The 57,119-nt window shown below is 72.0% G+C and carries 50 protein-coding genes (1 of these 50 running past the window's edge); 20 read left to right on the top strand and 30 right to left on the bottom strand.

Annotation, left to right across the window (positions count from 1 at the left end; all coding sequences use genetic code 11):
- From C3492_RS38730 to tkt, 8 genes are all read right to left on the bottom strand, one after another.
- Positions 1 to 485, bottom strand: the start of a protein-coding gene (locus C3492_RS38730) for a membrane-associated oxidoreductase (RefSeq protein WP_103817299.1). It extends 979 nt beyond the left edge of the window; the window shows 485 of its 1,464 coding nt (coding positions 1–485); its start codon is at positions 483 to 485; its stop codon lies off the left edge, out of view.
- 118 nt (positions 486 to 603) lie between these two features.
- Complete coding sequence (locus tag C3492_RS38725; protein WP_103817298.1) at positions 604 to 1,191, bottom strand: histidine phosphatase family protein; 588 nt, start codon at positions 1,189 to 1,191, stop codon at positions 604 to 606.
- 6 nt (positions 1,192 to 1,197) lie between these two features.
- On the bottom strand, positions 1,198 to 2,076 hold the full coding sequence (gene gnd, locus C3492_RS38720; RefSeq protein ID WP_103817297.1) for a phosphogluconate dehydrogenase (NAD(+)-dependent, decarboxylating): 879 nt from the start codon (positions 2,074 to 2,076) through the stop codon (positions 1,198 to 1,200).
- Between the two features lie 2 nt (positions 2,077 to 2,078).
- The gene (gene pgi, locus C3492_RS38715) at positions 2,079 to 3,731 is read right to left on the bottom strand and encodes a glucose-6-phosphate isomerase (protein ID WP_103817296.1); all 1,653 of its coding nucleotides are present in this window, start codon (positions 3,729 to 3,731) and stop codon (positions 2,079 to 2,081) included.
- A 1-nt stretch (position 3,732) separates the two neighbouring features.
- Positions 3,733 to 4,659: a glucose-6-phosphate dehydrogenase assembly protein OpcA gene (gene opcA / locus C3492_RS38710; RefSeq protein WP_103817295.1), complete on the bottom strand. Its 927-nt coding sequence runs from the start codon at positions 4,657 to 4,659 to the stop codon at positions 3,733 to 3,735.
- Positions 4,656 to 6,245, bottom strand: a complete 1,590-nt coding sequence (gene zwf, locus C3492_RS38705) for a glucose-6-phosphate dehydrogenase (protein WP_103817294.1) — start codon at positions 6,243 to 6,245, stop codon at positions 4,656 to 4,658. Before zwf ends, opcA begins: the two co-directional genes overlap by 4 nt.
- The gene (gene tal / locus C3492_RS38700) at positions 6,242 to 7,387 is read right to left on the bottom strand and encodes a transaldolase (protein WP_103817293.1); all 1,146 of its coding nucleotides are present in this window, start codon (positions 7,385 to 7,387) and stop codon (positions 6,242 to 6,244) included. The genes zwf and tal overlap by 4 nt, the downstream gene beginning before the upstream one ends.
- A gap of 51 nt (positions 7,388 to 7,438) precedes the next feature.
- Positions 7,439 to 9,514 (bottom strand): transketolase, encoded by a 2,076-nt coding sequence (gene tkt / locus C3492_RS38695; RefSeq protein ID WP_103817292.1) that lies wholly within the window; start codon positions 9,512 to 9,514, stop codon positions 7,439 to 7,441.
- Between the two features lie 146 nt (positions 9,515 to 9,660).
- On the opposite strand from tkt, the gene C3492_RS38690 reads away from it, so the two are divergent.
- Complete coding sequence (locus C3492_RS38690) at positions 9,661 to 10,551, top strand: AraC family transcriptional regulator (RefSeq protein WP_103817291.1); 891 nt, start codon at positions 9,661 to 9,663, stop codon at positions 10,549 to 10,551.
- Positions 10,552 to 10,603: 52 nt separating this feature from the next.
- Here the strand turns inward: C3492_RS38690 and C3492_RS38685 are convergent, their stop codons facing one another.
- The 5 genes from C3492_RS38685 to C3492_RS38665 form a co-directional block, all read right to left on the bottom strand.
- Entirely contained in the window at positions 10,604 to 10,978 is a 375-nt protein-coding gene (locus C3492_RS38685) for a MerR family transcriptional regulator (protein WP_103817307.1), read from the bottom strand.
- Entirely contained in the window at positions 10,965 to 12,011 is a 1,047-nt protein-coding gene (locus C3492_RS38680; protein ID WP_103817290.1) for an NADP-dependent oxidoreductase, read from the bottom strand. The genes C3492_RS38685 and C3492_RS38680 overlap by 14 nt, the downstream gene beginning before the upstream one ends.
- 65 nt (positions 12,012 to 12,076) lie before the next feature.
- Positions 12,077 to 13,471, bottom strand: coding sequence for a glycoside hydrolase family 16 protein (locus C3492_RS38675; protein ID WP_103817289.1), 1,395 nt, complete (start codon positions 13,469 to 13,471; stop codon positions 12,077 to 12,079).
- A 354-nt stretch (positions 13,472 to 13,825) separates the two neighbouring features.
- Positions 13,826 to 15,511 (bottom strand): carbohydrate binding domain-containing protein, encoded by a 1,686-nt coding sequence (locus C3492_RS38670; RefSeq protein ID WP_103817288.1) that lies wholly within the window; start codon positions 15,509 to 15,511, stop codon positions 13,826 to 13,828.
- 197 nt (positions 15,512 to 15,708) lie between these two features.
- Positions 15,709 to 16,827, bottom strand: coding sequence for an ATP-grasp domain-containing protein (locus tag C3492_RS38665; protein ID WP_103817287.1), 1,119 nt, complete (start codon positions 16,825 to 16,827; stop codon positions 15,709 to 15,711).
- 372 nt (positions 16,828 to 17,199) lie between these two features.
- On the opposite strand from C3492_RS38665, the gene C3492_RS38660 reads away from it, so the two are divergent.
- Both C3492_RS38660 and C3492_RS38655 read left to right on the top strand, forming a co-directional pair.
- Positions 17,200 to 18,105, top strand: coding sequence for a metallophosphoesterase (locus C3492_RS38660; RefSeq protein ID WP_103817286.1), 906 nt, complete (start codon positions 17,200 to 17,202; stop codon positions 18,103 to 18,105).
- A complete protein-coding gene (locus tag C3492_RS38655; protein ID WP_181140768.1) occupies positions 18,053 to 18,745 on the top strand; it encodes a 4'-phosphopantetheinyl transferase in 693 nt (230 codons plus the stop codon). The genes C3492_RS38660 and C3492_RS38655 overlap by 53 nt, the downstream gene beginning before the upstream one ends.
- 78 nt (positions 18,746 to 18,823) lie before the next feature.
- Here the strand turns inward: C3492_RS38655 and C3492_RS38650 are convergent, their stop codons facing one another.
- The 3 genes from C3492_RS38650 to C3492_RS38640 form a co-directional block, all read right to left on the bottom strand.
- A complete protein-coding gene (locus C3492_RS38650) occupies positions 18,824 to 19,051 on the bottom strand; it encodes a hypothetical protein (RefSeq protein WP_103817285.1) in 228 nt (75 codons plus the stop codon).
- A 347-nt stretch (positions 19,052 to 19,398) separates the two neighbouring features.
- Positions 19,399 to 19,956 carry a toxin-antitoxin system, toxin component gene (locus C3492_RS38645; RefSeq protein ID WP_103817284.1) on the bottom strand — a complete coding sequence of 186 codons (558 nt, stop codon included), beginning with the start codon at positions 19,954 to 19,956 and terminating at the stop codon, positions 19,399 to 19,401.
- 14 nt (positions 19,957 to 19,970) lie between these two features.
- Entirely contained in the window at positions 19,971 to 20,627 is a 657-nt protein-coding gene (locus tag C3492_RS38640; protein ID WP_030643317.1) for a helix-turn-helix transcriptional regulator, read from the bottom strand.
- Between the two features lie 241 nt (positions 20,628 to 20,868).
- Here C3492_RS38640 and C3492_RS38635 point away from each other — a divergent pair, with 241 nt between their 5' ends.
- The 9 genes from C3492_RS38635 to C3492_RS38595 all read left to right on the top strand — a co-directional run bounded on the left by C3492_RS38635 (position 20,869) and on the right by C3492_RS38595 (position 33,190).
- Positions 20,869 to 21,540 carry a hypothetical protein gene (locus tag C3492_RS38635; protein WP_103817283.1) on the top strand — a complete coding sequence of 224 codons (672 nt, stop codon included), beginning with the start codon at positions 20,869 to 20,871 and terminating at the stop codon, positions 21,538 to 21,540.
- Between the two features lie 236 nt (positions 21,541 to 21,776).
- Positions 21,777 to 22,775: a LacI family DNA-binding transcriptional regulator gene (locus C3492_RS38630; protein WP_181140767.1), complete on the top strand. Its 999-nt coding sequence runs from the start codon at positions 21,777 to 21,779 to the stop codon at positions 22,773 to 22,775.
- 128 nt (positions 22,776 to 22,903) lie between these two features.
- Entirely contained in the window at positions 22,904 to 24,256 is a 1,353-nt protein-coding gene (locus C3492_RS38625) for an ABC transporter substrate-binding protein (protein WP_103817281.1), read from the top strand.
- Between the two features lie 5 nt (positions 24,257 to 24,261).
- Entirely contained in the window at positions 24,262 to 25,215 is a 954-nt protein-coding gene (locus tag C3492_RS38620) for a carbohydrate ABC transporter permease (protein ID WP_103817280.1), read from the top strand.
- Positions 25,212 to 26,093, top strand: coding sequence for a carbohydrate ABC transporter permease (locus tag C3492_RS38615; RefSeq protein ID WP_103817279.1), 882 nt, complete (start codon positions 25,212 to 25,214; stop codon positions 26,091 to 26,093). Before C3492_RS38620 ends, C3492_RS38615 begins: the two co-directional genes overlap by 4 nt.
- Before the next feature lie 33 nt (positions 26,094 to 26,126).
- Complete coding sequence (locus C3492_RS38610; protein ID WP_103817278.1) at positions 26,127 to 27,734, top strand: glycoside hydrolase family 13 protein; 1,608 nt, start codon at positions 26,127 to 26,129, stop codon at positions 27,732 to 27,734.
- A gap of 90 nt (positions 27,735 to 27,824) precedes the next feature.
- On the top strand, positions 27,825 to 30,002 hold the full coding sequence (locus tag C3492_RS38605) for a discoidin domain-containing protein (RefSeq protein ID WP_103817277.1): 2,178 nt from the start codon (positions 27,825 to 27,827) through the stop codon (positions 30,000 to 30,002).
- 239 nt (positions 30,003 to 30,241) lie between these two features.
- A complete protein-coding gene (locus C3492_RS38600; RefSeq protein ID WP_103817276.1) occupies positions 30,242 to 32,290 on the top strand; it encodes a phosphocholine-specific phospholipase C in 2,049 nt (682 codons plus the stop codon).
- Positions 32,291 to 32,356: 66 nt separating this feature from the next.
- Entirely contained in the window at positions 32,357 to 33,190 is an 834-nt protein-coding gene (locus tag C3492_RS38595; protein ID WP_103817275.1) for a phospholipid scramblase-related protein, read from the top strand.
- Between the two features lie 90 nt (positions 33,191 to 33,280).
- Here C3492_RS38595 and C3492_RS38590 read toward each other — a convergent pair whose 3' ends face one another.
- Positions 33,281 to 34,243: a hypothetical protein gene (locus tag C3492_RS38590; protein ID WP_103817274.1), complete on the bottom strand. Its 963-nt coding sequence runs from the start codon at positions 34,241 to 34,243 to the stop codon at positions 33,281 to 33,283.
- The gene (locus C3492_RS38585; RefSeq protein WP_103817273.1) at positions 34,240 to 35,040 is read right to left on the bottom strand and encodes a phosphatase PAP2 family protein; all 801 of its coding nucleotides are present in this window, start codon (positions 35,038 to 35,040) and stop codon (positions 34,240 to 34,242) included. Before C3492_RS38585 ends, C3492_RS38590 begins: the two co-directional genes overlap by 4 nt.
- Positions 35,041 to 35,260: 220 nt before the next feature.
- On the opposite strand from C3492_RS38585, the gene C3492_RS38580 reads away from it, so the two are divergent.
- A complete protein-coding gene (locus C3492_RS38580) occupies positions 35,261 to 35,875 on the top strand; it encodes a TetR/AcrR family transcriptional regulator (RefSeq protein WP_103817272.1) in 615 nt (204 codons plus the stop codon).
- 136 nt (positions 35,876 to 36,011) lie between these two features.
- Here C3492_RS38580 and C3492_RS38575 read toward each other — a convergent pair whose 3' ends face one another.
- Positions 36,012 to 37,142, bottom strand: coding sequence for a DUF2510 domain-containing protein (locus C3492_RS38575; protein ID WP_103817271.1), 1,131 nt, complete (start codon positions 37,140 to 37,142; stop codon positions 36,012 to 36,014).
- A 272-nt stretch (positions 37,143 to 37,414) separates the two neighbouring features.
- On the opposite strand from C3492_RS38575, the gene C3492_RS38570 reads away from it, so the two are divergent.
- Positions 37,415 to 40,096, top strand: coding sequence for an AAA family ATPase (locus C3492_RS38570; protein WP_103817270.1), 2,682 nt, complete (start codon positions 37,415 to 37,417; stop codon positions 40,094 to 40,096).
- Between the two features lie 50 nt (positions 40,097 to 40,146).
- On the opposite strand, the gene C3492_RS38565 is transcribed toward C3492_RS38570, so the two are convergent.
- The 5 genes from C3492_RS38565 to pcaH form a co-directional block, all read right to left on the bottom strand.
- A complete protein-coding gene (locus tag C3492_RS38565; RefSeq protein ID WP_103817269.1) occupies positions 40,147 to 40,938 on the bottom strand; it encodes an SDR family NAD(P)-dependent oxidoreductase in 792 nt (263 codons plus the stop codon).
- A gap of 76 nt (positions 40,939 to 41,014) precedes the next feature.
- Positions 41,015 to 42,136, bottom strand: coding sequence for a 3-oxoadipate enol-lactonase (gene pcaD / locus C3492_RS38560; protein WP_103817268.1), 1,122 nt, complete (start codon positions 42,134 to 42,136; stop codon positions 41,015 to 41,017).
- Positions 42,133 to 43,473, bottom strand: a complete 1,341-nt coding sequence (pcaB, locus tag C3492_RS38555; protein WP_103817267.1) for a 3-carboxy-cis,cis-muconate cycloisomerase — start codon at positions 43,471 to 43,473, stop codon at positions 42,133 to 42,135. The genes pcaD and pcaB overlap by 4 nt, the downstream gene beginning before the upstream one ends.
- Entirely contained in the window at positions 43,470 to 44,072 is a 603-nt protein-coding gene (gene pcaG, locus C3492_RS38550; RefSeq protein ID WP_103817266.1) for a protocatechuate 3,4-dioxygenase subunit alpha, read from the bottom strand. Before pcaG ends, pcaB begins: the two co-directional genes overlap by 4 nt.
- Before the next feature lie 5 nt (positions 44,073 to 44,077).
- The gene (pcaH, locus tag C3492_RS38545) at positions 44,078 to 44,851 is read right to left on the bottom strand and encodes a protocatechuate 3,4-dioxygenase subunit beta (protein ID WP_103817265.1); all 774 of its coding nucleotides are present in this window, start codon (positions 44,849 to 44,851) and stop codon (positions 44,078 to 44,080) included.
- Between the two features lie 218 nt (positions 44,852 to 45,069).
- Between pcaH and C3492_RS38540 the strand changes: the two genes are divergently transcribed.
- Positions 45,070 to 45,534 (top strand): MarR family winged helix-turn-helix transcriptional regulator, encoded by a 465-nt coding sequence (locus C3492_RS38540; RefSeq protein ID WP_103817264.1) that lies wholly within the window; start codon positions 45,070 to 45,072, stop codon positions 45,532 to 45,534.
- A 230-nt stretch (positions 45,535 to 45,764) separates the two neighbouring features.
- On the top strand, positions 45,765 to 46,955 hold the full coding sequence (locus tag C3492_RS38535) for a zinc-dependent alcohol dehydrogenase (RefSeq protein WP_103817263.1): 1,191 nt from the start codon (positions 45,765 to 45,767) through the stop codon (positions 46,953 to 46,955).
- A gap of 121 nt (positions 46,956 to 47,076) precedes the next feature.
- Here the strand turns inward: C3492_RS38535 and C3492_RS38530 are convergent, their stop codons facing one another.
- Positions 47,077 to 48,153, bottom strand: coding sequence for an ATP-dependent DNA ligase (locus C3492_RS38530; RefSeq protein WP_103817262.1), 1,077 nt, complete (start codon positions 48,151 to 48,153; stop codon positions 47,077 to 47,079).
- Positions 48,154 to 48,247: 94 nt separating this feature from the next.
- Between C3492_RS38530 and ligD the strand changes: the two genes are divergently transcribed.
- Positions 48,248 to 49,267, top strand: a complete 1,020-nt coding sequence (gene ligD / locus C3492_RS38525; protein ID WP_181140766.1) for a non-homologous end-joining DNA ligase — start codon at positions 48,248 to 48,250, stop codon at positions 49,265 to 49,267.
- 90 nt (positions 49,268 to 49,357) lie between these two features.
- Positions 49,358 to 50,434, top strand: a complete 1,077-nt coding sequence (locus C3492_RS38520; RefSeq protein WP_103817261.1) for a LacI family DNA-binding transcriptional regulator — start codon at positions 49,358 to 49,360, stop codon at positions 50,432 to 50,434.
- 29 nt (positions 50,435 to 50,463) lie between these two features.
- Here C3492_RS38520 and C3492_RS38515 read toward each other — a convergent pair whose 3' ends face one another.
- Positions 50,464 to 51,252 (bottom strand): VOC family protein, encoded by a 789-nt coding sequence (locus C3492_RS38515; protein ID WP_103817260.1) that lies wholly within the window; start codon positions 51,250 to 51,252, stop codon positions 50,464 to 50,466.
- Positions 51,253 to 51,520: 268 nt separating this feature from the next.
- Between C3492_RS38515 and C3492_RS38510 the strand changes: the two genes are divergently transcribed.
- Positions 51,521 to 51,766 carry a WhiB family transcriptional regulator gene (locus C3492_RS38510; protein WP_030643251.1) on the top strand — a complete coding sequence of 82 codons (246 nt, stop codon included), beginning with the start codon at positions 51,521 to 51,523 and terminating at the stop codon, positions 51,764 to 51,766.
- 63 nt (positions 51,767 to 51,829) lie between these two features.
- On the opposite strand, the gene C3492_RS38505 is transcribed toward C3492_RS38510, so the two are convergent.
- The 4 genes from C3492_RS38505 to C3492_RS38490 form a co-directional block, all read right to left on the bottom strand.
- Positions 51,830 to 52,804, bottom strand: coding sequence for an acyl-ACP desaturase (locus C3492_RS38505; protein WP_103817259.1), 975 nt, complete (start codon positions 52,802 to 52,804; stop codon positions 51,830 to 51,832).
- A 230-nt stretch (positions 52,805 to 53,034) separates the two neighbouring features.
- Positions 53,035 to 53,811 (bottom strand): dimethylargininase, encoded by a 777-nt coding sequence (gene ddaH, locus C3492_RS38500; protein WP_103817304.1) that lies wholly within the window; start codon positions 53,809 to 53,811, stop codon positions 53,035 to 53,037.
- Between the two features lie 167 nt (positions 53,812 to 53,978).
- Positions 53,979 to 55,604: an ABC-F family ATP-binding cassette domain-containing protein gene (locus C3492_RS38495; protein WP_103817258.1), complete on the bottom strand. Its 1,626-nt coding sequence runs from the start codon at positions 55,602 to 55,604 to the stop codon at positions 53,979 to 53,981.
- 312 nt (positions 55,605 to 55,916) lie between these two features.
- Positions 55,917 to 56,333, bottom strand: a complete 417-nt coding sequence (locus tag C3492_RS38490; RefSeq protein WP_103817257.1) for an SsgA family sporulation/cell division regulator — start codon at positions 56,331 to 56,333, stop codon at positions 55,917 to 55,919.
- A 219-nt stretch (positions 56,334 to 56,552) separates the two neighbouring features.
- On the opposite strand from C3492_RS38490, the gene C3492_RS38485 reads away from it, so the two are divergent.
- Positions 56,553 to 57,119, top strand: a 567-nt coding sequence (locus C3492_RS38485) for a WD40/YVTN/BNR-like repeat-containing protein (protein ID WP_374938421.1), incomplete at its 3' end; no start/stop codon positions are given.

Below are 57,119 nucleotides of genomic sequence, written 5' to 3'. Positions count from 1 at the left end.
GCGGCCACCTCGGCGCCCTCCAGGTACAGGCTGCCGGCGATCCGGGCGCCGCCCAGCCGCACGATCCCGGTGCACCGGGCCCGGGTCAGCCGTATGACACCGTCGACCTGCACGGCGTGGGCGACCAGTCCGGGCAGGACGGACTCGCTGAGGTTGAGCTCGCGCAGCCGGGCGGCGTGGCACCGCGGGGCCTCGTCGAAGTGGCAGTGCCGCAGCCGCACCGGATGGTCGATGGTGGCGTACTGAAGGTCCAGCCGGCCCGTGATCCGGGCGCCCGCGAGACTGAGCGCGGCGGTCTCCCCTTCCTGCCGCGGTCCGCCGAGGAGCAGCGCGCGCAACACCTGGGCCCGCACGGTCCGTCCGGCGCCCCAGCCGGACCCGTCGGCGGGGTCCTCGCCGGGCGACTCCCGGAAGTCCACGGCCTCCCCGCGCGGAAACGCCCGCCACACCCGTTCCTCGGCCGCCGTCAGATCGTTGATCTCCACCAGCGGGACTCTCACCCGAGGGCCAGGTACCTGTCAATCCGCCCGGACCGCCGGGGCGTTGCACGTGTGCCCCCGGTCCGCCACTGTCGGCGGACCGGGGGCACACGGTTGTGCGGTGCTACGGCCGTACGTTCCACTCCGTGATCACCGGGCGGTCGTGTTCCGTCGACAGACGGCTGACCGTGCCGGTGGCGAGCTGGAACAGCCGGCCCTCGGCGGGCGGCAGGCCCAGGCGGCGGGCGGTGAGGACGCGCAGGAAGTGGGCGTGGGCGACGAGGACCACGTCCCCCTGCGCGAGGGCCGGGGACAGGCGGGCCAGGACCCGGTCGGCGCGGGCGCCGATCTCCTCCGGAGACTCGCCCGGGTGTCCCTCCGGGCCGGGCGGCACCCCGTCCGTCCACAGGTCCCAGTCGGGCCGGGTGCGGTGGATCTCGGCGGTGGTGACGCCCTCGTAGCCGCCGTAGTCCCATTCGTGCAGGTCGGGATCGGGTACGACCCCGGGTATGCCCGCCAGTTCGGCGGTGCGCAGGGCGCGGCTCAGCGGGCTGGCGAGCGCCAGGGCGTAGGTCCGGCCGGTGAGGAGCGGGGCGAGGGACTTGGCCTGTTCCTCGCCGTGCTCCGTGAGGGGCAGGTCGGTGAAGCTGGTGTGCTGTCCCGACAGGCTCCACTCCGTCTCACCGTGGCGGACCAGCAGGAGGTCCCCCACGGCAGGTCAGTCCTTCTTCTCGACCGCGTGGCCGCCGAACTGGTTGCGCAGTGCGGCGATCATCTTCATCTGCGGGGAGTCGTCCTGCCGGGAGGCGAACCGGGCGAACAGGGACGCGGTGATCGCGGGGAGCGGTACGGCGTTGTCGATGGCCGCCTCGACGGTCCAGCGGCCCTCGCCGGAGTCCTCCGCGTAACCGCGCAGCTTCTCCAGGTGCTCGTCCTCGTCCAGGGCGTTGACCGCGAGGTCCAGCAGCCAGGAACGGATGACCGTGCCCTCCTGCCAGGAGCGGAACACCTCGCGGACGTTCTCCACCGAGTGCACCTTCTCCAGCAGCTCCCAGCCCTCGGCGTAGGCCTGCATCATGGCGTACTCGATGCCGTTGTGGACCATCTTGGAGAAGTGCCCGGCGCCGACCCGGCCCGCGTGGACGTAGCCGTACGGGCCCTCCGGCTTCAGCGCGTCGAAGATCGGCTGGAGCCGGTCCACGTTCTCCTTGTCGCCGCCGACCATGAGCGCGTAGCCGTTCTCCAGGCCCCACACACCACCGGAGACACCGGCGTCGACGAAGCCGATGCCCTTGATGCCGAGCGCGGCGGCGTGCTTCTCGTCGTCCGTCCAGCGGGAGTTGCCGCCGTCGATCACCGTGTCGCCGGGGGACAGCAGGTCGCCGAGTTCGTCGATGACGGTCTGGGTGGCCGTGCCGGCCGGGACCATCACCCACACATGGCGGGGGGCGTCGAGCTTCTCGACCAGTTCGGCGAGGCTCTTGACGTCGGAGACCTCAGGGTTGCGGTCGTAGCCGATGACGGTGTGGCCGGCGCGGCGGATCCGCTCGCGCATGTTGCCGCCCATCTTGCCGAGACCGATGAGACCGAGCTGCATGATCAGTTCTCCGATGCGTTCTTGAGAGTGCGGTAGGCGGCGACGAGGGCCGTGGTGGACGGGTCGAGACCCGGCACGTCCGCGCCTTCGGTGAGGGCCGGTTCGACGCGCTTGGCGAGGACCTTGCCCAGCTCCACGCCCCACTGGTCGAAGGAGTCGATGTTCCACACCGCGCCCTGCACGAACACCTTGTGCTCGTAGAGGGCGATGAGCTGGCCGAGGACGGACGGGGTCAGCTCGGTGGCGAGGATGGTGGTGGTGGGGTGGTCGCCGCGGAAGGTGCGGTGCGCGACCTGCTCCTCGGCCACGCCCTCCGCGCGGACCTCCTCGGCACTCTTGCCGAAGGCGAGCGCCTGGGTCTGGGCGAAGAAGTTGGCCATCAACAGGTCGTGCTGGGCCTTGAGTTCCTCGCTCAGCTCGCCGATGGGGCGGGCGAAGCCGATGAAGTCGGCCGGGATGAGCTTGGTGCCCTGGTGGATCAACTGGTAGTAGGCGTGCTGCCCGTTGGTGCCCGGGGTGCCCCAGACGACCGGGCCGGTCTGCCACTCCACCGGGTTGCCGTCGCGCTGCACCGACTTGCCGTTGGACTCCATGTCCAGCTGCTGGAGGTACGCGGTGAACTTCGACAGGTAGTGCGAGTACGGCAGCACCGCGTGGGTCTGGGCATCGAAGAAGTTGTCGTACCAGATGCCCAGCAGGCCCAGCAGCAGCGGGGCGTTGGCCTCGGCGGGCGCGGTGCGGAAGTGGTCGTCGACGATCCGGAAGCCGTCCAGCATCTCGCGGAAGCGGTCCGGGCCGATGGCGATCATCAGGGAGAGGCCGATGGCGGAGTCGTACGAGTACCGGCCGCCGACCCAGTCCCAGAACTCGAACATGTTGTCCGGGTCGATGCCGAACTCGGTGACCTTCTCCGCGTTCGTGGACAGCGCCACGAAGTGCTTGGCCACGGCCTTTTCGTCGCCGTCCAGGCCGTTCAGCAGCCAGGAGCGTGCGGAGGTGGCGTTGGTGATCGTCTCGATCGTCGTGAACGTCTTGGACGCCACGATGAACAGCGTTTCCGCCGGGTCCAGGTCGCGGGTGGCCTCGTGCAGGTCGGAGCCGTCCACGTTGGACACGAACCGGAACGTCAACTCCCGTGCGGTGTACGGGCGCAGCGCCTCGTAGGCCATCGCGGGGCCGAGGTCGGAGCCGCCGATGCCGATGTTGACGACGTTCCTGATGCGCCGGCCGGTGTGACCGGTCCACTCGCCGGAGCGGACCCGCTCGGCGAAGCCGGCCATCTTGTCGAGCACGGCGTGCACCTTCGGCACGACGTTCTCGCCGTCGACCTCGACCACCGCGTCCCGGGGGGCGCGCAGCGCGGTGTGCAGCACCGCCCGCCGCTCGGTGAGGTTGATCCTCTCACCGCGGAACATGGCGTCCCGCAGCGCGAACACGCCGGTGGCGGTGGCGAGTTCCTGGAGCAGTGCCAGGGTCTCGTCGGTGATCAGCTGCTTGCTGTAGTCGATGTGCAGGTCGCCGACCCGCACGACGTACCGCTCGGCGCGGCCGGGGTCCGCCGCGAACAGCTCGCGCAGGTGCGGCTGGCCCTGGGCGCGGTGGTCGGCCAGCGCCGTCCACTCGGGCCGGTGGGTGAGCTTGGGGTACTCGGCCATCTCAGGCGTTCTCCTTGGTGCCCTCGCCCTGGAGGGCGATGGCGTACATCTCGTCCGCGTCGAGGCGGCGCAGTTCCTCGGCGATGAGTTCGGAGGTGGGGCGGACCTTCAGGGCGAGGGTGCGCGGCGGCTGGCCCGGCAGGGTCAGCGTGGCCAGCGGGCCCTCGGGGCGGTCCACGACGATCTCGCCGTTCGCGGTGCCGAGGCGTACGGCCGTCACGAACGGGCCGGCGCTGTGCACCCGGTCCACCGGGACGCCCAGGCGGGCCTGGAGCCAGCGGGCGAGCAGCTCGGCGCTGGGGTTGTCGGCCTCGGCCTCGACGGCGGCCGAGGTCACCTTCACCCGGGCCTGGTCCAGGGCCGCGGCCAGCATGGACCGCCACAGGGTCAGCCGGGTCCAGGCGAGATCCGTGTCACCGGGCGCGTAGGTGCGGGCCCGGGCGTCCAGGACCTCCAGCGGCCGCTCGACGGCGTACAGGTCGGTGATCCGGCGCTGGGCGAGCGCGCCCAGCGGGTCCTTGGACGGCGCCTCGGGCGCGTCCACCGGCCACCACACGACCACCGGGGCGTCCGGCAGCAGCAGCGGCAGCACCACCGAGTCGGCGTGGTCGGACACCTCGCCGTAGGTGCGCAGCACCACCGTCTCGCCGGTGCCGGCCTCGGAGCCGACCCGCACCTCGGCGTCGAGCCGCGAGTGGGTGCGGTCGCGCAGGGTGCGGGCCTGCCTCCGGATGACGACCAGGGTGCGCGAGGGGTGCTCGTGCGAGGCCTCCTCGGCCGCCTTGATCGAGTCGTAGGCGTTCTCCTCGTCCGTGACGATGACCATCGTCAGGACCATGCCCACGGCGGGCGTCCCGATGGCGCGGCGACCCTGCACCAACGCCTTGTTGATCTTGCTTGCCGTGGTGTCGGTCAGGTCGATCTTCATGGCCTGCGCCAGCTCCGTCCGTCTCGTGCGAGCATCTCGTCGGCTTCACTCGGTCCCCAGCTGCCCGACGCGTACTGCGCCGGCCTGCCGTGCGCCGCCCAGTACTCCTCGATCGGGTCGAGGATCTTCCAGGACTCCTCCACTTCCTGGTGACGGGGGAACAGGTTGGCGTCGCCGAGCAGTACGTCCAGGATGAGCCGCTCGTACGCCTCCGGGCTCGACTCGGTGAACGACTCGCCGTAGGCGAAGTCCATCGACACGTCCCGGATCTCCATCGACGTCCCCGGCACCTTCGAGCCGAAGCGCACGGTCATGCCCTCGTCCGGCTGGACGCGGATGACGATCGCGTTCTGCCCCAGCTCCTCGGTGGCGGTGGAGTCGAACGGCGAGTGCGGGGCCCGCTTGAAGACCACCGCGATCTCGGTGACCCGGCGGCCGAGCCGCTTGCCGGTGCGCAGGTAGAACGGCACGCCCGCCCAGCGGCGGTTGTCGATGCCCAGCTTGATCGCGGCGAAGGTGTCGGTCTTCGACTTGGGGTCGATGCCGTCCTCCTGGAGGTAGCCGACGACCTTCTCGCCGCCCTGCCAGCCGGCCGCGTACTGGCCGCGCACGGTGTGCCGGCCCAGGTCCTCCGGCAGCCGCACCGACTTCAGCACCTTCAGCTTCTCGGTGAGCAGCGCCTCCGCGTCGAACGCGATCGGCTCCTCCATGGCGGTCAGCGCCATGAGCTGGAGCAGGTGGTTCTGGATGACGTCCCGGGCGGCGCCGATGCCGTCGTAGTAGCCGGCCCGGCCGCCGATGCCGATGTCCTCCGCCATCGTGATCTGCACATGGTCGACGTACGACCGGTTCCAGATCGGCTCGTACATCTGGTTGGCGAAGCGCAGCGCCAGGATGTTCTGGACGGTCTCCTTGCCGAGGTAGTGGTCGATGCGGAACACCTGGTCCGGTTCGAACACCTCGTGCACGATCTTGTTCAGCTCGCGCGCGCTGTCCAGGTCGTGCCCGAACGGCTTCTCGATGACCGCGCGCCGCCAGGAGCCCTTCGGCGGGCTGGCCAGCCCGTGCTTCTTGAGCTGCTGCACGACCTTCGGGAAGAACTTCGGCGGCACCGAGAGGTAGAAGGCGAAGTTGCCGCCGGTGCCCCGGGAGGAGTCCAGCTCGTCGACGGCGTCCTTCAGCTGCTTGAAGGCGGTGTCGTCGTCGAAGTCGCCGGGGATGAACCGCATGCCCTCGGCGAGCTGCTGCCACACCTCCTCGCGGAAGGGGGTGCGGGCGTGCTCCTTCACGGCGTCGTGCACGACCTGCGCGAAGTCCTGGTCGGCCCAGTCCCGGCGGGCGAACCCGACGAGGGAGAAGCCCGGCGGCAGCAGACCGCGGTTGGCCAGGTCGTAGACGGCCGGCATCAGCTTCTTGCGGGACAGGTCGCCGGTCACCCCGAAGATGACCAGGCCCGACGGCCCGGCGATGCGGGGGAGCCGGCGGTCCCGGGCGTCCCGCAGCGGGTTCACCCAGTCGGCGGCCGGGGCCACCGGCACGCGCACCTCCTCGGGTGCGGGCGCCTGGGCGGGTGCGTTCTCGGTCATCGGGCGTCAACTCCCTTGCTCTTCAGGGACTTCGCTACGGCGTCCAGAAGGTCCTGCCAGGCCACCTCGAACTTGGCGACACCCTCGTTCTCCAGTTGCCGGACGACCTCGTCGTAGGAGATGCCGAGCCGCTCGACGGCGGCCAGGTCGGCGCGGGCCTGCGCATAGCCGCCGGTCACCGTGTCCCCGGTGATCTCGCCGTGGTCGGCGACCGCGTTCAGCGTGGCCTCCGGCATGGTGTTGACGGTGCCCGGCGCGACCAGCTCGTCCACGTACAGAGTGTCCTTGTACGCGGGGTCCTTCACACCGGTGGACGCCCACAGCGGGCGCTGCTTGTTCGCCTTGTCCCCGGCGAGCGCCAGCCAGCGGTCGGACGCGAAGACCTCCTCGTACGCCTCGTAGGCGAGACGGGCGTTGGCGAGGGCCGCGCGGCCCTTGAGGCCGAGGGCCTCGTCGGTGCCGAGGGCGGTCAGCCGCTTGTCGATCTCGCTGTCCACGCGGGAGACGAAGAAGGACGCCACCGAGTGGATCGTGGACAGGTCGATGCCCCGCTCGCGGGCCTTCTCCAGGCCGGCCAGGTAGGCGGCCATGACCTCGCGGTAGCGCTCCAGGGAGAAGATCAGGGTCACGTTGACGCTGATGCCGAGACCGATGACCTCGGTGATCGCCGGCAGACCCGCCTTGGTCGCCGGTATCTTGATCATCACGTTGGGCCGGTCCACCAGCCAGGCGAGCTGCTTGGCCTCGGCGACCGTGGCCTCGGTCTCGTGGGCGAGGCGCGGGTCGACCTCGATGGAGACCCGGCCGTCACGGCCGCCCGAGGCGTCGTACACGGGACGCAGGATGTCGGCGGCGTCCCGCACGTCCGCGGTCGTCATCATCCGTACGGCCTCGTCGACCGTCACGCCGCGTACGGCGAGGTCGGTCAGCTGCTCCTCGTAGCCCTCACCGGAGCCGATGGCGGCCTGGAAGATGGACGGGTTGGTGGTGACACCGACGGCGCTACCGCTCGCCACCAGCTCGGCGAGGCTGCCCGAGGTGATCCGCTTGCGGGACAGGTCGTCCAGCCAGATCGACACGCCCTCGTCGGCGAGGCGCTTGAGGGCTCCCGGGGTCGGGATTGCTTCGGTCACTGTGCTCATCTCTCTTTTTGTGCGTCTTCTGTGCGTCGGTGTGCTCGGTGTGCGCCGGTGTCAGGCGCGGGTGGCGGCGAGCGACTCGCGGGCCGCCGCTGCGACGTTCTCGGGGGTGAAGCCGAACTCGGCGAACAGGGTCTTGGCGTCGGCGGAGGCACCGAAGTGTTCGAGCGAGACGATGCGTCCGGCGTCACCGACGAACCGGTACCAGGTCAGGCCGATGCCGGCCTCGACGGCGACCCGGGCCTTCACGGCCGGCGGCAGCACCCGCTCGCGGTACTCGCGCGGCTGCTCCTCGAACCACTCCACGGACGGCATGGACACCACCCGCGTACCGATCCCCTCGGCCTCCAGCCGCTCCCGCGCGGCCACGGCGAGCTGCACCTCGGAGCCCGTCGCGATGATGATCACCTCCGGGACCTCCGTCGAGGACTCGCGCAGCACGTAGCCGCCCTTGGCCGCGTCCGCGTTCGGCGCGTACACCGGCACGCCCTGGCGGGTGAGCGCGAGCCCGTGCGGGGCCGGGTGCGTGGCGTGCCTCTTCAGGATCTCGGCCCAGACGATCGCGGTCTCGTTGGCGTCCGCCGGGCGGACGACGTTCAGGCCCGGGATGGCGCGCAGCGAGGCCAGGTGCTCGACCGGCTGGTGGGTGGGGCCGTCCTCGCCGAGGCCGATGGAGTCGTGCGTCCATACGTACGTCACCGGCAGCTGCATGAGCGCCGACATCCGGACGGCGTTGCGCATGTAGTCGGAGAACACCAGGAAGGTGCCGCCGTAGATCCGGGTGTTGCCGTGCAGGGCGATGCCGTTCATCTCCGCGGCCATGGAGAACTCGCGGATGCCGAAGTGCACGGTACGGCCGTACGGATCGGCCCCGGGCAGCGGGTTGCCCTCCGGAAGGAAGGAGCTGGTCTTGTCGATGGTGGTGTTGTTCGAGCCGGCCAGGTCGGCGGAGCCGCCCCACAGCTCGGGGAGCACCGGGCCGAGCGCCTGGAGCACCTTCCCGGAGGCCGCTCGGGTGGCGACCGACTTGCCCTCCTCGAAGACCGGGATGCTCTCCTCCCAGCCCTCGGGCAGCTCGCCCTTGCTGACGCGGTCGAACAGCTCGGCCCGCTCGGGGTTGGCGGCACGCCACTCGGCGATCCGCTTGTCCCAGGCGGCGTGCGCCTCGGCACCCCGGTCCAGGGCCCGACGGGTGTGCCGCAGGACCTCGTCGGCCACCTCGAAGGTCTGCTCCGGGTCGAAGCCGAGGAGGCGCTTGGTGGCAGCGACCTCGTCCTCGCCGAGCGCGGAGCCGTGGGAGGCCTCGGTGTTCCGGGCGTTCGGGGCCGGCCAGGCGATGATCGTGCGCATGGCGATGATCGAGGGCCGCTCGGTCTCGGCCTGGGCGGCCTTCAGCGCGGCGTGGAGGGCGGGGACGTCGATGTCACCTTCGGCGGTCGGCTCGACGCGCTGGGTGTGCCAGCCGTACGCCTCGTACCGCTTCAGCACGTCCTCGGAGAAGGCGGTCGCGGTGTCGCCCTCGATGGAGATGTGGTTGTCGTCGTAGACGAAGACCAGGTTGCCCAGCTTCTGGTGGCCGGCGAGCGAGGAGGCCTCGGCGGAGACGCCCTCCTCCAGGTCGCCGTCGGAGACGATGGCCCATACGGTGTGGTCGAAGGGGGAGGCGCCGGCGGGGGCCTCCGGGTCGAACAGACCGCGCTCGTAGCGGGCGGCCATCGCCATGCCGACGGCGTTGGCGACGCCCTGGCCGAGCGGGCCGGTCGTGGTCTCCACGCCCGCCGTGTGCCCGTACTCGGGGTGGCCCGGCGTCTTCGAGCCGTGCGTGCGGAACGCCTTGAGGTCGTCCAGCTCCAGCTCGTAGCCGGCGAGGAAGAGCTGCGTGTAGAGGGTCAGCGAGGTGTGGCCGGGGGAGAGGACGAACCGGTCACGGCCGGTCCACTCCGGGTCGGCCGGGTCGTGTCGCATCACCTTCTGAAAGATCGTGTACGCGGCGGGGGCCAGGCTCATCGCGGTGCCCGGGTGTCCGTTGCCCACCTTCTGCACCGCGTCGGCCGCCAGAAGTCGGGCGGTGTCCACGGCGCGCCGGTCGAGGTCGGTCCACTCGAAGCTCTCGGAAGTCTGCGTAGTCATCTTCAAGAAGTCCTCGTTCAGTGCGGGATGGCTGGCCGGACGCGTTCAAACTTAAAAGTCTGACTTTTTCGAGGAAAGGTCGGGGTGTGTCAGCCTGTGGTGAATCTGGGACAGTGATCACGCGACAGGGATAGGATGAACCGGGCATGACGGGCATAAGACACCAAGCTGAGGGTGACGGGATCAGAACGTTCCCCTTCCCGGCCGACCTGGCCGTCGGTGGCGTCGGCATGCAGATCGGCCCGATGGGCACCGACCACCGCTGGCACGTCGACGCCCCCCTGCACCGCGTCCACCGTATCGACTTCCACGTCGTCATGCTCTTCATCGACGGCCCGGTACGGCACATGATCGACTTCGCCGAGTACGAGGCCACGGCCGGCGACCTGCTGTGGATCCGCCCCGGACAGGTGCACCGGTTCTCCCGTGAATCCGTGTACCGCGGAACCGTCCTGACCATGCAGCCCGGCTTCCTGCCCCGCGCCACCGTCGAGGCCGCCGGCCTGTACCGCTACGACCTGCCGCCGCTGCTGCACCCCGACCCCGCGCAGCTTGCCGCGCTCCACGCGGCCTTCGACCAGCTCCGCCGCGAGTACGAGGACACCGAGACGCTTCCGCTCAGCCTGCACACAGCCGTCCTGAGGCACAGTCTGACCGCGTGCCTGCTGCGCCTCGCGCATCTCGCCGCCAGTTCGGCCGAGACCTCCCGGCAGCACGCCGACAGCACCTTCACCCGCTTCCGGGACGCCGTCGAGCGGGGCTTCCCCACCAACCACAGCGTCAGCGCCTACGCGGACGCCCTCGGTTACTCCCGCCGCACCCTGGTCCGCGCCGTCCGCGCGGCCACCGGCGAGACACCCAAGGGCTTCATCGACAAGCGCGTCGTGCTGGAGGCCAAGCGCCTCCTCGCCCACACCGACCTGCCGATCGGCCGCGTCGGGGTGGCCGTGGGCTTCCCCGACGCGGCGAACTTCTCCAAGTTCTTCCACCTGCACACCGGCCAGACGCCGGTGGCGTTCCGGGCCGAGCTGCGCTGACCGCTCGGGCCGCTGCCGGACCTCGGCACCGCCCCGGCCCGCCCGGACGCGCTCAGGCCGGCGGCTCGGCCGCCAGCCACGGCATCCGGCGCACGAGGGTGTCCCGCATCCGGGTCAGCGACTCGATCCGCTCCTGGAGCTCGGCCACCCGGCGTGCGCCCACCGCGTAGTTGCCCGCGCAGGACTCCGCGTACGCGAACACCTCCGGCAGGTCGCTGTCGAGATAGCGGACGAAGGACTTCACGTTCTCCACGGTGAAACCGGAGGCCAGCAGGTCGCGCACATTGCGGACCCGGGTCACCGCTTCCGGCCGGTACACCCGGTACCCGGCCGGGGACCGCTCCGACTCCAGCAGGCCCTGCTCCTCGTAGTAGCGCAGGGCCCGGGTGGTCGCGCCCGTCGCCGAGGCGAGTTCACCGATCAGCATCACGGTCGCTCGCAACGCCCAGCCGGACCACGGTCTTCCCGGTGTACCGGCCGCGCACCAGGTCGGTCAGCGCGGCCGGGGCGCTCCGCAGACCGTCGACGACCGTCTCGTCGTAGACGATCGAGCCGTCCCGCAGCCAGCCGCGGAACCGCTCCCCGAACTCGGCCGCCCTGTCCAGGTGTTCGCGGACCGTGAAGCCGCGCAGCGTCAGCCGTTTCGCGATGACGGTCACGAGATCGCCGAACCCCGGATCGGGACGGCCGGTGGACTGCCGGTGCAGCGCTCCGCACAGGGCGATCCGGCCGTGCTCGTTCATCACCTCGATCGCGGCCCGCAGCTGCTCGCCGCCGACGTTGTCGAAGTAGACGTCGACGCCGTCGGGCGCGGCCTCGCGGAGCCGGTCCAGGACGGGCCCGTCGTGGTGGTCGAAAGCCGCGTCGAAGCCGAGCCGCCCGGTCAGATGTGCCACCTTCGCCGCCGAGCCCGCGCTGCCGATCACCCGCCGCGCTCCCATCAGCCGGGCGATCTGCCCGGCCAGACCGCCGATCGCACCGGCCGCGCTGGACACGAACACCGTGTCGCCCGGCCGGAGCCCGGCCACCTCCACGAGGCCCGCGTAGGCGACGAGCCCGAAGCCCAGGTGCAGGGACGGGGTCGGGTAGGCGTCCCGGTCGACCCGCCGGAACTCCCCGGCGCCGGCCACCGCGTACTCCCGCCAGCCCAGCCGGTGCACCACCAGGTCGCCCGGGGAGAGGGAGGGGTGCGCGGAGACCAGGACCTCGCCCACCGCGTCCCCGTGCATCGGTGCACCGATCTCGTAGCGGGGGAGCGGCAGCCGGGCGTCCTCCGCCATCAGCAGCAGCATGCCGGGGTCCAGGGAGAGGAACAGATTGCGGACGAGGACCTCGCCCGGCGCCGGATCCGGCACGGCCACCTCGGCGATCTCCATGTCGCCGGGTGCGGGCAGTCCCTGCGGTCGGGCGGCGAGGCGGACCTCAAGGCCCCTGCGGGTGATGGTCGGTGTGGTCGTCATGCCGGCGACGCTAGGGGTTGACGTATGCGTGAAGGTCAACCCCGAGCGCCGCGGACTTCCCCCGGTCAGTGACCGAAGTCGAACCAGTTCACGTTCACGAAGTCGGCCGGCTGGCCGCTGGTGAAGGTGAGATAGACGTCGTGCGTACCGGTCACCGCGCCGATGTTGGCCGGGATCGTCCGCCAGGACTGCCAGCCGCCCGTGTTCCCCACGGCGAAACTGCCGACGGGCGCGTTGCCGCGGCTGTCGAGGCGCACCTCGACCAGACCGCTGACCCCGCCGGCCGCACCGCTCGCGACCCGGGCGTAGAACTGCTTCGCGGCCGTGGAACCGAAGTCGACGCCCTTGTACAGCGCCCAGTCGCCGTTCGCGAGGGACCCGATGTCCTGGCCGCCGCCGGTGTCCGTGGTGGTCTCCGTGACGACGCCGGACTGGCCGTCGTAGGACTCGGCCTGGACGGGGCTGTAGGCGTCCCGGTTGCCGGTCGGCGGGGGAGTGGTGCCGCCGCCCGAGGACCGCAGGACCTGTACGTAGTCGACGACCATCGGGTGCCCCGGCTCGGTCCCGCTGTCCGGGCCGCCGCCGAACGCGGCCGGGAAGCCGCCGCCCATCGCGACGTTCAGGATGATGAAGTAGCCGTGGTTCGTGGCGTTCGCCCACGTCGTCGCGTCCACCTGGTTCGCCCTGACCGTGTGGAAGTTGACGCCGTCGAGGTAGAAGCGGATCTCCTCGGGACTGGTCGAGCGGTCCCACTCCATCGCGTAGGTGTGGAAGCCGGCCTGACAGGTGGTGCCGGTGCAGGAGGTGGAGTTTCCGATGCCGGAGGTCTCGTTGCACGGGCCGCCCGGGTTGGTGCCGCAGTGCATCGTGGCCCAGTCGGTGTTCAGGCCCTGGACGTTCTCCATGATGTCCAGCTCGCCGATGCCCGGCCAGTTCCAGTAGTTGCCGCGGAACGGCGCGCCGAGCATCCAGAACGCCGGCCAGTACCCCTTCGCGGCGGCGCCGGTGACGTTCGGCATCTGGATGCGCGCCTGGACGCGCAGTTTCCCGCCGGCCGGGGGCTGGAAGTCGGTGCGGGTGGTCTCGATCCGGCCGGAGGTCCAGTTGCCGGAGGCGTCGCGGCGCGGGGTGATGAGCAGGTTGCCGTTCCCGTCGAGCGCGACGTTGCTGGTGCTCGACGTCATCGTCTCCACCTCGCCGGTGCCCCAGTTGGCGGCGCCGCCGGGGTAGGACGTCCCGGTGGCGTACTGCCAGTCGGCCGTGTTGACGCCGGAGCCGGCCGCACCGTTGAAGTCGTCCGCGAAGACCTGCGTCCAGCCCGAGGGCGGAGCGGGCGCGGAGGCGGCGGCGGGCGCGGTGGCGGCCGTGGCGAGGGCCGCGGCCAGGCCGAGCGTGGCGACGGCGGCGGTGAACGCGCGCCGCAGCGGGCGGGGTCTGGGGATGCCGGAGGATGCGCTCATGGGGAGCCTCTCGGGGTACGGGTGTGTGCGGGGATTCCGTGAGAGCGCTCTCAAGCGGGCTTCGGTGTCCGTGCTTGAGAGCGCTCTCACGGTGCCGCCAATGTGCTCCCCGCCCCGGGGGCCGTCAAGAGTTGAAGCAAGGAAAGTCCTTGCGGCGTAAGGCAGTTCACGGGGTGAAGCCGCCCGTACCGGCTCAGACCGCGCTGCCCGCCGTCCAGTCCGCCCAGCACCGCGTCGGCACCGGTCCCGCGGGGCCCCTTCCCGAACGGGGGGATGCGGGGCGCCCCGGCGTGTCTCACACGACAACGGAGGGCCGCTCCGCCGAGCGGCCCTCCGCGTCACCTCACCGGAGCGTCAGCCGGTGAAGCCGGCCGTGATCGAGGTGAACTGCCAGTTGCTCTGGCTGATCCCGGAGCAGTTCTCGGCGACACCACCGCCCGGGCAGGGCCGGTCGCGGTTGACCGACCAGAAGGCCAGCCGCGCGATGTGGTGCGAGTTGGCCCAGTCCCGGATCTGCGTCCAGATCGCGGGAGTCGTCGTCTCCTGCTGGTCGGACAGGCCGTTCATGCCGGAGATGCCGATGTGCGCGTAGGCGGTGGCGTCGTCCCAGCCGAAGGTGGACTTCAGCTTGTTCTTCAGCCCCTCCGCCGCGTTCACCGTGTTGCCGTACATGTCCGAGCCGCCGCCGAAGTCGAACGGCATGATGGTGAACACGTCGATGTTCGCGCCCAGCGCCTGCGCCTGCTCGATGAGCCGGTTGCCGTAGTACGTCGGCCCGGTGGTGGACGTGCCGAACGTGACGATGGTCTTCAGGCCCGGGTTGTTGGCCTTGACCGTCTTCAGCGCGGTGAGGATCTTCGCCTGGACGGCCTCGTTCTCGAACTCGTCGCTGTTCTCGATGTCGAAGTCGATGGCCTTCAGGCCGTAGGCGTCGACCACCTTCTGGATCGCCCCGGCGAGCGCGCTCGCGGAGGAACAGTTGGCACCGAGCTTGCTGCCCGACCAGCCGCCGAACGACGGGACGATGTCACCACCGGCGGACCGGATCTGGTTGATCGCCGACTGGTCCACGCCGCCGGTCAGCGGCCGGCTGCCGTCCCAGGCCGGGTTGCAGCCGCCGGAGTCCAGCACGAACGCCATCGTGAACCACTTGGCCCCGGTCGCGTTCATCACCGTGGTCGGGCTCGGCGGGTCGCCCCAGCCCTGGTACAGATACGGCGCCGCCTGCTTGAAGCCGGTGCCGCCGCCGGTGCCCGCGTCGGTCGTCACGGTGACGGAGTTGGAGGCCGGCGAGGTGTTCCCGGCCGCGTCCCGCGCCTTCACGGTGAAGGTGTAACTCGTGCTCGGCGACAGCCCACTGACCGTGGCCGACGTGCCGGAGACACTCAGGAGCTGGTTGGCCCCGCCGTAGATGTCGTACGCCGTCACGCCCGTGTTGTCCGTGGCCGCGTTCCACTTCAGCGACACGCTCGACGACGTCTTGCCGGTGGAGGTGAGCCCGCTCGGCGCGGTCGGCGCCTGGGTGTCACCGCCACCCCCGCCGCCCGGGCCGTCCAGACCGATGTCGTCGGCGTAGTAGGTGCCCTGGCCGTACCAGCCGTGCACATAGATGGTGGCGCTGGTCTGCGATGCGCCGGTGGTGAAGGAGACGCTGAGCTGGCTGTAGGCCGACGGGGACGAGGTCCAGGTGGACGCGCCGCCGTTGACGCCCAGGTACACGTAACTGCCGCGCACCCAGCCGCTGAGGCTGTACGTCGTGTTCGGCTGCACGGCGACCGTCTGGCTGCACTGCGCGTTGTCGCTCGACGTCACCGCTCCCTGGAGCGCCTTGGCGCCGCCGTGCACGGGAGAGGAGACGACCGAACCGAGGTTGCCGGTGCAGGTCCAGGGGGAGAGGCCGCCGGACTCGAAGCCGGGGTTGGTGAGGATGTTGGCCGCGTGGGCCGTACCGGGGAGGGCGATGGCCCCGCCGACCGCGAGGGCGGCGGAGCCGAGCAGGGCGAGAAGCCGGCGTCTGGAACGCCCGAGTGTGTCGCGCACGCGATCTCCCTGTCAGGGGTGGGGTGTTCGGGAGTGCAGGGGAGTGCGGAAGCGTTGCGTCAACGAATTTGGTATGGACCAATCCGCCCTGTCAAGGAGAAGAACGGAATTGGTCCATACCGGTGGGCGCCGGCGCCCCGGAAGGGCCACGGGGAATCGCGTGACGAGCCACCACGGACCCGCGGTCGGCCGGCGAACTAGAGCGGCAGCACCTCGCCCGCCGAAGCCGCCCGCACGGGCGCCGGCACCGCGGGCAGCAGGACCTCGGACTCCACCCGTTGCCGCGGAAGCGCCGCGGGCGCCAGCGGACGCGGCCCCGACACCACCGTGTAGTCCTGCCCCAGGAACGGCGGCTCGATCACCCCCGGGTCCTCGCCCAGCGCCACCTGCACAGCGGCCCACGGCGCGTTCACCCCGCAGAGCGACAGCTGGTGCAGGCCACCCGCGGGCCTCGTGTTGACGTCCAGCAGCACCGGCCGGTCGCCGAGCATCCGGAACTGGATGTTGGACAGGTGGTGCAGTCCGAAGCCCTCCGCGATCAGCCGGGCCGGCGCCAGCCACCGCTCGTCCAGGGTGAAGCCCCGGCGGCGGCCGTTCTTGGTGCGGCCCACCGCGAGCCGGACCCGGTTGTCCGGCCCGGTCAGGCAGTCGACGGACACCTCGGGCTGCTCCAGGCGCGGCATCACCAGCCAGTCCACGGGCTCCTCGGCCCGCCGCAGCGCCTCCACGACCAGGTCGAGCTGCACATACGGGCCCGGGAAGCCGGTCAGGTGCGTGAGCGAGAAGGGGGCCCGGGTGATCATCCGGAAGCCGGTCCCGCCCGCGCCCGCGGCCGGCTTGAAGCACGCGCGGTGCCCGGCCGCCTCCAACTCCTCCACGGCTGCGACCAGTTCGTCCGCCGTGCGGACCCGGTGCCACGGCGGTACCGGGACACCGACCGAGCGGACCGCCTCGTACGCGATCCCCTTGTCCTCGAACACGGCGACCGCCTCGGGCGTCGGTGCCAGCAGCGCCGTACCGGCCGCCGCGAACTCGGCCCGGTGCGCCACGATCGCGGCCTGGTGCAGCCGGGGCACGAACACGTCGATGCCGCGCCGGGCGCACTGGTCGAGGGCGTACTCGACGTACGCGGCCGGGGACAGGCCCTCCGGCTCCAGCTCGGCGGTGTCGGCGGCGGCCAGCACCGGGGAGTCCGGGTCGCCGTGCGTGGCGTGGATCTCGACCGCGCGGTCGCTGGGATTTCTCCGCAGCTGATCCATGAAGAACACGTTCTCCGCGTACGTGCGGTTGAGCCAGACGCGTACGCGAGAGAGCATGCAGGCCGCCTTTCGGGTGTGCGGGCAGGGCGGAGCGGCCCGTGCCCGGGCAGGAGGGAGGAAGGGTCACCAAACAGCCCCGGGAAAAGGGGGGGTTGAGGGCGCTGGTGTTGGGGCGATCATACGGCTTTCCAAGGGTCCGCCGTGCAACGCGGGTGTTACGGATTCGCGGGCCGTCCGGTCACGGAGGCGCGGGCCGTCCGGTCACGGATTCGCGGGCCGTCCGGTCACGGAGGCGCGGGCTGTCCCGTCCCGGAGGCGCGCGCGGCGGACCGGGCCCGGATCGCGACACGCGGCGGGGGGAACCTCTTGTCCGGTGCCCGGGGCATGTGTTCTCGTTGTGTCATCGGATGATCGGAAGGGGTGTGCGGGGTGGAGTCGACGGCCGGGGCCGGACAGCTGCTGGCCATCAGCGACCTCCACATCGGTTACCCGGACAACCGCGCCCTGATCGACGGCATGCGCCCCGAGAGCGACGACGACTGGCTGATCGTGGCCGGTGACGTCGCGGAGACCGTCGCCGACATCCGCTGGGCCCTCGGCACGCTCGCGAGCCGCTTCGCCAAGGTGCTGTGGGCACCCGGGAACCACGAACTGTGGACCCATCCGAGCGACCCGGTCACGCTGCGTGGCGTCGCCCGCTACGAGCACCTGGTCGAGGCGTGCCGCGAGCTGGGGGTCGTCACCCCCGAGGACCCCTATCCCGTCTGGCGCGGCGCGGGCGGCCCGGTCGTCGTGGCCCCGCTCTTCCTGCTCTACGACTACTCGTACCTGCCGGCCGGCTCCACCACCAAGGCGGAGGGCCTGGCCTACGCGGAGAGCACGGGCATCGTCTGCAACGACGAGTTCCTGCTCCACCCCGACCCCTACCCGACCCGTGAGGCGTGGTGCCGGGCCCGGGTCGCCGAGACCGAGCGCAGGCTGGCCGAGCTGCCCGCGGACCTGCCGACCGTGCTGGCCGGGCACTGGCCGCTGGACCGGCACCCCACCGAGGTCCTGTGGCACCCCGAGTTCGCCATGTGGTGCGGCACCACGCTGACCGCCGACTGGCACCGCCGCTTCCGGGTCGCCACCATGGTCTACGGCCATCTGCACATCCCCCGCACCACCTGGCACGACGGAGTCCGGTTCATGGAGGTCTCCGTGGGATACCCACGCGAGTGGCGCAAGCGCCCGGATCCGCCGGGAAGGCTGCGCCGCGTCCTGCCGATGGAGGTCGAAGCAGGTGATCGAGGAGCTGCTCCCGGAGTCGGTCGTGGCCGTGGAGGCGCGCGCTGACGACCCGCTGTGGGACTCCCCGCTCCACCCGGCGGAGGAGGCGCTCGTCGCGCGCGCGGTGGCCAAGCGGCGCCGTGAGTTCGCGGCCGCCCGGGGCTGCGCCCGGCGCGCCATGGAGAAGCTCGGCGTGCCGCCGCAGCCCGTGCTCACCGGCGAGCGGGGCGCCCCGCGCTGGCCGGACGGGCTGCTCGGCAGCATGACCCACTGCGACGGCTACTGCGCCGCCGCGCTGGTCCGCGCCACCGACCTCGTCTCCCTGGGCATCGACGCCGAACCGCACGGACCGCTGCCGGACGGGGTGGGCCCCTCGGTCTTCCTGCCCGCCGAGGCCGAGCGGCTCGACCGGCTGGCCGCGCGGCGGCCCGCCGTGCACTGGGACCGGCTGCTGTTCAGCGCCAAGGAGTCCGTCTACAAGGCGTGGTTCCCGCTCACCCGCACATGGCTGGACTTCTCCGAGGCCGACATCACCGTGCGGCCGGACGCCGAGGGCGAAACCTCCGGCGCCCTGCACGCCGAGCTCCTCGTCCCCGGCCCCCTGGTCGGCGGGCACCGGCTCCAGACCTTCGAGGGCCGGTGGACCGTACGGCACGGCGTGGTGGCCACGTCGGTGGTCATACCGCACCCCGCCCCACATCCCTGACAGCGGCCCCGCCCTGCCCCACCGCCGCCGTCACCCCGTCGTCCGGGTGACGACGGCGGCGCTGAGCCGTCACGACGCTCAGCTTGGCCGGCACCAGTCGCGCAGGAGCCGGAAGAACTCCGCCTCGTTGCCCGCGAGCCCCGCCCGGGCCAGTGCCTGTTCCGCCTCCGCGAGCACGACGGGCGGGACGACGGCGGGCCGGTCCTCGTCCGGTGGCCCGTCGAAGGCGGCGCGCACCGTATGCAGCAGGCGCAGGTAGGCCTGTACGGCGGTACGCTCACGGTCGGTCAGTACGGCGGTGGGCATCGGTCGGCTCTCCCCGAGTAGGCGTCACGGTCACGCGCCCTGCGGCGCCGTGCACCGCGTCGCACGGCGCACACCCCCAGCTTGCCGCCCACCACTGACAACGCCGCCCGGCTCCGCGCCGGTTAGCCCGCTTAGCCGAGGCGGAACCGCCCCGATCGCCCCGCACGACGGGCCGCCCGACCCGGGGAAACGTTTCTCAACTTCCGTGCGTCACGCCCCGGTCCGGTCCGGTCCGGTCCGGCGCGGCCCGGTGCGGCGCGGCCCGGTCCGGTGTCGGCTTCCCGTGTGCACGGCGTCGAGCGCACCCCGGGCGCCGCGGGGCCGCCGGTCGGCGAGCCCCGTCCGGTTCAGCCCTGGGGACCCGGGTACCCCAGCGACGCCTCGATGCGGCCGGCCACGCCGTCCCGCTGCACGGGCCCGCGCAGCGCCGAACCAGCCAGCCACGTACGGCACTTGCTGGCCAGCAGCAGTCCGAACGTCTCGGCGTCCCGCTCCTCGGCGGCGTCGAAGCGGCTGCGGGCCGCGACGCGTTGCACCGCCGCCTGGAGCGCTTCCTGGTCGGTGTGGTCGCCCAGCAGCCGGGTCGCGGCGCCGACGCCTTCCATGTGGAGCCCGCAGTGGTCGGCCTGCATGTGCCACAGTTCGTGGCCCAGGATCACCAACTGGTGCTCGGGGGCCGTGCGTTCCTCCACCACGACGACGTCCCGGTCGGTCAGGTCCAGCCACAGCCCGCTGGCCGTGCCGGGCGGAAAGACGGCCGTACGGAAGTGCACCGGACGCCCACGCCGGTGGCTCATCGCCTCGCACAGCGCGCGGTACAGCTCACCCGGAGGCGCGGGCACGGGCAGCGTGAGCCCGCCCACCAGTTCGTTGCACAGCCGGCGCATGTCCCTGCCGATGCCCACAGTTCTCCCCCGGCTCACGACTCGGGCCGCTTGACGCTCTCCAGGAGCATGTCGAGCCACTCAGCGACCTTGTCCCGGTGCTGGTCGGTGGGCAACTGCGCGGCGCGCCAGGCGATTCCGCGCACGCCGTGGTCCTGCAGCAGCCGCTCCAGCGGATCCTCCGGGTCCTCGGCGGCGGCCCGCTCCCGGTCCGCGAGCTTCTGCAGCAGCTCCTGCTCGGTGCGTTGCAGCGCGCCCGCCAGTGCCTCGGGGTCCTCCGCGGTGAGGAAGCCGGCGTGCACCCGGAAGAAGCGCTGGAGGGCGTCGCAGTGCTCCATGGTGGGCCGCCGGTCGCCGTTGATCAGGGCACCGGCCTGCTGCCGTGACATGCCCGCGCCGTCGGCGATCTCCTGCTGGGTGTAACGGCGCCCGCCCGGCTTCAGCCGGGTGCGGCGCAGCAGGTCCAGGCGCTGGAGGAAGCGGGCCTGGACGTCCGGCTCGCCCGCGGGCCGACCGCTGAGCAGAGCCTTGACCACCGGCTCCGGCACCCCGCAGGCGATGGAGAGCCGCCCCACGTCGAAGACCTCGGCGTGCGGGACGCCGAGGCGGTCGGCGAGCGCGGTGACGCGGGCGACGACGGCCGGCAGCTGGGCGGTCGCCGAGGCGCCCGGATCCTCGTAGCCATCCGTCACCGACTGAACTCCTACGTCTCTAGAGGGCTTCAGATGCGTCCGTGCTTCTCACGAGCGATCGCCGTGGACTTCCCGGAGAGTAGCGGGTGCCTCGAACTCACATCCAGGTGTCGCCACAACTGTGGCGAATTTCAGCCGTCAACCGGCACGAAATGCCACGATAGTTGACATGGCTCTTGCCTGGGCACCAGGATCGCATCGCCGCGAGAAAGGCCGCAGAGGCAAGAGGGGTGACCTCCCGATGGCACATCAGGCAGGAGGGCAGCGGCCGGCACCGCGGCCCGTCCCCGACACCTGCGAGATCCAGGCGTACCTCCAGGACTACGGAGCGCTGCTGGAGTCACAGTCCTGCCCGTCCCTGGTCGTCGACCACCACTGGAACGTGGTCATGGCCAACAGCGCGTTCGAGACACTTTTCCACGGAGTGCGCCCCCACCCCACGGCCATGCCGGGGGAGAACTTCCTCCAGTTCGTGCTCTTCCACCCCGACGCCGGCGAGGTCCTCGGCGAGCACGAGCCGGGCTGGTGCCTGCCGATGCTGGCCCAGCTCCGCACCGCCCTGGAGACCCACGCGCACGACCACGAACTCCAGGCGGTCCGCCGGGAGATCGCCCAGGACCCGATCATGGAGGCCGCCTACCGGCAGGGCCTGCCGCACTGGATACGGGCCGTCGGTGAGGCCGCGACCCGCCTCGACGGCGCGGTGCGCCTGCTGCACCACCCGGACCCGCGGCGCGGGCGCACCGAGTGCCGCATCGTCGAGGAGATCCCGCCGGTGCTGCGGGAGCTGGGCTACCGGCGTCTGACGATGGTCCTGCGCGACCCCCGCCGGCCCGCCGTACCGGTCCGCCGTCCGCGCCGCCCGCGGGACGCCGCCTCGCACCTGACGGTCGTGCCGTCCACGGAGGACTGACCCGGCACCGCCGGCGTTCCGGGCCACCGACGGTGCCGGACCGGCACACCGGCTCCGCACACGGGCCGTGCCGCTGCCTTCCTGGCGGGCACCCCGGGGACTCCTGGCGCACGCCATCGACTCTTGGCATACACCACTGACTCTTGGCACATGCCCCCGACTCCTCACGCGCCCCCGACGCCTGACAACCACCCCTGACGCAAACCGCTTGCATGATTTGCGCTACGCTTGCGCTCATGACGCGACGACTTGCGGAAGTGGCGAAGAAGGTCGGGGTCAGTGAGGCCACGGTCAGCCGGGTCCTCAACGGCAAGCCGGGAGTCTCCGAAGTCACCCGGCAGGCGGTGCTGACGGCTCTCGACGTCCTCGGCTACGAGCGCCCCACCCAGCTGCGCGGTGAGCGCGCCCGGCTCGTCGGTCTCGTCCTGCCCGAGTTGCAGAACCCCATCTTCCCGGCGTTCGCCGAGGTCATCGGCGGTGCCCTGGCCCAGCTCGGGCTGACCCCGGTGCTGTGCACCCAGACCAAGGGCGGGGTGTCGGAAGCGGACTACGTCGAGTTGCTGCTCCAGCAGCAGGTCTCCGGCGTCGTGTTCGCCGGCGGTCTGTACGCCCAGGCCGACGCGCCGCACGACCACTACCGGCTGCTCGCCGAGCGCAACATCCCGGTCGTGCTGGTCAACGCGGCCATCGAACACCTCGGCTTCCCGGGCGTCTCCTGCGACGACGCCGTCGCCGTCGAGCAGGCCTGGCGGCATCTGGCGTCCCTCGGCCACGAGCGCATCGGCCTGGTGCTCGGTCCCGGCGACCACGTGCCGTCGGCGCGCAAGCTGGCCGCCGCCCGGGCTGTCGCCGGCGAGCTGCCGGACGAGTTCGTCGCGCGGGCCATCTTCTCCATCGAGGGCGGTCACGCCGCCGCCGCGCGCCTGATCGACCGGGGCGTCACCGGCATCATCTGCGCCTCGGACCCGCTGGCGCTCGGCGCCGTCCGGGCGGCGCGCCGCAAGGGGTACGACGTCCCGGGCCGGATCTCGGTCGTCGGTTACGACGACTCGGCGTTCATGAACTGCACCGAACCCCCGCTGACCACCGTCCGCCAGCCCATCGAGGCCATGGGGCGCGCGGCCGTGGAGCTGCTGAACGCGCAGATCGGGGGCACCGCCGTACCCGCCGAGGAGCTGCTGTTCGAGCCGGAGCTGGTGGTCCGCGGCTCCACCGCGCAAGCCCCGCGAGACTGAGATCAGAAAGATCCGGCACGCTGTCAAACAATTGCAGATTCTGCGCGACATCTTGCGGTCCGATGTCGGCGGTGCTTGAGTGTGCGACGCCCACCGCTCCTGCCATGAGTGCCATGAGGGGTCCACCGATGAGACACACCGGGTTCCGCCGTGCCGTCCTCGCGATCGGCGTCTGTTCGTCCCTCGCCCTCGCCGCCACCGCCTGCGGGTCCGGTGACGACGGTTCGGCGAGCGGCAAGACCCGTATCACCGTCAACTGCGAGCCGCCCAGGAGCGCCAAGCTCGACCGCTCCTTCTTCGAGGCGGACGTCGCGGCCTTCGAGGAGGCCAACCCGGACATCGACGTCGTCGCGCACGACGCCTTCCCCTGCCAGGACCCGAAGACCTTCGACGCCAAGCTCGCCGGCGGCCAGATGGAGGACGTGTTCTACACGTACTTCACGGACGCGCGGCACGTCGTCGATGTCCGCCAGGCCGCGGACCTCACCCCGTACCTCAAGGAACTCAAGAACTACGACAGCATCCAGAAGCAGCTGCGGGACATCTACACCGTCGACGGCAAGGTCTACGGCATCCCGCGCACCGGATACTCGATGGGGCTGATCTACAACCGCGCGCTCTTCGAGAAGGCCGGCCTGGATCCCGACAGGCCCCCGGCGACCTGGGACGAGGTCCGCGCCGCCGCCAAGAGGATCGCCGCCCTCGGCGACGGCACCGTCGGCTACGCCGACTACAGCGCGCAGAACCAGGGCGGCTGGCACTTCACCGCCGAGCTGTACTCCCAGGGCGGCGACGTCGTCAGCGCCGACGGCAAGAAGGCCACCATCGACACCCCCGAGGGCCGCGCCGTCCTGAAGAACCTGCACGACATGCGGTGGACCGACGACTCGATGGGCAGCAAGCAGCTCCTCGTCATCAACGACGCGCAGCAGATGATGGGTTCCGGCAAGCTCGGCATGTACCTCGCCGCCCCCGACAACATCCCGATCCTCGTCAAGGAGAAGGGCGGCAACTACAAGGACCTCGCCCTGGCCCCCATGCCGGGCGGCAAGGGCACCCTCATCGGCGGCGACGGCTACATGTTCAACAAGAAGGCCACGCCCGCCCAGATCCGGGCCGGCCTGAAGTGGCTCGACCACATGTTCCTCACCCCCGGCAAGGGCTTCCTCGGCGACTACGCGCGCGCCAAGAAGCACGACGCCCCCGTCGGCCTGCCCGAGCCGCGCCTGTTCACCGGTGCCGCCGACGCCACCGACCAGCGGGTGAAGAAGGCCAACGCCAACGTCCCGGTGGAGAACTACCAGGCGTTCCTCGACGGCAACCACAAGCTCCGGCTGAAGATCGAACCGCCGCACGCCCAGCAGATCTACTCCGTCCTCGACGGCACCGTCTCCGCCGTCCTGACCAAGAGGGACGCCGACGTCGACCAGCTCCTCAAGGAGGCGTCCGGCAAGATCGACAGCATTCTGGCCCGGAGCTGACCACCATGACGAAGACGGCCGAGCGACGGCCCCCGGCGCACGCCGCCGTCCCCGCGGTCCCGGCGCCGCCCCCGGCAGGGGACCGGAGGCGGCGCCGCCTCACCGACCAGGTCCACGCCTACGGCTTCCTCCTCGGCGGCCTGCTCTGCTTCGCCCTGTTCTCCTGGTACCCGGCGATCCGCGCGGTCGTCATCGCCTTCCAGAAGTACACCCCCGGCTCACCGCCCGAGTGGGTCGGCACCGCCAACTTCACCCGGGTCCTGCACGACCCCGAGTTCACGGCCGCCTGGCGCAACACCCTCACCTTCACCCTGCTGGCCCTTCTGATCGGCTTCGCGATCCCCTTCGTCCTGGCCCTCGTGCTCAACGAACTGCGGCACGCCAAGGCCTTCTTCCGGGTCGTGGTCTACCTGCCGGTGATGATCCCGCCGGTGGTCAGCGCCCTGCTGTGGAAGTGGTTCTACGACCCCGGAGCCGGCCTCGCCAACGAGACGCTGCGCTTCCTGCACCTGCCCACCTCGAACTGGTCCAACGGCACCGACACCGCCCTGATCTCCCTGGTCATCGTCGCCACGTGGGCCAACATGGGCGGCACCGTCCTCATCTACCTGGCCGCGCTCCAGTCCATCCCCGGCGAGCTCTACGAGGCGGCCGAACTGGACGGCGCGAACCTCCTCCAGCGCGTCCGGCACGTCACGGTCCCGCAGACCCGGTTCGTGATCCTGATGCTGATGCTCCTCCAGATCATCGCCACCATGCAGGTGTTCACCGAACCGTTCGTCATCACCGGCGGCGGCCCCGAGAACGCCACCGTCACCGTCCTCTACCTCATCTACAAGTACGCCTTCCTCTACAACGACTTCGGCGGCGCCTGCGCCCTCAGCGTGATGCTCCTGCTGCTGCTCGGCGCCTTCTCCGCGGTCTACCTGCGGCTCACCCGCTCCGAGGGGGACGCATGACCACCGGCACCCGCACCCTGATCTCCCCGGCCACCCTCGCCCGTCCGCGCGGGAAGATCCTCTACTGGACGGTGTTCACGGCCGTCGTCGTCCTCTTCGCGCTCGCCTTCCTCTTCCCCGTGTACTGGATGGCGACCGGCGCCCTGAAGTCCCCGGACGAGGTGGCCCGTACCCCGCCGACGCTCCTTCCCGAGCACTGGCACCTCAGTGGCTACACCGACGCCTGGGACCTCATGGAGCTCCCCCGGCACCTGGGGAACACGCTCGTCCAGGCGGCCGGCGCCTGGGCCTTCCAGCTGGTGTTCTGCACGGCCGCCGCCTACTCCCTGTCCAAGCTGAGGCCCGCCTTCGGCAAGGTGGTCCTCGGCGGCATCCTCGCCACCCTCATGGTCCCGGCGCAGGCGCTGGTCGTCCCGAAGTACCTGACCGTCGCCGACCTGCCGCTGATCCACACCAGCCTGCTCAACGACCCCCTCGCCATCTGGCTGCCGGCCGTCGCCAACGCCTTCAACCTCTACCTGCTCAAACGATTCTTCGATCAGCTGCCGCGCGATGTCCTGGAGGCCGCCGAGATCGACGGCGCCGGCAGGCTCCGCATCCTGTGGTCCGTCGTCCTGCCCATGTCCCGGCCGGTGCTCGGCGTCGTGTCGATCTTCGCGCTGGTCGCCGTCTGGCAGGACTTCCTGTGGCCGCTGATGGTCTTCTCCGACACCGGCAAGCAGCCGATCAGCGTCGCCCTGGTCCAGCTGTCGCAGAACATCCAGCTCACCGTGCTCATCGCCGCGATGGTGATCGCCAGCATCCCGATGGTGGCGCTGTTCCTCGTCTTCCAGCGGCACATCATCGCCGGGATCAGCGCGGGCAGCACCAAGGGCTGACGCCGCCGCCCCGTCTACAGAAAGGCAAGCCCAGTGGGACAGCCCAGCCATGCCCGGAAGGACCCTGACTGGTGGCGCTCGGCCGTCATCTACCAGGTGTACGTCCGCAGCTTCGCGGACGGCGACGGCGACGGCACCGGCGACCTCGCGGGCGTCCGCGCCCGGCTGCCGTACCTCGCCGGACTCGGCGTGGACGCCCTGTGGTTCACACCGTGGTACGTGTCCCCGCTGAAGGACGGCGGCTACGACGTCGCCGACTACCGGGCCATCGACCCCGCCTTCGGCACCCTCGCCGAGGCCGAGAAACTCATCGCCGAGGCCCGTGAGCTGGGAATCCGCACCATCGTCGACATCGTGCCCAACCACGTCTCCGACCAGCACCCCTGGTTCCGGGCCGCGGTCGCCGCCGGGCCGGGCAGCCCCGAGCGCGAGCTGTTCCACTTCCGGCCCGGACGCGGCGCGCACGGTGAACTCCCGCCGAACGACTGGCCGTCCCAGTTCGTCGGCTCCACCGACCCGGTGTGGACCCGGCTGCCCGACGGCGACTGGTACCTGCACCTGTTCACCCCCGAACAACCCGACCTCAACTGGGCTCATCCGGCGGTCCGCCAGGAGCACGAGGACATCCTGCGCTTCTGGTTCGAGCGGGGCGTCGCCGGCGTCCGCATCGACTCGGCGGTCCTCCTCGCCAAGGACCCGGACCTCCCCGACCTCGCCACCCACCCGGAGCCGCACCCGTTCGTCGACCGCGACGAACTCCACGACATCTACCGCTCCTGGCGCCGGGTGGCCGACGAGTACGGCGGTGTGTTCGTCGGCGAGGTCTGGCACCCCGACCCCGAACGCTTCGCCCGCTACCTGCGGCCCGACGAACTCCACACCGCCTTCAACTTCTCCTTCCTGTCCTGCCCCTGGGACGCCGGCCGGCTGCGCGCCTCCATCGACACCACGCTCGCCGAACACGCCCCCGTCGGCGCCCCGGCCACCTGGGTGCTGTGCAACCACGACGTCACCCGCACGGTCACCCGGTACGGCCGCGAGGACACCGCCTTCGACTTCGCCACCAGGACCTTCGGCATCCCCACCGACCTGGCGCTCGGCACCCGGCGGGCGCGGGCCGCCGCCCTGCTGTCGCTCGCGCTGCCCGGATCGGTGTACCTCTACCAGGGCGAGGAGCTGGGCCTGCCGGAGGCCGAGATCCCGGCCGACCGCATCCAGGACCCGATGTACTTCCGCTCGCGGGGCGCCGACCCCGGCCGCGACGGCTGCCGGGTGCCGCTGCCCTGGGCCGCCGGCCTGCCGTACGCGGGCTTCGGTTCCCGCGAGGAACCCTGGCTGCCGCAACCGGCCGACTGGCCCTCGTACGCGGTCGACCGGCAGCAGCGCGACCCCCACTCCCTGCTCACCCTCTACCGCGAGGCCATCGCGCTGCGCCCCGAGTTCGGCGACGGCCCCCTGACCTGGCTGGCCGCCCCCGACGGCGTGCTCGCCTTCTCCCGCGCGGACGCGGCGCTGTGCGTGGTCAACCTCGCGGCCACGCCCGCCGACCTGCCCGCGCACTCCCGGCTCCTGCTCAGCAGCGGCCCGCTGGACGACGCGGGCCGGCTGCCGCAGGACACGGCGGCCTGGCTGCGCGCCTGAGCCGGGCCGCACGGCGGCTGGTCACGCGTCCGAGCCGCGCCCGTACGCACCTTGCTATCCCCTGCACCCCCACCACGAAGGGATCAGCACATGCACCCCAGCACCGCCGGACACCTCCGGCGCATGCCGGCCATCGGGGCGGTCGTCGCCCTGGCCGCGGGCATGCTCGTCAGCATCGCCCCGGCCGCCCACGCGGCCGCGGGCGCCACCCTCCCCTTCACCTCCGTGGAGGCCGAGTCGGCGACCGGCAACGGCACGAAGATCGGCCCGGACTACACCCAGGGCAGCCTCGCCTCGGAGGCCTCCGGCCGGCAGGCCGTCCGGCTGTCCCCCGGGCAGCGGGTGGAGTTCACCGTGCCGCGCGCCGCCAACGCGGTGAACGTCGCCTACAGCGTGCCGGACGGCCAGTCCGGATCCCTGAACGTGTACGTCAACGGCACCAGGCTCGCCAAGACCCTCCCGGTGACCTCCAAGTACTCCTACATCGACACCGGCTGGATCCCCGGCGCGAAGACGCACCACTTCTTCGACAACACCCGGCTGCTGCTCGGGCAGAACGTCCAGGCCGGCGACAAGGTCGCCGTGGAGGCGGCCGGCGTCCAGGTCACCGTCGACGTCGCCGACTTCGAACAGGTCGCCCCGGCCGCAGGCCAGCCCGCCGGTTCGGTGTCCGTCGTCTCCAAGGGCGCCGACCCCAGCGGCAACGGCGACTCCACCCAGGCCTTCCGGGACGCCATCGCCGCCGCCCAGGGCGGCACCGTGTGGATACCGCCGGGCGACTACCGCCTCACGTCCTCGCTCAGCGGCGTACAGAACGTCACCCTGCAAGGCGCGGGCAGCTGGTACTCGGTCGTGCACACCTCCCGCTTCATCGACCAGTCCGGCTCGGCGGGCAACGTCCGCATCAAGGACTTCGCGGTCATCGGCGAGGTCACCGAACGTGTCGACTCCAGCCCGGACAACTTCGTCAACGGCTCGCTGGGACCGGGCAGTTCGGTCTCCGGCATGTGGATCCAGCACCTGAAGGTCGGCCTGTGGCTCACGGGCAACAACGACAACCTGGTGGTGGAGAACAACCGCATCCTCGACACCACCGCCGACGGACTCAACCTCAACGGCACGGCGAAGGGCGTCCGCGTCCGCAACAACTTCCTGCGCAACCAGGGCGACGACTCCCTCGCCATGTGGTCGCTGTACTCCCCGGACACCGACTCCAGCTTCGAGAACAACACGATCTCGCAGCCCAATCTCGCCAACGGCATCGCCATCTACGGCGGCACCGACATCGCCGTACGCAACAACCTGGTCTCCGACACCAACGCCCTCGGCAGCGGCATCGCCATCTCCAACCAGAAGTTCCTCGACCCGTTCCACCCCCTCGCCGGCACCATCACGGTCGACGGCAACACGCTGGTGCGCACCGGCGCGATGAACCCCAACTGGAACCACCCCATGGGCGCGTTGCGCGTCGACTCGTACGACAGCGCCATCAACGCCACCGTCAACATCACCAACACGACGATCACCGACAGCCCGTACAGCGCCTTCGAGTTCGTCTCCGGTGGCGGGCAGGGCTACCCGGTGCGGAACGTCAACGTCACCGGTGCGACCGTGCGGAACACGGGCACGGTCGTGGTCCAGGCCGAGGCGCAGGGCGCGGCGACCTTCAAGAACGTCACCGCCACCCAGGTCGGCGCGGCCGGCGTCTACAACTGCCCCTACCCGGCGAACTCCGGTTCCTTCGCCCTCACCGACGGCGGCGGCAACTCCGGCTGGTCCAGCACCTGGTCGGACTGCTCCACCTGGCCGCAGCCCGGCCAGGGCAACCCGGAACCCGACCCGAACCGCAACCTCGCCAAGGGCCGCCCGGCCACCGCGACCGGCTCGCAGGACGTCTACACTCCGGGCAAGGCGGTCGACGGCGACGCGAACTCGTACTGGGAGTCGACGAACAACGCCTTCCCGCAGTCCCTCACGGTCGACCTCGGCTCCTCCTACGCCGTGCGGCGCCTGGTGCTGAAGCTGCCGCCGTCCTCGGCCTGGGGCGCCCGCACCCAGACCGTCACGGTGCTCGGCAGCACCGACGGCTCCGGCTACTCGACCGTGCTGGGCGCGCAGGGCTACCGCTTCGACCCGGCCACCGGCAACACCGCGACCGTGACCCTGCCGAGCGGCACGAACCTGCGCTACCTGCGCCTGACCGTCACCGCGAACACGGGCTGGCCGGCGGGCCAGTTCAGCGAGGTGGAGGCGTACCAGACCCCCTGACCGCCCTGACCCGCACAGCCCGGACCGGGCGCCCCGGCACCACGACGGGCCGGGGCGCCCGCGCACACTCACGGGGCCGGTGGGAGTCCGGGCGACACCCGGTTTCCTCCCGTACCCACGACTTCATGTGCGCGCCATCGCACCCTTCCCTGACGTTCGCTGCTCTTGGAACACTCGCTCCGCGCGGATTCCGTCATCTGGCGGGTATCGCGTACGTCAGGACGAGAGGACCCTCACCCATGCCCGAAGTCAACCGGCGGCGCTTCCTCCAGATCGCGGGCGCCACCACGGCGTTCACGGCGCTGTCCAGCAGCATCCAGCGCGCGGCCGCCCTGCCCGCCCACCACCGCACCGGATCGGTGGAGGACGTCGAGCACATCGTCGTCCTCATGCAGGAGAACCGTTCTTTCGATCACTACTTCGGTTCCCTCCGAGGAGTCCGCGGCTTCGGCGACCCCCGTCCGGTCACCCAGAACGGCAGGTCCGTCTGGAAGCAGTCCGACGGCACGAAGGACGTCCTGCCCTTCCATCCGGACGCCGACGACCTGGGCCTGGCCTTCATCCAGGACCTCCCGCACGGCTGGAACGACGGACACACCGCCTTCAATGGTGGCAAGTACGACAAGTGGGTGCCCGCCAAGTCGGCCACGACGATGGCGTACCTCACCCGCGACGACATCCCCTTCCACTACGCGCTCGCCGACTCCTTCACCATCTGCGACGCCTACCACTGTTCGTTCATCGGCTCCACCGACCCGAACCGCTACTACATGTGGACGGGCTACACCGGCAACGACGGCAAGGGCGGCGGCCCGGTCCTCGGCAACGACGAGGCGGGCTACGGCTGGACCACCTACCCCGAGCGACTGGAGCGGGCCGGGGTCTCCTGGAAGATCTACCAGGACGTCGGCGACGGCCTCGACGCGAACGGCGGCTGGGGCTGGATCGACGACGCCTACCGGGGCAACTACGGCGACAACTCGCTGCTGTACTTCAACCAGTACCGGAACGCCAAGCCCGGCGACCCCTTGTACGACAAGGCCCGCACCGGCACCGACGCCCGCAGGGGCGAGGGCTTCTTCGACCAGTTGAAGGCGGACGTCCGGACCGGCAAGCTGCCCCAGGTCTCCTGGATCGTCGCTCCCGAGGCCTTCACCGAGCACCCGAACTGGCCCGCCAACTACGGCGCCTGGTACGTCTCCCAGGTCCTGGACGCGCTCACCTCCGACCCCGACGTGTGGGGGAAGACCGCGCTGTTCATCACCTACGACGAGAACGACGGCTTCTTCGACCACGTCATCCCGCCCTACCCGCCGGCCTCGGCCGCCCAGGGCAAGTCGACGGTCGACCCCGCGCCGGACCTGTTCAAGGGCGACGCCGGGCATGTCGCCGGCCCCTACGGGCTCGGCCAGCGGGTGCCGATGCTGGTGGTCTCCCCCTGGAGCAAGGGCGGGTACGTCTGCTCCGAGACCCTCGACCACACCTCGATCATCCGGTTCATCGAGCGTCGTTTCGGTGTCCAGGAGCCGAACATCTCGCCCTGGCGGCGGGCCGTGTGCGGAGACCTGACGAGCGCCTTCGACTTCTCCCGCAAGGACACCGCGCGGGTCGTGCTGCCCTCCACGGCCGGTTACCAGCCCAAGGACCACGACCGCCACCCCGACTACGTGCCCAAGCCTCCCGCCAACGGAACGCTTCCCCGGCAGGAGCGGGGCAGCCGGCCCACCCGCCCGCTGAAGTACGCCCCCGTGGTGGACGGTTCGGCGGACACCGCGGCCGGCAAGTTCACGCTCACGTTCGGCTCCGGGGCGCACGCGGGAGCGGTCTTCCTCGTCACGTCCGACAACCGGACCGACGGCCCCTGGACGTACACCACGGAGGCCGGCAAGACGCTGTCGGACACCTGGAACTCGGCGTACTCCGGCGGCGACTACGACCTCACCGTGCACGGTCCCAACGGCTTCCTGCGCGTCTTCAAGGGCCGCAACAAGGCCGCCGGCCCCGAGGTCACCGCCCGGCACAAGGGCGACGACGTCGAGCTCACCTTCACCAACAAGGGCTCCGGCACGGCGAGGCTGAAGCTGGTCAACGGCTACGGCGGCAAGCCGGTGACGGTGACGGTCCGGCCCGGCGCGACCGTGCGGCACACCGTCGCGCTCGCGGCGAGCAAGCGCTGGTACGACCTGACCGTGACCTCCGACGCCGACCCGGCCTTCCTGCGCGGCTTCGCCGGGCACGTGGAGAACGGGCGGCCCGGCGTCAGCGACCCGGCGATCGTCACGGGGTGAACGGGCGATGAACACCGCTCCGTGCGGACTGGTCAGGTACCGGTCATATCAGGGTAGTGTGCCCCGGTGACCACGCAATCGAACACTCCTGCAGGCTGGTACCCGGATCCGCACGGAGCGGCCCAGACGCTCCGCTACTGGGACGGCACGCAGTGGACCGAACACACCAACCCGGCCGAGCAGCAGGCCGGGCAGGTTCCGCCGCAGCAGGCTGCCTTCCCGCAGCAGCAGGCCGGTGACGCCAAGGTGCAGCGCCAGGTGCAGCAGCAGGCCGGCGTCGCGGGCGGCGGCGCCGGTGGCGGCACCCTCTTCACCGAGCCCGTCCTGGTCGTGAACCAGAAGGCCAAGCTGATCGAGCTGACCAACGAGTACAAGGTCATGGATCAGAACGGCCGGGAGATCGGCTCGGTCACCCAGGTCGGTCAGGGCGTGCTGCGCAAGATCCTGCGCTTCGTCTCCAGCCTGGACCAGTTCCTCACCCACAAGCTGGAGATCCGCGACGCCTACGGCCAGCCGCAACTGCTGCTGACCCGGCCCGCGAAGATCTTCAAGTCGCGGGTGGTCGTGACCCGCCCGGACGGCTCACCGGTCGGCGAGATCGTCCAGAAGAACATGATCGGGAAGATCAACTTCGCGATGACGGCGAACGGCCGGCAGGTCGGCGCGATCAAGGCGGAGAACTGGCGGGCCTGGAACTTCGCGATCGTCGACCACGCCGACAACGAGGTCGCCCGGATCACCAAGACCTGGGAAGGCCTCGCCAAGACCCTGTTCACGACGGCGGACAACTACGTCCTGCAGATCCACTACCAGCTGCCCGAACCGCTGCTGAGCCTCGTGGTGGCCACGGCGCTGACGGTGGACACCGCGCTCAAGCAGGACGCGCGCGGCTGGGGCTGACCGGCACGCCCGGACGGCAGGAAGCAGCACGGCGACGGCGGCCGGTGCCCGCGGAACGCGCGCACCGGCCGCCGCCGTCTGCCCGGGTGGTCACAGCGCCGTGAGGTGCCCCGGCTGGTCCGGCTGCCGGGGCAGCAGCACCGGCTCCGCGGTCGCCGTACCCGGCTCCAGCGCCAGCACGGCCGCCACCGGGTGCTCGTCGTCACCGCCGGACTCGTCCTGGCCGGCGGGCGCGGGTGCCGCCCTGGTCAGCAGCACCACGCCCCAGGAGGCCAGCCCCGCGCCGGCCAGGGCCAGCAGCACCCCGGCGGCACCGCCCTGGAGGCCCTGCCCCAGCAGCGTCAGACCGATGACCGCGGCGGCCACCGGGTTGGTGAGGGTGACCACGGCCAGCGGGGCGCCGAGGCCGCCGCGATAGGCCGTCTGGGACAGCAGCAGCCCGCCGACGGCGAACCCGGCGACGAGCACGGCGACCACGATCACCTCCGTGCTCAGCACCGGGCCCGAGCGGTCCGTCGCCGCCACGGTCACCGTCTGGGTCAGCGCGGAGGCGACCCCGGAGGCGAAGCCGGACGCGGTGGCGTGCCTGAGGCCCGGCCGGGCGCCGGGCCAGGACAGCAGACCGATCGCGGCTGCTGTCGTACCCGTGACCACCAGGGCCTCGGTCAGCGACAGCACCCGGGCGGGCGCCGGGCCGGAGGCGGTGACCAGCAGTGCGGCGAGCCCGAGCAGGGTGAGCGCCGTACCGCGCCACTCCACCGCGCTGACCCGCCGGCCGGCCGCCCGGGCGCCCAGGGGCACGGCGGCGACCAGGGTGAGCGCGCCCAGCGGCTGTACGACGGTCAGTGGGCCGTACTTCAGGGCGACGACGTGCAGCAGCGCGGCGGCGGCGTTCAGCCCGACCGCCGACCACCAGGCGCCGGTGCCCAGCAGCCGCAGCAGGCCGGTGCCGGCGTTGCGCGAGGCGAGCCGTTCCTGGGCGACGGCGGCCAGCGCGTAGGCGACGGCCGACACCAGCGACAGGCCGAGGGCGGCCAGGGCGGCGGCGCTCATCGGCCCGCTCCCGCCAGGACTGCCTCGCGCGGCTTCAGCAGACCGGTGCCGCGTCCCGCCGTACCGGCCGTGCGCCGCGGCGGAGGGACCACCGCGAGGGCGAGGCCGAGCATGGCCGTGGCGACGATCGCGTCGAGCCAGTAGTGGTTCGCCGTGCCCACGATCACCAGCAGGGTGACCAGCGGATGCAGCAGCCACAGCCCGCGCCGGCGGGACCGGGTGGCGGCCATCAGGCCGATCGCCACCATCAGCGCCCAGCCGAAGTGCAGCGAGGGCATGGCCGCGAACTGGTTGGAGAGGTGGTCGCTGGACGGCGGGCCGTACACGGACGGGCCGTAGATCCGGGCGGTGTCCACCAGGCCCGTCCCGGTCAGCATGCGCGGCGGGGCCAGCGGGAATGTGAACGGCAGCACGAGGGCGGCGGTGGTGAGGACCGCGAGGACCCGGCGGGCCCAGACGTAGTGCGCGGGCCGCCGCAGGTACAGCCAGACCAGGAAGGCGAGCGTGGCCGGGAAGTGGACGGTCGCGTAGTAGGTGTTCGCCAGGTGGACGACGGTGTCGCCGTGCAGCAGTGCGGACTGCACGGCGGTTTCGCGGGGGAGGTGGACGTTCCGCTCCAGGTGCCAGACCTGCCGGGCGTTGCGGAAGGCGTCGGCGGTGTGGCCGGTGGCCAGTCGGCGGCCCAGTTTGTAGACCAGGAAGAGCCCGGCGACCAGCAGGAACTCACGTATCAGGGACGGACGGGCCGGAGTCTCCGGTTCCCCCTCCGCCTCCGCAGGCTCGGTTCGGGCATTCATCCCCCGGCCCCTTCGCTGACGGTGGTGCGTGTCGTGGTGCGGACGAGCCCCGGTCCGCACCGGAACTCTTCGATACGTTGCCGTACCGATACGCCAGTGTACCGATACGGTCGAGTACCGGTACACTGGCGTATCGATTGATGTGCGCCACACTGGAAGCACGCACGGGCACCAGGCACCGCGCAGCACGGGAACAGACACGAGTGAGGGGAAGCACCGCATGACGTCGCAGGCCGCGGACGCACCGGACACGGTCGTCGCCTCGCGCCGCTCCAAGATCACGCCGGAGCGTGAGCGGGAGTTCTTCGACGCCGTGCTGGAACAGATCCGCGAGTGCGGCTACGACTCCGTCACCATGGAGGGCATCGCCGCCAGCACCCGGTGCAGCAAGTCCACGCTCTACCGGCAGTGGAAGACCAAGCCGCAGTTCGTCGCGGCGGCGCTGCGCGCCAGCCGCCGGGTGAGGTTCGCCGGCATCGACACCGGATCACTCGCCGAGGACCTGCGCCAGGCCGCACGGACCGCCGGCGACTGGTCCGGCAAGGACACCCGGCTGCTCCAGGCGCTGGGGCACGCGGTGACGGCGGACCAGGAGCTGGCCCAGGCACTGCGCGAGGCGCTGGTGCACCCGGAGATCGCCGCGCTGGAGGAGATCCTGGCCCGGGGCGTGGCCCGGGGCGAGGTCCGGGCGGGCCACCCGGCGCTGGAGTACATCCCGGCCATGATGTTCGGCGTCCTGCGCGTGCGGCCGGTGCTCGACGGCCACTACGCCGACTCCGACTACCTCGTCCGCTTCGTGGAGGCCGCCGTGCTGCCCTCGCTCGGACTGACATGAGACCCAGGCCGCCGTTCACGGGATGACTGGACGGCGACCTGCCCGCGCCGCACCGTGGGGACGGGGGCGGCGCGCACCCCCGGCCGGGTGGGGTTCCCCTTGAGCGGAGGGGAATCCCACCCGGCCGATCCCTCTCTCAGACGTCCTGACCGCTCCCGCCGCCGGACGAGACCTTGATCCCCTTGAGGATCTCGTCGATGACGGACAGCTTCTGCCCGACGTCCACGCCGAAGCGGACCACCACGATCTGCCGGGCTTCGTCGGGGGAGGGGAAGGCGACCGACTCGACATAGCCGTCGGATCCCTTGCTGGTGACCGCCTTCCAGCGCACCAGGTAGCCCTTCTGCCCGGCCACCGTCACCGCCTCGGAGGCCAGCACCTCGTGCGAGGTGATGCTGCCGTAGGTGGTGCCGCCGTAGGACTGCTTGGCGTTGGCGGCGATGTCCGCCTTCGCGACCTCCTCCGCCGTGTCGGCCTCGATGCCCAGCGCCACCGCCGGGGCCGTGTAGGCGCCGCCCGCGGTGCACGTCTGGGCCGAGTTGCCGGGGCACTTGTAGGCGTCGTCGGAGGTCACCTGCGCCCCGACGCCGATCGCCTGTCCGGTCCAGCCCTTCGGCACCGGCAGGCTGATGCCGTTGACCTGGTCCGTCACGGAGCCGCCGCCCTTGACCTTCGGCGCGTCCGACTGGCCCGGGGACGGCGAGGCCCCGCCGGACCCGCCGGAGCCTCCGGACCCGCCGCTCCCGCCCGAGTTGCCGCCGGGGCCGCCGAAGGGCCCGCCCTGGCCGCCGTCCTGCCCGCCGCCCGGCCCCTGCTGCGACCCGGCGCGGTCGTCGCCGCCGCCGTCGTCCTTGGTGAGGGCGTACACGCCGACCCCGATGCTCGCCAGTACCGCGGCCGTCACCGCGACGGCTATGCCCGTGCGCAGCCGGCGCCGGGACGGGGCGGGGGGCGGGGCCGGATACGCCGGATAGCCCTGCGCCGGATACCCCTGCTCGCCCGCATACCCCTGCTGCTCCGGGTACCCCGGGTAGGCGCCGAACCCGGCGGGAGCCGAGGGCGCCGCCGGACCCGCCGGGGGGACCGGCCCGGCCGGCTGCGGTGCGCCGTCCGCCGCCGGCCCGCCCGGGGGACCCCACGCGGCGGCCGTGCCGGCGGGGCGGGTCCGGTCCGTCCAGGCCTTGCCGTCCCACCAGCGCTCGGTGGGCGGACCGTCGTTCGTCTGCCCGGGATCGGGGTACCACCCGGGAGGAGTCACCTGCGTCATGCCCCCACCGTATGAGGCGAGCGTGAAAGCGGGATGAGAGGATCCGCCGCCAACGGGACGAAGCGGAATATTTTTCCCCGGATTTCTCGGTGACGCCTTCCCGCAGGGGCCGTTGACACTCCGTCCGCTGGTCGCGCGGGCGGTCGCGTCGCCTGCCCGCCCCCTGTTTCACCCGGCCGGGCAAGAGCTGCCCCGAGCGGCCACCGAAGGCCCCGCCCGACGACTACGCTCGGGTTCTGTACGTCATTCGGGCGACCTGGGGAGGTAACGGGATGACGGAGGGACGGCCGTCGGCGGCCGGCTCGGCTCCCCTGTGGGAACGGGACGCCGAGCTCGCCACCGTCGCGCAGGCACTCGACGTCCTGTGCGCGGACCAGTCGTCCGCGGGCAGCCTGCTGGTCATCCGGGGCGAGGCGGGACTCGGCAAGACCGCGCTGCTGGCCGAGACCCGGCGCATCGCCGAACGCCGCGGCTGCGCCGTCTGGTCCGCGCGCGGCGCCGAGACGCTGAGATCCGTCCCGTTCCACGTCGTACGGCAGCTCCTCCAGCCCGCGCTGCTGTCCTTACTGCCCGAGGAGGCCCGCGAGTACCTCGGCGACTGGTACGACATCGCCGGTCCCGCCCTCGGCATAGCGGAACCGCAGGCCGACAACGCCGACCCGCAGTACGTCTGCGACGGGCTCGTCGCCGCCGTGCGCCGGCTCTCCCGCCGCCAGTGGCCGCTGGTCCTGCTCGTCGACGACGCGCACTGGGCCGACCAGGAGACCCTGCGCTGGCTCGCCGCCTTCGCCGAACGCCTGGACGACCTGTCCGTCCTCGTCGTGGTCGCCCGCCGGCCCGGCGAGGTCAGCGGGGACAGCGCCCGCCTGCTCGACGCGGTGGCCGCCGCGGGCCGCCCCGTCCACAACCTCAGCGCCCTCACGCCGGACGCCACCGCCGGACTCACCCGCGCCACCGTCGGTCGGCACGCCGACGACGCGTTCTGCCGCGAGGTCTGGGCCGTCACCGGCGGCAACCCCTACGACACCGTCGAACTCCTCGCCAAGGTCCAGGACAGCGAACTGCCGCCCGTCGAGGCGCAGGCGGGAGAGCTGCGCGCCCTCAACCGCGCCGCCCGCGGCGGCGGACTGGTCGACCGGCTCAAGGGCCTCGGCCTGGAGGCCACCCGGTTCGCCTGGGCCGCCGCCATCCTCGGCACCGGCATCACCGTCGACATGGTCGCCCAACTCGCCACCATGAACGACGAACTCGCCCGCACGTGCGCCGAACTCCTCTGCAACGCCCGCATCCTCACCGAACCCGGCCCGCCCGCCGGCACCGAACGCACCGGCGGCGAGCTGGAGTTCGTCCACCCCCTCATCGCCACCGCGGTCTACAACTCCATCCCGCCCGGCGTGTGCACCGCCATGCACGGCGTCGCCGCACAGATGATCACCGAGCGCGGCCGCGGCGCCGCCGAGGCCGCCCGCCACCTGCTGAAGGTGCACCCGGACGACGACGAGGAACTGGTCGAGCAGTTGCGCGAGGCCGCCCGCGAACACCTCGCCGTCGGCGCGCCCGACGCGGCCCGCCGCTGCCTGGAACGCGCCCTGGCGGAACCGCCCCTCCCCGAGGTGCACGCGCACGTCCTGTACGAACTCGGCTGCGCCACCCTGCTGACCAACCCCGCGGTCACCATCGACCATCTGCAGAGCGCCCTCGGCATGCCCGGCCTCGACGGCGACGACCGGGTCGACGCCGTCGTCCGCCTCTCCCAGGCGCTGCTCCACAACGACCAGCTTGAGGAGGCCGTCCGCACGGTCGAGGCCGAGGCCGCCCGGCACGAGGCGGGTCCCGTCCGGATGCGGTTGCAGGCCTTCCAGTTCATGTGGGAGGGCATCCACGGCGAGACCGTCTCCCCGGCCCGCTCCCGGCGCCTGGCCGAGCTGGCGAGCACCTGTACCGGCCGCGACAACGCCGAACGCGCCCTGCTGATCCTGCGCGGCTTCGACGCGATGACCCACGGCGAGAGCGCCGACGAGGTCATCGAGCTGTGCGACCGCGCCCTGGTCAACGGCCGCCTCGCGCCCGGCCTCGGCTGGACCGACACCGAGTGGGGCATGGAACTGCTGATGATGCTCGGCAGCGCCTACACCTACGCCGACCGGCTCGACCGCGCCGAGAGCCTGTTCGCCGAAGCCCGGCGCGTCTACACCACGGCCGGCTGGCGCGGCGGCCACCTCTCCCTGGCCAACGCCTTCCTCGGGCTCGCCTACCGCAGACAGGGCCGGCTGCGCGACGCCGAGTCCACCCTGCGTGAGGCCCTGGTCCTCGCCGAACGCGTCGGCCGCCGTCTGCCGCTGTACTGGTCGGCCACCTGCGGTCTGGTCGACACCCTGCTGGCCCGGGGCAGGGTCGAGGAGGCCTGGTCGGTCGCCGAGCGGTACGGCTTCGCGCCGCCGTACCCGTCCACCATCGTGCTGCCCGACATCCGCTCCGTGCGCGGCCGGCTGCTGCTCGCCGTCGGCCGCACCGAGGACGGCATCAACGAACTGGAGGCCGCCGAGAAGACCGCCGCCTCCCGTGGCGGCCACAACCCGGTCCTCGCGCCCTGGTCCATCGACCTCGCCAAGGCGCTCGCCGGGCAGGACCCGGACCGTGCCGCCCAGCTCGCGGCCGACGCCCGCCGGCAGGCCGAGCGCTTCGGCACGGACACCGCCATAGGCGAGGCCCTGCGCTGTGCCGCCGCCCTGGCGACGGGACAGCGGGCGGTCCAGCTCGCCGCCCGCGCCGTCACCTACCTGGAGGCCTCACCCTGCCAGTACGAGCACGCGGCGGCCCGCGTCGAGTACGGCATCGCAGCCCGCTCGGTCGCGGAACTGGGCCGGGGCCTGGACCTGGCCCGGGCGTGCGGCGCGGAGCACCTGGTGGCCCAGGCACGGGAGGTGCTGGAGACGGGACGGGGATTGCACTGAACCGTACCGGAGGCGGGGCGGGGCTCGCACTGACCCCGCGTCCCCCGGGGTCACAGGCCCAGCAGCTGCTCCGTCACCGCCGCCAACCGCTCGCGCACGTCACCGTCGTACGCCGCCTCGTGCGCCCGCGCCGGCCGGATCCCGTCGTAGTACGCGCCGCTGCCCGTCTCCCGGGTGGCCAGGGCCAGCACGCCCGGTGCCCCGTCGGCGACGGAGTTCCACGGGGTGATGCCGCCCTCGCGGACCATCGCCGTGTCCATGTAGGTCGCGGGGTGCAGCACGTTCACCGACACGCCGCTGCCCGCCAGCTCCTCGGCCAGGGTGAACGTGTACGCGGCGAGCGCGAACTTGCTGCGGCAGTAGGCCGAGATCCCGCTGTAGCCACGGGTGAGTTCGGGGTCGGTGAAGTCGACGGGCTCCTGGCCGGCCGAGCCGACGTTGACGATCCGGGCCGGGGGATTCGCCCGCAGCACCGGCAGCAGGGCGCGTGTCAGCACCACGGGCGCGAGGTAGTTCACGGCGAGCCGCAGCTCATGCCCGTCAGCGCTCAGCTCCCGCGCGGAGCCGGGTGTCCCACCGCCCACGCCCGCGTTGTTGATCAGCACGTCGAGGCCGGAATGCGCCTCGGCCACCCGCGCGCCCAGGTCCCGGACCTCGGCCAGCCGGGCCAGATCGGCCACGAACCCCTCGGCCGCGCCCTCCGTGCGCAGCTCCTCGACCAGCCGCTCGGTGCGCGCCCGGTCGCGGCCATGGGCCAGGACGAGGTGACCGGAGCGGACCAGTTCGAAGGCGACGTACCGGCCGAGCCCGGAGGTGGCGCCGGTGATCAGAACAGTGGACATGCCGCCAGCCTAGGCACGCCCGAGCGCCGGGAACGAGTCGCTGCCGGGAGTACGACCGGCAGGGTCACCCTCGCCCTCAGCCCGTCTCCTCCTCGGCGAGGACCCGCTGGGCGGTCGCGAACGCCGAGTTGGCGGCCGGCACCCCGCAGTACACGGCGGTCTGCAACAGCACCGCGCCGATCTCCTCCGGCGTCAGCCCGTTGCGCCGCGCCGCCCGGACATGCATCGCCAGCTCGTCGTGGTGACCGTGGGCGACCAGCGCGGTCAGCGTGATCATGCTGCGCTCGCGTCGGGACAGCGTCGGGTCGGTCCAGATCTCCCCCCAGGCGTAGCGGGAGATGAAGTCCTGGAAGCGGGCCGTGAACGGGGTCTGCCGGGCCTGCGCGCGGTCCACATGGGCATCGCCCAGCACCTCCCGGCGCACCGCCGTACCGCTCGCCGGCGGCCCGTCGAGGTGGGTGCGCAGCGCGGTCAGCACGGCCCCCGGGCACTGCGCCGGCGCCAGATGGGAGGCGCCGGGCAGCTCCACCAGCGTCGCCGCCGGCACCGCGTCGGCGATCTCCCGCAGATGGGCGGGCGGGGTCGCGGGATCCTGCCGGCCCGCCACCAGCAGCGTCGGTAGGGTGATGTCGCCGAGCCGGTCGCGCAGGTCGAACGCGGCGAGCGCGTCGCAGCAGGCGGCGTACGCCTCCGGGTCGGCCTCCCGGTGGTCGCGGACCAGCCCCGGCACGCTGAACCCGGGCGTGAACCAGCGCGCCTCGGCGCTGTCCGCCAGCCCGTCCAGGCCCTCGCGGCGCACCCGCTCCGCCCGCTCCCGCCAGGGGGTCTCCCCGCCGAAGTGGGCGGAGGAGCACAACACCGCCAGCGAGGACAGCCGCTCGGGACGGTGGACGGCCAGATACAGGCCGACGGCGCCGCCCAGCGACACGCCCGCGTACGCGAACCGGTCGATGCCGAGGGTGTCGGCCAGCTCCAGCACCAGCGCGGCCAGGTCGCCGACGGTCGCGCCCGCCCCGATCAGGTCCGCCGCCGAACCCCCGTGCCCGGGCAGGTCCCAGCGGACGACCCGGTGGGCGGCGGACAGTTCGGGCGCGACCCGGTCCCACAGGGCCAGGGAGGTGCCGAGCGAGGGACCGAGCAGCAGCGGGGGAGCGGAAGCCGGGCCTTCTTCCTGGTGGTTGAGGAGTTTCACGGTCAAGGTCGCTCCAGGGCGCGGTCGGTGAGGGGACCGGCGAAGCCGGTGTAGTGGGCGGGGTCGAGCAGCTCGTCGAGATCGACGTCCTTCAACTCGGCGGTCTCCGGCAGCAGTTCGGACAGCGGACGGTCCTCGGCGTGGGCGCGGCGGGCCAGTTCGGTCAGCAGTTCCTTGGCGCGTGCCCGGCCGAGGACGGGCGAGAGGGCGGCCGACAGCCGCTCGGAGACGATCAGGCCCCGGGTGATGCCGAGGTTCCGGCGCATCGCAGCCGGGTGCACACGCAGCCCCTCGGCCAGCTCCGCCGCGTGGGAGGCCGCGCCGCCCACCAGCCGGAGCAGGTCGCGCAGCGGCTCCCACTCGGCGTGCCAGGCGCCGGCCGGCCGCTCGTCCTCGGCGGCGAGGCAGCCGTACAGCGAGGCCGCGAGCTGCGGGGCGCGCCGGGCGGCGGCCGCCAGGAGCGTGGCTCGCACCGGGTTCGCCTTGTGCGGCATGGCCGACGAGCCGCCGCCGCTGCCCTCGCTCACCTCGCCGATCTCGGTGCGCGACAGCGTCAGTACGTCCACGGCCAGCTTGCCCAGCGCCCCCGCCGTGAAGGCCAGGCACCCCGCCAGGTCCGCCACCGGGGTGCGCAGGGTGTGCCAGGGCAACGCCGGGGCGGCGAGGCCGACTTCTCTGGCGTACGCCCGCGTCAGAGCGGTCGCGTCCTCGGTGCCGTACGCCCGGAAGGCCGCCAGGGTCCCGGCGGCGCCGCCGAGCTGGGCGGGCAGCGCGTCCCGGACCCGGGTGACGCGGTCGCGCGCGTCCAGGACCAGCGAGCGCCAGCCGGCCGCCTTCAGCCCGAACGTCGTCGGCACGGCGTGCTGGGTGAGCGTCCGCCCCGGCAGCACCGTGTCCCGGTGTGCGGCGGCGAGGCGGGCCAGCGCCCGTTCGGTGCGGCCCAGGTCGGCCAGGACCGGGGCCAGGGTGCGCGCGGCGACCAGCATCGTCGCCGTGTCCATGATGTCCTGGCTGGTGGCGCCCCGGTGGACGTAGGGGCCGTACTCCTCGCCGACCGCCGCGGTCAGGTCGGCGACCAGCGGGATGACCGGGTTGCCGCCGTCCGCGGTCCGCGCCGCCAGGGAGCGGATGCCGAACCGGTCCGGGACGGCCGCCTCGGTCACCGCCGCCGCGGCCCCGGCCGGGGCGAGGCCCAGCGCGGCCTGCGCCCGCGTCAGCGCGGCCTCCGCGTCGAGCAGGGCCCGCAGATACGCGTGGTCGCCCGTCTCGGACGCGGCGCCCGATCGCGCCCACTCCGGGGCGAGCAGACCGGTGTCGGCGCAGGGAGGGGAAGCGGATGTCACTCGAACTCCAGGAAGACCGTCTCGCCTTCGCCCTGAAGGCGGATGTCGAAACGGTAGGCGCCGTCCGCCTCCTCGCGCGCGATCAGCGTGTCGCGCCGGTCACCCACCCGGGTCAGCAGCGGGTCGGCGGCCAGCGCGGCCTCGTCGCCCGGCAGGTAGATCCGGGTGAACAGGTGCACGAGCAGGCCCCGCGCGAAGACGCAGACGCTGAGGTACGGCGCGTTCCGCCCGCGTGCGCCGGGCCGGAGCGTACGGGCGTACCAGTGGCCGTCGGCGTCGGTCTGGACGCGGCCCCAGCCGGTGAACTCCACGCCGTTGCGGCCCAGGTGACCGCCGGTGGCCGGGTCGCGCCGCTGGGAGCCGTCCACGTGGGGGACGGTGCCGTCGGGACGCGGACCCCACAGCTCGATCAGCGCGTCGGGCAGCGGCTCTCCGTCGCCGTCGAGGACGTACCCGTGCACGGTGACCGTGTCCGGGTGGCCGAGCGGCGCGATCTCCTCGCCGCCGCGGAACGGCAGCGCGTAGCCGTAGAACGGGCCGACGGTGTGGGACGGGGTGGGCAGCACCTGGTGCGGGCCGCTCGGGTCGGTGATCGTCATGGCGGTCAGCGTCCTTCTTCCGTCCAGGTGGCGGCCGGGCCGTCCAGCACGATGTCCCAGTGGTAGCCGAGGGAGAACTCCGGCACCGACAGGCCGTGGTCGTAGGTGGCGACAAGCCGCTGCCGGGCCGCGTCGTCGGTCACGGACTGAAGGATCGGGTCGTACGGGAAGAGCGGGTCGTTCGGGAAGTACATCTGCGTCACCAGCCGCTGGGTGAACGCCGTGCCGAACACCGAGAAGTGGATGTGCGCCGGGCGCCAGGCGCCCACGTGGTTGCGCCACGGGTAGGGGCCCGGCTGGATGGTGGTGAAGTGGTAGCGGCCCTCGGCGTCGGTGAGGGTGCGGCCGACGCCGGTGAAGTTCGGGTCCAGCGGGGCGTCGTGCTGCTCGCGCCGGTGGGCGTAGCGGCCGGCCGAGTTGGCCTGCCAGATCTCGATCAGCTGGCCGCGGACCGGGCGTCCGTGCCGGTCCAGCAGCCGCCCGGAGACGGTGATCCGCTCGCCGATGGGCTCTCCGGTGTGCTGCCGGGTGAGGTCGTTGTCGACCTCGGCGAGGTCGCGCTCCCCGAAGGCGGGGGAGCGCAGTTCCACCAGTTCCGGGTCCTGGCTGGTGTCGATCGCCACCAGGGGCTGCTTCGGGTGGCGCAGCACGGAGGAACGGTACGGCGCGTAGTCGCGGCGCGGGTGGTGTTCGACGGGGGCGCCGTCGGCGACGCGCTTGTCGTAGGCGGCGTGCGCTGCCGCGATCTCCTGGTCGATGTCGGCTTGGGTGAGAGGCATGGGGTACCTGACGCTTCCTTGGCGTTCGAGGAGGGAGTCTCTCCGGTTCATCGGGGCGGATAGTCAGGGCACTGACTATTTCGGCGAGGTGTTGCTCACGCTGCCACTGGAGGCGGTGACCGTCAAGAGCTGGCCTCCGCGAGGCCCCCGGAAGGAGACAGGGGTGCCTGGTGCCGGATATCGTTCAGTGCACCAACGAACCGACCAGGGGAGCGCACATGGCCGCGGTGGACCTCGCCACCCATCCCGGGCACCTGGCCCGGCGGCTCCAGCAGGCGCACTACCTGCTGTGGAACACCATGGTCTCGGAGGAGATCACCTCGCCGCAGTTCGCGGTCATGAACGCCCTCGTCGCCGAGCCCGGGCTCGACCAGCGGACCGTGGGGGAACGGGTGGGCCTCGACCGCTCCACCATCGCCGAGGTCATCAGCCGGCTCGACCGCCGGGGGCTGCTGCACAAGGTGCGCGACCCCCAGGACGGCCGGCGCTTCCTGCTCCGCCTCACCGACGACGGCCTGCGCACCCACCGCAGACTCACCGTGCGGACCGCCCGGATGAACCAGGTCTTCCTCGCCCCGCTGTCCGCCGAGGAACAGACCGTGTTCTTCGACCTGATCGGCCGGGTCGCGGACGCGGCGGAGGAACTGCGCAATCCGGCCGAGCCGCCGGCCGCACGGAGCTGAGGACGCCGGCGCCGGCCTTCGAGGCACCGGCTGCCCCCGCGGTACCGGTACCGGCCCATGAGGCACCGGCCGGCTCAGGGCGCCGGTACGTGGGCTCATCCGGTCATCACCGGCCGTACCCGGTCGCTTCGGGTTCCCGGCGGCGGGCGGGGGGTACCCGGGGGCCACCGCACACACGGCACGCGGCTGTACGCGACAGCAGCCGTACGCGACCAAGGGAGCACGACCCCATGAAGGCAGTCACCTGGCAGGGCAAGCGGGACGTCCGGGTCGAGGACGTGCCCGACCCGAGGATCGAGGAGCCCACGGACGCCGTCATCCGCGTCACCTCCACCGGACTGTGCGGCTCCGACCTGCACCTGTACGAAGTGCTCACCCCGTTCATGAGCCCGGGCGACGTCCTCGGCCATGAACCCATGGGCATCGTGGAGGAGGTCGGTTCCGAGGTGCCCGGCCTTCGGCCCGGTGACCGGGTGGTGGTGCCGTTCCAGATCGCGTGCGGGCACTGCTTCATGTGCGACACCGGGCTGCCCACCCAGTGCGAGACCACCCAGGTCACCGGCGAGGGCATGGGCGCCGCCATCTTCGGCTACAGCCGCCTGTACGGCTCCGTCCCCGGCGGCCAAGCCGAGTACCTGCGCGTCCCGCAGGCACAGTTCGGCCCGATCAAGGTGCCCGAGGGCCCGCCGGACGACCGGTTCGTCTACCTCTCCGACGTGCTGCCGACCGCCTGGCAGGCCGTCGAGTACGCGGCCGTCCCGCCCGGCGGCACCCTCGCGGTCCTCGGCCTCGGCCCGATCGGCGACATGGCCTGCCGGATCGCCAGGGCCCGGGGCGCGGAGCGGGTCTTCGGGGTGGATCTGGTGCCCGAGCGGCTCGCCCGGGCGCGGCGGCGCGGGGTGGAGACGTACGACCTCCGGGCCTTCGACAACGAGAAGTCGCTGGTCCACGCGATCCAGGAGGAGACCGGCGGCCGGGGCCCGGACGCCGTGATCGACGCCGTCGGCACCGAGGCCCACGGCAGTGCCGCCGCCAAGCTCGCCCAGCAGGCCACCGCGCTCATGCCCCGCAAGCTCAGCGCTCCGCTCGCCGAACGGTTCAGCATCGACCGGCTGGGCGCCCTCTACATGGCGATCGACCTGGTCCGCCGGGGCGGCACGATCTCGCTCAGCGGTGTCTACGGTGGCATGGCCGACCCGATGCCGATGCTGACCCTCTTCGACAAGCAGATCCAGCTCCGCATGGGCCAGGCCAACGTCCGCCGCTGGACGGACAAGATCCTGCCGTACCTGACGGACGAGGACCCGCTCGGCGTCCAGGACTTCGCCACGCACCGGCTGCCGTTGACGGAGGCGCCGCACGCGTACGAGATGTTCCAGCGCAAGCAGGACGGCGCGGTGAAGATACTCATGCAGCCGTAGCAGTAGCTGTCACCGTGTCCGCAACCGTGGCCGTAGTCGTGTCCGCAACCGTGGCCGTGGCCGCTGCTTCGCGCCTGTGGCCCCCCGGGCGCCGGGTGCCGGCGCCCGGGCTCCGCCCCGCTCAGCCGCCCTCCTTCTCGCCCAGGATCTCCGCGAGGTCGTAGCGGACCGGCTCCTCCAGCTGGGCGTACGTGCAGCTCTCCGGTGTACGGTCCGGGCGCCAGCGGCGGAAGCGGGCCGTGTGCCGGAACCGCTGGCCGTTCTCCATGTGGTCGTACGCCACCTCGGCCACCCGCTCCGGCCGCAGCGGCACCCAGGACAGGTCCTTCTTGCCCGACCAGCGGCTCGGCGCGCCCGGAAGCCGGGCCGTCTCGTGCGCCGACTCGTCCGTCCAGGCGGCCCACGGGTGCCCGGAGACGTCGTCCATGCGCAACGGCTCCAGCTCCTCGACCAGCTCGGCGCGCTTCTTCATGGCGAACGCGGCCGACACGCCCACGTGCTGGAGCCGCCCCTGTTCGTCGTACAGCCCCAGCAGCAGCGAGCCCACCACCGGGCCGCTCTTGTGGAAGCGGTACCCGGCGACGACGACGTCCGCCGTGCGCTCGTGCTTGACCTTGAACATGGCCCGCTCGTCCTGGAGGTAGCGCAGGGTGAGCGGCTTGGCGACGACCCCGTCGAGACCGGCGCCCTCGAACTGCTCGAACCACTGCCGGGCCACCTCGATGTCGGTCGTCGACGGCGCCACGTGCACCGGCGGGGTCGCCTCGGCGAGGGCCCGGTCCAGCAGGGCGCGGCGGTCGGTGAGCGGCACGTCGAGCAGGGCGTGGTCGTCCAGGGCGAGCAGGTCGAAGGCGACGAAGGAGGCCGGGGTCTTCTCCGCCAGCATCCGCACCCGGGAGGCCGCCGGGTGGATCCGCTCGGTCAGCGCGTCGAAGTCCAGCCGGCCGCCCCGGGCGATGACGATCTCCCCGTCCAGCACGCACCGCTCGGGCAGCCGCTCCTTCAGCGCCTCGACCAGCTCGGGGAAGTACCTGGTCAGCGGCTTTCCGGTACGGCTGCCCAGCTCGACCTCGGCCCCGTCCCGGAACACGATCGACCGGAAGCCGTCCCACTTGGCCTCGTAGTGCATCCCCGGCGGGATCTTCGCCACCGATCTGGCGAGCATGGGCTTCACGGGCGGCATGACGGGCAGATCCATGAATCCGATTCTGCTCGCATGAAGTCGTTTCCGCTCATATATGTACGGCCGCGCCCGGTATGCGCACTGTGCGGCGTGCGCCTACCGTGGCCGCATGGGTGATGCGGTGGAACTGGAGGTGGCGGGCCGGACCGTACGGCTGTCCAGCCCGGACAAGGTGTTCTTCCCGGAGCGGGGCTTCACCAAGCTGGACCTCGCCCGGTACTACGCCGCCGTCGGCCCCGGCATCCTGCGCGCCCTGCGCAACCGTCCCACCACCCTGGAGCGCTACCCGGACGGCGTCGGCGGCGAGTGGTTCTACCAGAAGCGGGCGCCCAAGGGCATGCCCGGCTGGATCCCGACCGCCCACATCACCTTCCCCAGCGGGCGCAGCGCCGACGAGATGTGCCCCACCGAGGAGGCCGCCGTGGTGTGGGCCGCCCAGTACGGCACCCTCACCTTCCACCCCTGGCCGGTCCGCGCCACCGACGTCGACCATCCCGACGAACTCCGCATCGACCTCGACCCGCAGCCCGGCACCGACTACGCCGACGCGGCCCGCGCCGCCCAGGAACTGCGGGCCGTCCTGGACGAGTTCGGCGGGCTGCGCGGCTGGCCGAAGACCTCCGGCGGCCGGGGCCTGCACGTCTTCGTCCCCATCGAACCGCGCTGGACCTTCACCCAGGTGCGCCGCGCGGCGATCGCGGTCGGCCGGGAGATGGAGCGCCGGATGCCGGACCGGGTGACCATCAAGTGGTGGAAGGAGGAGCGTGGGAGCCGCATCTTCCTCGACTACAACCAGACGGCCAGGGACCGCACCATCGCCTCCGCCTATTCGGTACGCCCCCGCCCGCACGCCCCCGTCTCGGCGCCGCTGCGCTGGGAGGAGGTCGGTGTCGCCGAGCCCCGCGACTTCGACCTCGCCACCATGCCGGCCCGGTTCGCCGAACTCGGTGACGTGCACGCCGACATGGACGACCACGCCTACTCCCTGGACGCGCTGCTGGAACTGGCCCGCCAGGACGAGCACGACCACGGCCTGGGAGACCTGCCGTACCCGCCGGAGTACCCGAAGATGCCCGGCGAACCGAAACGGGTGCAGCCGAGCCGCGCCCGCCGCGAGCCGTCGCCCTGAGACCGGCCGGGTTCCGCGTCCCGTCCGGCACCGGCCGGTCCCGCCGCCCGCGGCTATCCTGATCGGCAGCCGCCGATGAGGAGTCCCGAAGTGACCGAGGCAGTGTCGCGTCCCACGCTGGAGGCCGTGGCCGCGCGGGCCGGGGTGTCCCGGGCCACCGTGTCCCGGGTGGTCAACGGCGGCGACGGGGTCCGCGAACCCCTGGCCGAGCGGGTCCGGCGGGCCGTGGAGGAACTGGGCTACGTCCCCAACCAGGCGGCGCGCAGCCTCGTCACCCGGCGGCACGACGCCGTCGCGGTCGTCATCGCCGAGCCCGAGACCCGGGTCTTCGCCGACCCCTTCTTCGCTCTCCAGCTACGCGGCATCAGCAAGGAACTGACCGCGCACGACAACCAGCTCGTGCTGCTGCTCACCGAGGGCCGCGCCGACCACGCGCGCGTGGCCCGCTATCTCGCCGGCGGCCATGTCGACGGCGCGCTCGTCTTCTCCCTGCACCTGGACGACCCGCTGCCCGGCCTCATCCACGACGCCGGTGTGCCCACCGTGTTCGGCGGGCGCCCCGACTGGGGCGCCGACACCCGGGCGGCCGACCCGGGCGTGGTGTACGTCGACTGCGACAACCGGGGCGGGGCCCGCGCGGCCGTCCGGCATCTGCTGGACCTCGGCCGCCGGCGCGTCGCCCACATCACCGGAGCGCTGGACCAGACCTCGGCGGTGGACCGGCTCGACGGCTACCGGGACGTCATGACCGACGTCCTGGGCGGGTACGATCCCCGGCTGGTCGAGGAGAGCGACTTCACCCCGTCCGGCGGCGAACGCGCGATGCGGGAACTCCTCGACCGCTGCCCGGACGTCGACGCCGTGTTCGCCGCCAACGACCTCACCGCGCTCGGCGCCCTGCGGGTGCTGCGCGCGAGCGGCCGGCGCGTGCCCGAGGACGTGGCCGTGGTCGGCTTCGACGACATGGTGCCGGTCACCGAACAGGCCGATCCCCCGTTGACGACGGTTCGTCAGGACATCGAGGAGATGGGCCGGCTGATGGCCCGTCTGCTGCTGCGCGGCCTGTCCGGCGCCCGCGAGGGGACGGACACGACGGCCGGCGCCCAGGAGGCACCGCCGTCGGAAGTGATCCTGCCGACCACCCTGATACGCCGCGCCTCCGCCTAAGGCTCGCGCCGGCCGGCGCCCGCCGGTGCTCAGCCCTGCGGCCGCTCGCTCCTGATCACCGCGAAGCGGACCCCGTACGGGTCGGCGAGCCTGGCCGTGCGGCCCACGCCCTCCAGGGTCGTCGCGGGCACCCGCACCGTCCCGCCCAGGCGCTGCGCCTGTTCCACCACGGCGTCGGTGTCCTCCACCTCGAAGTACGGCAGCCAGTACGGCCCCGCCTCCGCCTCGGTGGGATCGTCGGCGAGCGGCACCATCCCGCCGAACATCGCGTCCTCACCGGCGCCGTCCGGGTTGAAACAGGTGTACGTCCCGCCCGGGAACGGCGCGGAGGTCTCCAGCCCCAGCACCCGGCGGTAGAACGCGGCGGCCGCCGCGATGTCCGGCGTGTACAGCTCCACCCAGCGCAGGGACCCCGGCTCGCCCGCGAGTTCCACGCCCTTGGTCCGGCCCGGCTGCCAGATCCCGAACGGCACGCCCGCCCGGTCGGCGAGGACCGCCATGTGGCCCTGGCCCAGCACGTCCATGGGCTGGAACAGCACTCTGCCGTGGGCCTCTTCCGCCGCCTTGGCGGTGGCCTGGGCGTCCTCGCTCTGGAAGTACACCGTCCAGGCCGGGGGCCCCTGGTCGGGACCGGTCTGCATGCCGCCCGCGACGGTCTTCCCGTCCAGCTGGAAGAAGCCGTAACCGCCGGCCTCCGGCCCCGCCGACCGGAACCGCCAGCCGAACAGACCGCCGTAGAAGGAGGCGGCGCCGTCGATGTCGGGACTGCCGACGTCGATCCAGTTGGGCGCGCCGTTGACGAAACGGGTGGTGAGCATCTCGCCCTCCTCGCAAGGGGCTCCGTCCTGTGCACTGCCGAGTCTGGCACCGCCCACTGACAATCGCTGCCGGAGCACCGGGACGCGCCGGGACCACCCGCTCTCACCCAGCGTGACGACACGCGTTCTCCGGGTTTTCACACGGCTGGGCGCGCCGCCGTGCGCGCGCCGGGCCGCGGGGAGCATCATCGGGGTGGCCGGAGGCCCCGAGCACGCCGTTTCGCCGGCGTTGATCGAACGTTTTTCGGCGTCGGGCAGGCTCCTGGCCATGCACTACGAAACCATCACCCCGGCCGACGACACCTGGCAGGCGCAGGCGCTGTGCGCGCAGACCGGGCCGGACTTCTTCTTCCCCGAGCCGGGCAGCTCGGTGCGCGAGGCGAAGCGCATCTGCGCCATGTGCGAGCTGCGCCCGGCCTGTCTGGACTACGCGCTGGCCAACGACGAGCGGTTCGGCGTCTGGGGCGGCCTGTCGGAGAAGGAGCGCCTGGCCCTGCGCCGTACCGCCCGCTGACGCCGCGAGAAGCCGTGGGCCGCCCGTCGGCCCGGGCGCCGGGGCGGGCCCGCGCGCGGGGCGTCAGCCCCCGGCGCGCGCCGCCATCCGGGCCTTCCGCGTGGCCAGTTTCTCGTCGAACTTCGTGGCCTCCGCGTTCAGCCCGCCCAGGAACAGGCCGAGTTCCTCCTGGGCCTGGCGCCCCTCGGGGCCGAGGCCGTCGATCTCCAGGACCTTCAGGAAGCGCAGCACCGGCTGCAGCACGTCGTCGTGGTGGATGCGCAGGTTGTACACCTCGCCGATCGCCATCTGCGCGGCGGCCCGCTCGAAGCCGGGGATGCCGTGGCCGGGCATCCGGAAGTTCACGACGACGTCCCGGACCGCCTGCATGGTCAGGTCGGGCGCCAGCTCGAACGCGGCCTTCAGCAGGTTGCGGTAGAAGACCATGTGCAGGTTCTCGTCGGTCGCGATGCGCGCCAGCATGCGGTCGCAGACCGGGTCCCCCGACTGGTGGCCGGTGTTGCGGTGCGAGATCCGCGTGGCCAGCTCCTGGAAGGCGACGTAGGCCACCGAGTGCAGCATAGAGTGCCGGTTGTCGGACTCGAAGCCCTCGCTCATGTGGGACATACGGAAACGTTCCAGCTTGTCGGGGTCCACCGCGCGCGAGGTCAGCAGGTAGTCCCGCATCACGATGCCGTGCCGGCCCTCCTCGGCCGTCCAGCGGTGCACCCAGGTGCCCCAGGCGCCGTCGCGGCCGAAGAGCGAGGCGATCTCGTGGTGGTAGCTCGGCAGGTTGTCCTCGGTCAGCAGGTTCACCACGAGGGCGATCCGGCCGATCTCCGTCACCTGGGACTGGTCCTTCTCCCAGGCCTCCCCGTCCTCGAACAGGCCCGGGAAGTTGCGGCCGTCGCTCCACGGCACGTACTCGTGCGGCATCCAGTCCTTGGCGACCTTCAGGTGCCGGTTGAGCTCCCTCTCGACCACTTCCTCCAGTGCGTACAGCAGCCGCGCGTCGGTCCAGACGGACGGGCTGCCGAGGTGGGGGGAGGTGATCGTCACAGGAACTCCAGGGGGACGCCGAACAACGGGGGGAGGAAAGGGGACGGTCCGGCGAGCGGTGCCGGAAACCTACGTGATCGTAGGCTACGAATCCGTAGGTTACGAAGCCGTAGGTTAAGACGCCCGTAAAGGTTCGCTGATCAGCCCGCCCGGACCAGCGGAGCCCGGGTACGCCGGACGGCCCCGGGACCCGCAGGTCCCGGGGCTGCCGGGCTGACGGGTCCGCCAGGTCAGGCGTAGAGCTCCCGAAGACGCACCGAGAGGCAGGTCACACAGCCCTCCAGCTTCTCGAACTCGCTGATGTCGACCGTCACCACGTCGTGGCCCAGGTCGGTCAGCAGCTCCGCGGTCTTCGGGGCGCTCGCCGCCATCAGCAGCTTGCCGCCGCCCAGCAGCACCACGTGCGCGCCGGACTCCTCCGGCACCGACAGGAAGCCCGGGAACAGCGACGGCCGGTCGATCTTCGGGATGTGACCGATCACCGTGCCGTCGGGCAGCGCGGTCACCGCCGACTTCAGGTGCAGCACCTTGCTCACGGGTACGGCCACCACCCGGGCGCCCAGCGGCTCGAAGGCCGCTCGCAGCTGCTGCACACCGGCCGCGTTGGTCCGCCCGCCGCGGCCGACGTACACCGTGTCGCCGACCTTGAGGACGTCACCGCCGTCCAGCGTGCCCGGCTCCCATATCCAGTTCACCGAACAGCCGAGGCGGGCCACCGCCTCCTCGACGCCGGCGGTCTCCGCCCGCCGCGACTCGGCGCCGGGCCGGGTGATCAACGCCACGTTCCGGTACATGACGACGGTGTCCTCGACGAACACCGAGTCCGGGCAGTCGTCGGCCGGTTCGACCTCGATGATCTCCCAGCCGTGCGCGCGCAGGGCCTCGACGTACGCCTCCCACTGCTCGCCGGCGAGCCCGGAATCGACCTTCTCCCGCTGGATGTGCGTCACCAGGCCGTCGGCCAGGAGGGGGCTGGGGCGGCGGACGAGGGCCTTCTTGCTGGGCACGAGGGGCCTTTCGAATCGGTCGGTGCGATGGTGCGGTCCGGCGCCGCTCACACGGCGCCGGTCCGTCATCATGCAGGGCGCTCCCGCCAGGGCCAAACCCCCCCGGTGCCCGGCGCGTCTCCCCCGAGACCGGAGCCGGCCGGCCGGGGCGGGCCCTCGCCGGCCGGTCAGGCCGGGTCCCAGAGCGCCTCGGGCGTCGTCTCCGTCAGCTCCCCTCCCTCCATCAGCAGCCACCGGGTGATCCCGATGGACTCCAGGAACGGCAGATCGTGGCCGGCGACGATCAGCGCGCCCTCGTACGACTCCAGGGCCGTGGTCAGCTGCCGGACGCTGGCCATGTCCAGGTTGTTGGTGGGCTCGTCCAGCAGCAGCAGTTGGGGCGCGGGCTCCGCGAGCATCAGCGCGGCCAGGGTCGCCCGGAAACGCTCACCGCCCGACAGGGTGGCCGCCTTCTGGTCGGCCCGCGCGCCCCGGAACAGGAAGCGGGCGAGCCGGGCCCGGACCCGGTTGTTGGTGGCGCCCGGCGCGAACCGGGCGACGTTCTCGGCCACCGACAGGTCGTCGTCCAGCACGTCCAGCCGCTGGGGCAGGAACCGCAGCGGGACATGGGCCGTCACCGTGCCCGACACCGGCGCCAGCTCCCCGGCGACGGTCCGCAGCAGCGTGGTCTTGCCGGCGCCGTTGCGGCCGACGAGCGCGATCCGCTCCGGGCCGCGCAGATCGAGGATGCCCGGCACGCGCGCCCGGTAGGCCGTTTCCAGCTTCTCCAGGGTGATCACCTGCCGCCCCGGTGGTACGGCCGTGTACGGCAGGTCGACACGGATCTCGTCGTCGTCCCGTACGGCCTCCTCCGCCTCGTCCAGCCGTTCCCTGGCCTCGGCGAGCCGCTCCTCGTGCATGATGCGGTGCTTGCCCGCCGACTCCTGGGCGGCACGCTTGCGTGCCCCCATGACGATCTTCGGCTCGCGCTTCTGTTCGTACATCTTCTGCCCGTACCGCTTGCGGCGGGCCAGTTTGACCTGGGCGTCGGCCAGTTCGCGCTTCTGCTTGCGCACATCGGCCTCGGCGACGCGCAGCATCCGCTCGGCCGCCTCCTGCTCGACGGCCAGCGCCTCCTCGTAGGCCGAGAAGTTGCCGCCGAACCAGGCGACCTCGCCGGAGCGCAGCTCCGCGATCTGGTCGACCAGGTCGAGCAGTTCCCGGTCGTGGCTGACCACGACCAGCACGCCCGGCCAGGAGGCCACCGTCTGGTACAGCCGCCGGCGCGCGTACAGGTCGAGATTGTTGGTGGGCTCGTCCAGCAGCAGGATGTCGGGGCGGCGCAGCAGCAGCGCGGCGAGCCGCAGCAGTACCGACTCGCCCCCGGACACCTCGCCGACGGTCCGGTCCAGGCCGATGTGGCCGAGACCGAGTTCGCCGAGGGTGACCAGGGCGCGCTCCTCGACGTCCCAGTCGTCGCCGACGGTCTCGAAGTGCTCCTCGGCGACGTCGCCCGCCTCGATGGCGTGCAGGGCGGCCCGTCGGCCGGCGATGCCGAGGGCCTGGTCGACGCGGAGCGCGGTGTCGAGCGTGACGTTCTGCGGGAGGTAGCCGATCTCGCCGGCCGCCTTGAGAGTGCCGTCGGCCGGGGTCAGTTCCCCGGCCATCAGCTTGAGCAGGGTGGACTTGCCCGATCCGTTGACGCCGACGAGCCCGGTTCTGCCCGGGCCGAAGGCGATGTCCAGGCCGTCGAAGACGGCGGTGCCGTCGGGCCAGGTGAAGGACAGGGACGTGCAGGTGAGGGAAGCAGACATGGGCGCCTCGCGAGGGACGGGTGCGTTCGGGTGGACGCGTGTCGAGACACCGCGAGGCGGAAACCGAAAGGTCTGGGGCACGGAGGCGGCCACGGAGAAGGGCCTGTGCCTTGAGGACGGCTCGGACGCCGAGGTCGTACGCCACGCACACCTCACCGGTGCGACGCGGTGTCTCAGGACCTCAGACGAGCAACGTCCTTCTCCAATCGACGGCAACAGAACCGCTGTACACGGTAGGAAGGGCGGGAAGAGCTGTCAACGTGATTGTTCGCCGCGCCGCCCCACGCGCGCGTGGCGTTCACCGGCCGGGACTCAGCAGGCGTCCCGCATCAGCTCGGCCAGGTCGTGGTCGAGGTCGAAATGGAGGTGTTCCAGGCCGACGGGGACCAGGTCGTTGGTCGCCTCCAGGAACCGCCGGATCTCACCCGAGCGCACGTGCACGACCGCGGTGCCCTCCGGGGCGTGGAACTCCAGCACCGTGCGGTCGTACCCGTACGGCCGCACCCGGACGTCACCGTGGCCCTCCGGGCCCTGGAGACCGGCCGTGAGCAGCTCGCGGGAGAAGGTCCAGCACACGTCGACGCCCTCCAGCGTGGCCGGTGCCGGGAACGTCATGCGGACGGCGAACGGGTCGCGCCGGTCGTAGCGCAGCGTGGCGGGAATGCTCGGCATGCGCGGTGCGGCGGCGACGAGACGGGCCTCTACGGGCTGCTCGATGACGGTGGACAACGCCTTGCTCCCTCGTGACGGATGGACTGCGCCCGGGTGTGCGGCGCCCGGCACTGGAAGAGACGACGGAAACGGCCGATGCGTGCACACGGGGAACGAGTGACCTCGGTCACCGCGTTCATGCGCGGGCAACGTACGGCCGTTCCCGCTCGTCGGCAGGCGCGCGGCACGGCAGGCCCTCTGGACGGGGCCGGGGGAGTGGGGCTAGCTTCGCCCGCCATGAGGCGCTTGGGGAGCACGCGAGGCAGGGGACGGACGAGCCGGCTGGTGATGGCGGGAGTGGCGTGCGGGGCGGCTCTGGCCGCCCTGACGGTCCCGGCGGCCGAGGCACGTCCACTGGCCCACGGCACCACCGGCCGGACGAGTGCGGGACAGCCGCTCCCGGGCACGGCACGTACGGACGGGGCGGCCCGAGGCTCCCGTGCGGAGAACGCGTACCCGGCGGCTGGGGACTTCCGCGCGGGAGGCGTGCACTGGGCGGTGAAGGACACCGGCACGCCGCGGATCCGTTTCCGGGGACTCGCGGCCGTCGACCGGCGCACCGCCTGGCTGGCTGGTACCGAGGGCACGGTGCTGCGTACCACGGACGGCGGCGGGAACTGGCGGAACGTCTCCCCGCCGGGAGCAGCCGACCTGCAGTTCCGGGACGTGACGGCGTTCGACGCCCGGCGCGCGGTGGTGCTCGCCATCGGCGAGGGCGAGGCCTCCCGCGTCTACCGCACCGACGACGGCGGTACGACCTGGACGGAGTCCTTCCGCAACACCGATCCGAAGGCCTTCTACGAC

Origin of the sequence: Streptomyces sp. Ru62 (assembly GCF_002920615.1) — a bacterium.
Lineage (GTDB): Bacteria > Actinomycetota > Actinomycetes > Streptomycetales > Streptomycetaceae > Streptomyces.
This window is presented reverse-complemented; position numbering and strand designations above follow the sequence as displayed.

What these genes read in the sequence shown, in the direction of transcription:
- gnd (WP_103817297.1), bottom strand. Translation starts at nt 2,076, where the DNA reads ATGCAGCTCGGTCTCATCGGTCTCGGCAAGATGGGCGGCAACATGCGC.
- pgi (WP_103817296.1), bottom strand. Translation starts at nt 3,731, where the DNA reads ATGGCCGAGTACCCCAAGCTCACCCACCGGCCCGAGTGGACGGCGCTG.
- opcA (WP_103817295.1), bottom strand. Translation starts at nt 4,659, where the DNA reads ATGAAGATCGACCTGACCGACACCACGGCAAGCAAGATCAACAAGGCG.
- zwf (WP_103817294.1), bottom strand. Translation starts at nt 6,245, where the DNA reads ATGACCGAGAACGCACCCGCCCAGGCGCCCGCACCCGAGGAGGTGCGC.
- tal (WP_103817293.1), bottom strand. Translation starts at nt 7,387, where the DNA reads ATGAGCACAGTGACCGAAGCAATCCCGACCCCGGGAGCCCTCAAGCGC.
- tkt (WP_103817292.1), bottom strand. Translation starts at nt 9,514, where the DNA reads ATGACTACGCAGACTTCCGAGAGCTTCGAGTGGACCGACCTCGACCGG.
- C3492_RS38690 (WP_103817291.1), top strand. Translation starts at nt 9,661, where the DNA reads ATGACGGGCATAAGACACCAAGCTGAGGGTGACGGGATCAGAACGTTC.
- C3492_RS38685 (WP_103817307.1), bottom strand. Translation starts at nt 10,978, where the DNA reads ATGCTGATCGGTGAACTCGCCTCGGCGACGGGCGCGACCACCCGGGCC.
- C3492_RS38680 (WP_103817290.1), bottom strand. Translation starts at nt 12,011, where the DNA reads ATGACGACCACACCGACCATCACCCGCAGGGGCCTTGAGGTCCGCCTC.
- C3492_RS38675 (WP_103817289.1), bottom strand. Translation starts at nt 13,471, where the DNA reads ATGAGCGCATCCTCCGGCATCCCCAGACCCCGCCCGCTGCGGCGCGCG.
- C3492_RS38665 (WP_103817287.1), bottom strand. Translation starts at nt 16,827, where the DNA reads ATGCTCTCTCGCGTACGCGTCTGGCTCAACCGCACGTACGCGGAGAAC.
- C3492_RS38650 (WP_103817285.1), bottom strand. Translation starts at nt 19,051, where the DNA reads ATGCCCACCGCCGTACTGACCGACCGTGAGCGTACCGCCGTACAGGCC.
- C3492_RS38635 (WP_103817283.1), top strand. Translation starts at nt 20,869, where the DNA reads ATGGCACATCAGGCAGGAGGGCAGCGGCCGGCACCGCGGCCCGTCCCC.
- C3492_RS38630 (WP_181140767.1), top strand. Translation starts at nt 21,777, where the DNA reads ATGACGCGACGACTTGCGGAAGTGGCGAAGAAGGTCGGGGTCAGTGAG.
- C3492_RS38625 (WP_103817281.1), top strand. Translation starts at nt 22,904, where the DNA reads ATGAGACACACCGGGTTCCGCCGTGCCGTCCTCGCGATCGGCGTCTGT.
- C3492_RS38620 (WP_103817280.1), top strand. Translation starts at nt 24,262, where the DNA reads ATGACGAAGACGGCCGAGCGACGGCCCCCGGCGCACGCCGCCGTCCCC.
- C3492_RS38615 (WP_103817279.1), top strand. Translation starts at nt 25,212, where the DNA reads ATGACCACCGGCACCCGCACCCTGATCTCCCCGGCCACCCTCGCCCGT.
- C3492_RS38605 (WP_103817277.1), top strand. Translation starts at nt 27,825, where the DNA reads ATGCACCCCAGCACCGCCGGACACCTCCGGCGCATGCCGGCCATCGGG.
- C3492_RS38600 (WP_103817276.1), top strand. Translation starts at nt 30,242, where the DNA reads ATGCCCGAAGTCAACCGGCGGCGCTTCCTCCAGATCGCGGGCGCCACC.
- C3492_RS38590 (WP_103817274.1), bottom strand. Translation starts at nt 34,243, where the DNA reads ATGAGCGCCGCCGCCCTGGCCGCCCTCGGCCTGTCGCTGGTGTCGGCC.
- C3492_RS38585 (WP_103817273.1), bottom strand. Translation starts at nt 35,040, where the DNA reads ATGAATGCCCGAACCGAGCCTGCGGAGGCGGAGGGGGAACCGGAGACT.
- C3492_RS38580 (WP_103817272.1), top strand. Translation starts at nt 35,261, where the DNA reads ATGACGTCGCAGGCCGCGGACGCACCGGACACGGTCGTCGCCTCGCGC.
- C3492_RS38575 (WP_103817271.1), bottom strand. Translation starts at nt 37,142, where the DNA reads ATGACGCAGGTGACTCCTCCCGGGTGGTACCCCGATCCCGGGCAGACG.
- C3492_RS38570 (WP_103817270.1), top strand. Translation starts at nt 37,415, where the DNA reads ATGACGGAGGGACGGCCGTCGGCGGCCGGCTCGGCTCCCCTGTGGGAA.
- C3492_RS38565 (WP_103817269.1), bottom strand. Translation starts at nt 40,938, where the DNA reads ATGTCCACTGTTCTGATCACCGGCGCCACCTCCGGGCTCGGCCGGTAC.
- pcaG (WP_103817266.1), bottom strand. Translation starts at nt 44,072, where the DNA reads ATGACGATCACCGACCCGAGCGGCCCGCACCAGGTGCTGCCCACCCCG.
- pcaH (WP_103817265.1), bottom strand. Translation starts at nt 44,851, where the DNA reads ATGCCTCTCACCCAAGCCGACATCGACCAGGAGATCGCGGCAGCGCAC.
- C3492_RS38540 (WP_103817264.1), top strand. Translation starts at nt 45,070, where the DNA reads ATGGCCGCGGTGGACCTCGCCACCCATCCCGGGCACCTGGCCCGGCGG.
- C3492_RS38535 (WP_103817263.1), top strand. Translation starts at nt 45,765, where the DNA reads ATGAAGGCAGTCACCTGGCAGGGCAAGCGGGACGTCCGGGTCGAGGAC.
- C3492_RS38530 (WP_103817262.1), bottom strand. Translation starts at nt 48,153, where the DNA reads ATGGATCTGCCCGTCATGCCGCCCGTGAAGCCCATGCTCGCCAGATCG.
- ligD (WP_181140766.1), top strand. Translation starts at nt 48,248, where the DNA reads ATGGGTGATGCGGTGGAACTGGAGGTGGCGGGCCGGACCGTACGGCTG.
- C3492_RS38515 (WP_103817260.1), bottom strand. Translation starts at nt 51,252, where the DNA reads ATGCTCACCACCCGTTTCGTCAACGGCGCGCCCAACTGGATCGACGTC.
- C3492_RS38510 (WP_030643251.1), top strand. Translation starts at nt 51,521, where the DNA reads ATGCACTACGAAACCATCACCCCGGCCGACGACACCTGGCAGGCGCAG.
- C3492_RS38495 (WP_103817258.1), bottom strand. Translation starts at nt 55,604, where the DNA reads ATGTCTGCTTCCCTCACCTGCACGTCCCTGTCCTTCACCTGGCCCGAC.